This window comes from Nitrosomonas sp. Nm51 (assembly GCF_900111165.1).
Classification (GTDB): Bacteria; Pseudomonadota; Gammaproteobacteria; order Burkholderiales; family Nitrosomonadaceae; genus Nitrosomonas.
Genome location: NZ_FOGH01000020.1, coordinates 1 through 49,973 on the forward strand (window position 1 = coordinate 1; position 49,973 = coordinate 49,973).

The window sequence follows — 49,973 nt, forward strand, 5'->3', positions numbered from 1 at the left end:
AGCAGGTCGCTGGCCAGCCTTGGTGCGTTATATCATCAGTAAAATTATTGCCAGCAAACCCCAGAAATCACAATTTCTTGATTCATTTCCCGCTACGTTGGCATTTGATTCCAGCTAACTGAGGAATTTAGGTTCAATGTTTTTTACGCGCGTGTGCAAGCCATTCCTTGCCCTTCAGCATGCCGTTCCAATACAGCCATGGAAAAACCGTTGTTTTGAAGAACCAGTATAATTTTCTGGACACAGTTGGTTTTAACGGAAAAGTCGGCATTAGCTTGCCGCCAAATCCGAATTCGGCCAAAACGACCTTGCCTTTCTCAACAGCCAGCGGACACGCCCCGTAACCACCGTAAACCAGTGGCAATTCCTCATCCTCCTTATTCACCAGCAGGTTCCCCGCAACGACGACAATCTGTTTTCTGATTGTCACGGCAGTTTTCGCATTCGGCGACGAACAGGCATCGCCAAGCGCAAAGACATTGTCATAGTCGGGATGCTGCAGTGTTTTTTCGTTGACTTTGCAAAATCCGGACGCATCCGCTAACGGACTGTCGCGCAAAAAGTCCGGCGCCACTTGCGGTGGTGTAACATGCAGCATGTCAAACTGTTTCTCTTCCGTGCGTACATTGCCATCTGCGTCTTCGGTTTCAAAACAGGCTGTTTTACGGCGGCCATCCACCCTGACCAGATTTGAATTAAAACTGAGCCTTGCCTGATACCGCTCAACATAGTCCATCAGCGATGGCACAAAATCCGCCACATCAAATAATACTGCACCAGCGACCAGGTATGCGACGCCAGACGGATTCCTGGGCAGACGATGAGTTGGCGGTAGCCGATTTTACGTCCATCGGCAAGCACTACCAGGTTATTCTTCGGATCGAAAGCGGACGCCTGCGCGTGTATCCATTCCGCGTGTTCCGGCATCACATCGGCCATTCTGCGCACCGTCAGTTCAGCATCATAAGCACCGCCACCGACCAGCGTCCAGGCCGGCTGATAATAATGCTTATCACTGGGTTCAATCACCGCGATACGCAAGGCAGGCCACCGTCTGAGCAGACTGGCCGTCACGCCGATGCCTGCGGAGCCGCCACCGACCACCACCACATCGAACGCACTCCCCCAGTTGCAGGCATCGGCTGTAGACCGATGCAGCCTGGCTGCTTCATCATCGGATTTTGACATGGCATGCAGCGCCGTCGCCCGCCTGCCCGAGCCGCAGAATGCCAATACAGGCCCCGGCAGCTCAGCGATCAGCTTACGGAACGCTTCGCTACGTTCTTCCGGTATACCACCCAGCCGGACCCGGCAATTTCTGTCAAATCATCCACGCCGATCTGACCTGTGACCGACAGTTTTTCGTCCAGCCGGGTAATTTCCACGCCCATGATTTTCTCCTGTTAAACGTTTGCGCTCGCATTATTGAACCCATATTCCAGACCTGCGCACGCATATAGAAAACGTGTCCTTATCGTACCGGATTGGTATGGCACGCTGTTAATCTTTTGCGCGCTGAACGCAATAAAGTTCAAACAATGTCTGCATGATACGCATAGCCTCCATACTGGCCAGACTGTAATAAATGTATTTTCCCTGACGATCCGTCGTTACCAGCCCCTCTTCACGCAACACTGTAAGCTGCTGAGAAAGCGTTGGCTGACGGATATCCAGCAAAGCTTCCAGTTCTCCCACATTTCTTGCACCCTGGCTAAGCTGGCATAAGATAAGGAGGCGATCCTCGTTTGCCAGCGCCTTCAAAGTCGCGCATGCCTGTGATGCCGATTCACGCACGGCTTCCATGTCAGGCAGCGCCAAATCTGTTTTAATTGATCCACTATTCATGGGTTGCCCGCAGCATTATCGACACATCTACTGCGACGTGCCATCCACTTTAACCCGGTCTCGAATGTCATACGCATACCCCTAAATACATTTGATTATAGCAATATTCATCAAACAAAATATGTTTCAATGAAATATTGAATAATGATATATATTTTGATATATTATTGTCAAGCGCCTAACAAATAGACCAATTAAACAGACCAATCCTGTTAAATAATGGAGGTTAAGATGTCACCCAATATCAATCCGTTTTTCGATACCACAACCAGCACAATCAGTTATGTTGTGTATGATGAAATGACCGGCAGTTGCGCTGTTATCGATCCGGTTCTCGATTATGATCCCAGATCCGGGCGTATTCGCACAACATTCGCCGATAAACTGATTGCATTCATTCAGCGGCAGCAACTCCATGCCGAGTGGATACTTGAAACACATGCACATGCCGACCATCTATCATCCGCGTGTTACATCAAAAAGAAGCTGGGCGGCAGAACCGGCATTGGCGGACATATTCCTACGGTGCAGGCGACCTTTAAAAAAATCTTCAACCTGGGTGACGAATTCATGCCGGACGGACATCATTTCGATCATTTGTTCGCCGGCGAGGAAATATTCCAGATTGGAAAACTGACTGCCAAAGCACTATTTGTTCCCGGCCATACACCGGCCGACATGGCATATCAAATCGACGATGCAATTTTTGTGGGCGACACATTGTTTATGCCGGATGCCGGCACCGCACGCGCCGACTTTCCAGGTGGCGATGCACAAACGCTGTATCGCTCTATCCAAAAAATACTGGCTTATCCACCGCAAACCCGGCTACTCATGTGCCACGACTATCCGCCGAACGGCCGAGATCCTTTGTGGGAAACAACTGTCGCTCAACAGCGCGCGGAAAATATCCATGTGCATGACGGTATCGATGAGCAAACATTTATTGAAATGCGCAGCAACAGAGATGCGGCACTTGAAGCGCCTGCATTGTTATTGCCCGCAATACAAACCAATATCCGGGCCGGCGAATTACCACCGCCCGAAAATAATGGAATATCCTATTTCAAAATACCCATCAAAACGGCCTGATGATCGAACATACACATCCGCATTTAGATTGAGGAGACTATCATCCCAAATGTAATCGGAGCCGGCGGCATACGTGCATGCGACTGTCATGCCGCATGTGCGTAAAACGATAACAACGTACGCAGTGGTTACTCAATAATTCTTTTCAGCGACCTTAGATCAGGGGCGCTGTCTAAATCTGTTTTATTAAATGTAAATAAAAGCAAGACAGTGTAATTGTTATAAAACGTCTCAGTTAAATAGGACGGTGTTGCATGCATAAAGCGACCGGACGGCAATTCATAAATATTCAAAGAGAAATTTGCATATCCTATTTGGCTCTGCGATTTATAGATAGACAGCTCGGGTATGGAGATCGGAAGAAGAGTACCGCTAATCTGCGGCATACCAAAAAATACCTCGCCATATTCGGTGCCTAATGAATTGACGACGATATTTATACGATATTGCGCATCCTGCGGACTCTCCAGTATATAGCCTTGCTTTCCCAACCAATTACCCACTACCTCTCCCACGAAAGCGCTGTCTTTACTAAGCCCTGTCGTTTTCAACGTCACTTTCGCGCCGTCTGGAATCGGCACAAAACTGTATTCCTGCCGGGTCAGGCTTCTTGAAACAGCTTCACTCTGAAGCAATTGCTCGATTGCAGCTCTGGATGACTGCGTCGTTTTCTGCGTTGTCGAACAGGCTGATGCCAATAATAAAGAAATTCCCAAAACCGATAACCTTGTTGTTATTCTTTTTGTTAACTGCATTTTTTATGATTCCCATATATTCAGTGTTCTGTTGCAATGTGCATGTTGAATAGGGAGCAATACAAACCCTATTTTCACCCTGTCTGCTCAACCCAAATTTCCCAAGGAGTCGTGAATAAATAAGCGTGACAATCGGGCGCGCCTGGCGGGATGCAATGCAAGGCGGGAGGATGAGCATGGCACAGGCTATGGCGATGACGAACAACACCGCAGCGTGCCCGCCAGATGCGATCCGGGTGTTACAGTTATTTATGAACGACTCCTAAGCATATGTGAAGAACTTCACACCGATTCTTGCACAAACAGGCCTATAATGTTTGTTGCGCAGGAAAAAAATACGTATTACTATTTCCATATGTTAAAAAAGAATGCTGACAGCGCAGCATCAACAAACAGCATTCTTCGCAAAAAGAAAAATTACAAACACGTTTGCCGATGATTCGATAGACCTCGTACATGGGCGCGCTTTATCGGCTTTAAAATAATGCTTTGATTAAACGTCTTCAAAAAACGAAACAAACAAATATGTAAAACCTGAATTTACCACCGTTAAAAACTCATCCGACCAAGGAGCTTTTTATGTCAAATATCGCAGGTAAAGCGTACGCCATGAATGTTATTACACCGATCCGGTGGTACATGACCTGGATTAACAAGCTCATTTTTAAAACCGCGCTAAGCAACCCTTCAACACTGAAAGGTTTGGTCACTCTATCGCTTATCCATTATGCACGCTGGGTGATTATTCCGCGGGATGGTTTTCCGCGGCTTGACCCGAGTCAGCCCAAAGAAGAACTGAATTATTCCTACATGCTTTTTTTCAGTAATTTTAACGGCAGCTGGGACCAGTATGTCGACTCTTTTACTTTCGCCATTCCATCCGGGCTTGATTTATTCTGGAAATGGAACGTCCGTTACCCCAAATCCGTTCCGCTGACGCCGTTTCATAACTATATTCGCCACAATCAGATTGATACAGCGCATTACTACAACGCGTATCCAATGGCGTCCTCCAACGATGTTAAATCCGCGCAGAAAATCAAAAAGGCATTGATTAATTTTAACACCGCATCCGCCGACAAACCCCCCGAGGAATTTCTTAACGATTACAACAAACTGCTCAACGACATGCAACACCATTTCGGTGACATGAAGCCAACGCCTATCGTCAGCTTGTCAGCAGATGCCGTCAGAAAACGCTATCTGCAAATCCCGGAATAATTCATCTGATCATAAGGAAATTCACATGGCAACTAAAAGTGGAAATGCAACAGCGCTAACGGTACTATCCCCTATCAAAAACGGAATACTGAACCAGGTGTCTTTTGCCGATATCACACGCGAACGGTGCCTGCGCCTGCCCATTCATGAAAAGAGCCCTTTGTCCAAAGTACCCAATACCTATCTTGCGCGGCTGTTTATTCTTGACGATGTGTATTACGAATCACTTCCCGCGAATGACAAGGTATTCAATTTCTCGGATATCACATCTCTTTTTTCAGATTCCGCCCGAAAAAAAGCGTTGCCGCGCAAAGACCATTTAAAGTCCAAATATCTTGTATTCTCCAGCAGTTTTTATGGCGATCTTGACGAATATCTGAGGGGCATGTGGGATAACTGGTCGTATGTTGACCATGAAGGCAATCAGCGCGACGTCCGTCATATCTGGGAGTATTGTGTCGCATTCGACCGGGTCACCGACAGCGCCGGTTTTATTCACTATATCAAACGATGTCAGCTTGATGCCAGTCTGTTTTTCAACGGCTCGACCGACGATTCCCTGCAGGATCAGCTCAAAGCGCTTTATTTAAAGCAGGAATTCACCCGGTTCGCAGTCGAGCACCAGGGAAAAGGCGCAGCTGAAATACAACAGGCGTTCAAAGCGTTCATTGAACGCGCACAACCGGAAAACCTGGCCTCACCGACCTGGCCGCCCGGAAAATCGACACCCTGACCATTTTCCGGCCAGCCGGGCTTTTTCAACTGTCAACTCTCGATTTGTCAATTATTCACCTCAAAAAGAGCGATCAAACATGACACAACAACTTGATTTATCAGATATTCAGGGTAATGTTATCAAGGCATACGGCAGATATAACTTTCAGAAAGCACGCTATTTATTTCTACGGATTGATGACGGTGAAAAGGGCCGCAAATTTATCGGCGCAATCACCACCAAGGTAACATCAGCCCTGCCCTGGGGCAAGCCAGGAGACGGATCGGCACCTCCCATACCGCAGGCCACCACCAATGTTGCTTTTACTTTTAACGGTTTGCAGGCTCTGGAAATTCCCACTGCTTCCCAGAGAGGGTTTCCGGAAGATTTCATCATGGGCATGGCCAAACGCAAGGACATTCTGGGTGACGACGGCCCCAGCGATCCCGCAAACTGGGATAAAGTCTGGAAAGAAAAAGTGCATGTCTGGATCTCGATTAACGGTCAGTCGATTGACGCGGTCAAAAAGCGTTATGACTGGATTCAGGAACAGATCGAAGCTTCCAATGGCGGCGTGGTGCTGTTGACCGGACACCGCGGCGAAAAAGGCGAAGACAGCCTGCCTTATCAGGATGCCAGCGTATTATACGATGCTACCGGCATGCCCGTCCCAAAAGAACATTTCGGCTATACCGACGGCATTGGCGACCCTGTTTTTGAAGGACAGACCAATGTAGCAGCACGTGTCCTGGGGCGCGGCAAATTAATGCGTGACGGCACCTGGCTGCCGCTGGCGACCGGAGAGTTTCTGCTCGGACATGTGGACGAAGCGATGGAATACCCGAAAACCGCCCCTTCGCCCTGGCTGCTTGCGCACAATGGCACTTTCATGGTCTATCGCAAACTCCATGAAAATGTGGGAACGTTCAACCGATTCCTCGACGAACAAAGCCAGATTTTTGACGGCAGCAAGGAAATGCTGGCAGCCAAGTTCGCCGGCCGCTGGCGCGACAACGGCGCGCCGGTCGTGCATGCGCCGGATGATGTCGGCAAAGCTGAATGGGATAGACGCTATGCCGCAGCTGATGACGCCGGCAAAAAAAAGATGCTGACAGATTTTACCTACAATGAAGACATTCATGGCGCAAAATGCCCCTTCAGTGCGCATCTGCGCCGCATCAATCCACGCGGATCGCTGGAATTCGGCGTCAGCAACGCCTATGACACGCCTGGCGCACTGGTCAATCGCCGCCGTATTCTGCGACGGGGGCTGCCTTACGGAGAAGTCAAAGACCCAGCCCGCGACGACGGCAACCATGGCATTATTTTCATGGCGCTGAACGCGGACATTCAACGTCAGTTTGAATTCGTCCAGCAACAATGGATCAACTATGCCAACGATTTTAAGGAGGGCAACGACAAGGAAGTTCTGCTGGGTAATCATGATGCAAATAATCCGGGCAAAGTTGTACTGGCCGCTGAGCCGGGATCAGGCAAACCGCCGCACTTTGTCAGCAATATCCCGCGTCTGGTCGAAACGCGTGGCGGTGATTATTTTTTCATACCGAGCATAACGGCCCTTAAATTGATCGCTGGCGGCATTGTCGATCCAACCTAATCACATCAGGGTACTTATTATAATGCCGGATCCGTGCCGGCTATCAGTAGCATGCTGCATATACGTTAACGCACAATCACTGGAGCTTTAACCATGGCCAAAGCCACAACAATCAACGAAAAACTGACCGCGTGGGCGTTTAAGCATCTCGACGGGATTTTTACGATTCTGCGGGTGATCAAGCCTACTGTCGTATTTAAGGGAAATGCGGTGGTCACCCGTTTTGACGATGTCACGGAAGTATTGAACCGTGACTGGATATTTCAGGTGCCGTATGCAGAAAAAATGCATAAAGTCACGAACGGCAGCAATTTTTTTCTGGGCATGCAAAACACCGGACAATATACGCGCGATGTGTCCAATATGCGCATTGCCGCCCGCCGCGAAGACATTGACGCAATTATCAAGCCGTTTGTCGATAAAACAAGTGAAGAGATTCTGAAAAATACCGCCGGCAGAATGGATGTGGTTCAGCAATTGACGCGCGTTGTGCCGACACGCCTGATCGGCGAATACTTTGGCACGCCCGGCTGGAACGAAACGGAATTTACCGACGCGGCGACAATTATGTTCCAGTACCTGTTTTACCCTGATGATCCCGAAGTTGAAGAAAAAGCCCTCAAAGCTGCCGAACAGACGCGCGGCTATCTCGACCAGGTCATTGCCGAGAGAAAAACCGATCCCGCCGACAGAGACGATGTTCTGGGCCGCTGCCTGAAACTGCAGCAGGCGGGCATGCCCGGCATGGCGGATATTGACATCCGGAACAATCTGATCGGCCTGATTATCGGCGCGATTCCAACCACATCGAAAAGCGCCGCGGTTACGTTGAATCATCTGTTTGACAATCCGGAATTACTCGTTGAGGCACAACAGGCCGCACGCGCCGATGAGGACGAAAAGCTGGTCCAGTTCGTTCTCGAAAGTCTGCGTCTAAACCCGTTTGCTGCCGGCATTCAACGCGTCTGCGCCGAAGATTATGTGGTCGCGAGGGGTACGCTGAGATCGGCAACCATACCCAAAGGCACGCGCGTGCTGGCTGCAACACAGTCGGCCATGAAAGACGGACGTAAAATCAAGAGGCCCAAAGAATTCCGCCTTGACCGTCCTGCCTACAGCTATATGCATTTCGGCTTTGGCCTGCACACCTGTTTTGGCCAGTATATCAACCTGACGCAGATTCCGGGTATTGTCAAAGCGGTTTTGAAGCAGAATAGTTTGCGCCGCGTTACCGACATGGTCGTTGAAGAACCGTTTCCTGTCAGTCTTGAAATTGAATACGACAACTAGTACTCATATCAATATGATATCGCCGTCAGCATACATGGCAAGGCACAACGCAGAGCATGGACGCTGACAAGCTCACCCACAGGGCGTTACCATGGTGTCCTGTAACTACGTTACAGTACTTGAAAAGGGAGCAATCCTTTCCTGCGTGCTGCGCCTTGTTGCATAGCACCGCGATAACGCTGTACACGGCAATAGCATATTGATAGAGTACCAAGAGTACTAGAGCCCAGGGTCTTCCTATTGATTAACAACACAAAGTGCGTAAAAAAGCGATGCCGAACGATAAAAAGCCTGTCAAAGTCCTGTCATTTTCACCCAGCGCCGACGGCGAACTGAACCGCTGGATACTGTTTTATTACGGTATTGATTTTAAGGAAAGCCGGCACACTGTACCTTTCTTTTTCCTGCTCAACAAACTGCAAGGCGGAAAAAGTCTTGTCCTGTGCCGCGATGGAGACGTTAAACTGACCAGCGTGCATGCCGTAATCAAGCACTTTGATGCACAGACGGCGCCTGAGTTCAAACTGATTCCAGAGGCGCTGGCCGAGTCGTTGGAAAGCGGCTGGAACCGTTATAATACCGAACTGGGAGGCGCTGCCGTCAAATGGGCCTACACCAATCTGCTGCCATATAAAACTATTATGGTCCGCCCGCTGTCGCTAGGCAGCCCCTGGCTGGAACGCTTTTTTGTCAAGCACTGGTACAGCATCCCGAAGCGGTTAATATGGAAATCACAACAACTGAGCAAGGCGGCCGCCGATGAATCGCTGAAAACGATCAAAGCGATTTTTGAAGAAGTCGATCGCCTGCTCGCAGATGGCAGAACTTACTTGTACGGCGAACGGCTGACGCTGGCGGACTTTGCTTTTGCTGTCAGCGGAGCTCCGCTGGTACTTCCTGCCAATTATGGCGGCGATCAATTTGGACAGGGACCTATTCCGACCCTGGAAGAATTTCCTCTGGAATTGCAGGCGACCATTCGCGCAATGCGGCAAACGCCGGCTGGCGAGTTTATATTGCGTCTTTATGCGCAAGACCGTTACCGCAGCATTCGCGATCATTCCTAACCGCGCAGTGATACGGACAAACAAAGTCTCCAGCTGTTCTGCAATTAATGCACGCCCAAAAAATGGTACACTCATGATCCGTTCACTGACTGGAATAATCCACAGCAGATGAACTGCACAATCATTTTGAAAAAATGAAGCAATAACTCAGTTTTTCACATTTGACGAAAAAAAGCAGGGAAACCGGTTCCAATGGGATGGATAACACGCACCGCTGGCAGTCTGCTGGCAAACTACCTGACAAAGCCGCTCAAAAATACCACGCATATCGCACCGATCAGCCAGGAAACGCTGCGCGCGACACTGCAACCCGCCGATGTGCTGCTCGTCGAGGGCGACACGCGCCTGAGCATCCCCATCAAATACCTGACGCAATCCACCTGGTCGCATGCCGCCATATATATTGGTGAAAACGCCCTGCCGGCGCGTGAATCCTGGCAAATGCCGCTGGCTCTGGTCGAAGCTGATCTGAAATACGGCGTACACGCGGTAACACTGGCACACTACGCGCATTTAAACACGCGGATCTGCCGTCCGGCAGGTTTGAGCGCGGAAGACCGCAAGCGTGTGGTCGATTATGTTGTCAAAAATATCGGACACCATTACGATTTAAAACATATTTTTGATCTTGCCCGCTATCTGCTTCCTTTCCCGGTACCGACAAGACTGCGCCGGCGCATGCTGGCACTCGGCAGCAACGATCCATCGCGCGCTATTTGTTCCACGCTGATCGCGCAAGCATTTAATTCCATATCGTACCCCATACTGCCGGAAATCAAGCGCGAATGGATAGGTGATCCGGACTGTGCCAACTGTTATAACGAAATTTACCATATCCGTCACTACAGTCTGTACACACCCCGAGATTTTGATATCTCTCCTTTCTTTGATGTTATCAAACCGACAATCATCAATGGATTTGATTACCGTTCAATTCGCTGGAAATAAGCTCACGAAAAGTCATAGCAATATCATTGGCTATGTCACTTTAAGTGTTGTTCACTAATATAGTGATTAAAAATCATTGGGATAATGCTGATTATGGAGTCTAAAGCATTTAAGACGTTGCTGACAGAATTGGACAAGCTGACGCCGCAACAGAGAAAGCAAATCGAAAAGCAATTGCAACGCCACGATGATATTCAATCGGTCATCACATTAATTGAAAAGCGTATAGATACTACACTAATCGTGAATGAAAACTTGGTTTAACTTAGTGCAATAAAGTCATCATAACCCGATCGCTGGATATGGCTGGATCAAGCGTGGCCGGGAACATGGAATTCAAGGCGCCGTCGATTGCGCAGGGCTTAATCCAATCGTCCGTTATGATGACACTATCAATGCACAATCTACGGTAGCGTTGTTACAACAGATCAGGCAACAGCACCCTGCTGCCCGTATTTACGTCATCTGCGATAATGCCCGTTATTACCGTTCACGGATCGTTACCGATTACTTGTCGGATTCAAAAACCGGATTAATCTTCCTGCCGCCATATGCGTCCAATCCAAACCTGATTGAACGTTACTGGCGGTTTTTCAAGAAAGAAATCCTGTATGGCGAGTACTACGAAACTTTTCTCTGTTCAAACAGGCCTGTGATGATTTTTTTGCCTCACCCGAGCGCTATAAAGAATCGCTACGTTCCTTGCTGACCGATAATTTTCAGATTATCGATTGTGCCTGAGTGCCGAAATTTGAAGTGCGGTGAGTATATACTGACAAGCTCACTGAACCCGGCAATATCATATGGATAGAGTACCAGCATCTCATGACGACACTATCTAACAGCAACAGCGTATAAGCGAAATATTATTTGAGGCAGTCAAACAAGTTGCAAACCGGGCCTATATCGAATACAGACCCGGAACAATATCAATATTCACTCACCGGTATTTCAGCATCAGCAACGATTTTCTGTGCTTTGCCACAGTTTACCCGAACGATCTTGCCATCCTTTGTTTTGGTCATGCTTTTAACCGTCTCGGTTGGTTTTTTATCTTTGCAATTCATCCAGTTCAGGATATCTTCAGCTGAAACTGGCGTCAGATCAGATTCCAGATTTCCACTGGCCATTGTCGTTGTTGAGCCAAAAATAAACATTGCTGCAAACGCAGCGATTATCATTTTTTTCATTTTAGTTCCTCTCTCCTTAATTAATTCAATTACCCCGCCTGAGTGCTCCCAGATAATGCGACATTACTTTAAATCTGCAACACTTAATCATGATCGTAATTATATTTAAGGCCATGACGAAATAGCTGATTTAAAATATCACGCTGCTATTTTACTTTTTTATCCTGCGTTTGCAATATTAACACTCCACATTATTGCAGTCCAGGCTGTAACTTCTGCATTAAAAACGCTGATGAAATATCAGGTGGTATTTGCTGACTACTTTTACTCTCATTGATAAGTTCTGTCCCGAATAATAAAAAACGATACACTATCTGGAAAATCATAAAGCAAAAATTTATATATATTTAAACCACGCGATTAAACTACTGAGAGATGATGATTTGGAAGCCGAATGTAACCGTCGCTGCCGTTGCTGAGCAGGAGAATAAGTTTTTACTGGTGGAAGAAACTGTATCACCAGGGGCGATCACGCTACTGAACCAGCCTGCCGGGCATCTGGAAGCAGGTGAATCACTGATTCAGGCTGTCGTAAGGGAAACACTGGAAGAGACCGGTTACACGTTCACGCCAGAATGGCTGATAGGAATATATCACTGGCATTCCAGTGATAATAATACCACTTACCTGCGTTTCGCTTTTTCAGGTGATGTTTCCGATTTTGATCCGGATTATGTTCGTGAGGCATGCATTGTAAATGCGGGCTGGTACGCTATGCCGCAAATTGAAGAATTAACCATGCGTCACCGAAGCCCCCTTGTGAAACAGTGTATTCAGGACTTTTCTGCCAACAAGCGTTATCCGCTTGAGATATTGACGCATTACAACTTTGACCTGACGTGATGAAAAAAAAGCACGTGATCGTGGGCATGTCGGGTGGTGTAGATTCATCAGTTGCCGCCTACTTGCTCAAGCAGCAGGGTTATACTGTTACCGGCCTGTTTATGAAAAACTGGGAAGACGATGACACCGACACCTATTGCTCTTCGCGGCAGGACTTTCTGGATGCAGTTTCTGTAGCGGATATACTGGATATTCCTATTGAAACGGTTAATTTTTCAGACGCATATAAAGACCGCGTTTTTTCCAATTTTCTGGCGGAATACAAAGCCGGACGCACGCCTAATCCCGACGTGCTGTGTAATGCCGAGATCAAATTCAAGGCATTTCTCGATCATGCGTATCAATTAGGCGCCGATTATATAGCGACGGGACATTATGCACAGCTAAGAACATTCAACGGCGCATTTCAATTACTCAAAGGAGAAGACGGAACCAAAGACCAGAGTTATTTCCTGTACCGTCTGAACCAGAAACAGCTTGCCAGAACTTTGTTTCCGATAGGTCACCTGTATAAACGCGAGGTACGCAAGATTGCAAGCGACCTGAAACTTCCCAATTACGCTAAAAAAGACAGTACCGGCATCTGTTTCATAGGCGAGCGGCCGTTCCGTGAATTTTTAAACCGTTATTTGCCACACGAACCCGGCGAGATTCAAACGCCCGAAGGCGATGTCGTCGGCAGGCATCTTGGCCTGATGTACTATACCATCGGACAGCGGCAAGGATTAGGCATTGGCGGCAAGCGAGGCGGCACGGAAGACCCCTGGTTCGTTTGTGAAAAAAAACCGGCTGAAAACGTCTTGGTCGTCGTTCAGGGTCATGACCATCCCAGTTTATTGCAGCCGTCTCTTACGGCAACGGACCTAACCTGGATTAGCGGCGAAAGGCCGCACTGTGACTGGGTTTATGCCGCCAAAACGCGATACCGCCAGAAAGATGCGCCCTGTACCATTGCCGGTTTCAGTAGCGCATGTTGCCGGATTGATTTTGCACAGACTCAGTGGGCAGTAACACCCGGACAGTCTGTGGTGGTTTATGAAAGCAAGGTATGCTTAGGTGGCGGCATTATTGTCGAGTAGACCTGCTGGATGACCGTGCCGGTTTAAAATAGACTTATAAGGAGCCGCGAATAAATAAGTGTGACAATTGCGCGCGTCTGGCAGGATGCAATGCAAGGCGGGAGGATGAGTCATGGCACAGGCTATGGCGACGACGAACAACACCGCAGCGTGCCCGCCAGATGCGATCCAAGTGTTACAGTTATTTATGAACGACTCCTAAGTATTGAATCACTCGTTGAGGTATCGAATGTTAAAGCAATTGATGGCGCTATGGATTTTGACTTTGTGTGTGAATCTGGTCAGCGCTGAAGAACAGAACTTTCTTGAAGAAATTGAAAACAGCGCGCGCGCCTGGCTGGGTTTGAACGATGACGGCCGGTACGCGGAAAGCTGGAGAAATTCATCTCCACACTTTCGGGGAAAAATGACTGAGTCTGACTGGCTTAAAAAAGCCGGTGACATCAGAAAACCACTCGGCGCAATGGAAGCCAGATATATTGCGACCGCAAGTCAAGCAAAGAAGCTGTCCGGGTTGCCCGAAGGCGAATACGTAGTGCTTCAGTTTTACACGACTTTCAAGGATCGAACGTTAGCGCTGGAAACAGTCACTCTCGCGAAAGAAAAGGATGCCACCTGGCGGGTTGCCGATTATGCGATTAAATAAATCCACCAAACCGGATATTTTACACATACGCGCTACTTTACAATACCATGACTAACGAAAAACTGCAGTCATGAAATCCGTTTGCGGATAATCAAAATCCTGCAATTAGCCATGATGGCTTGGCAGGCTGTTCTGAATGACCGGTCGGTAAAGCATGTTAAAGGGTTTTTTATAAAGAGGGGATGATGATGAAACAATGTACCAGGGCATGGATTTCAACAGCGTATTTGCTGGGACTGCTGTTTAGCCCCAGTCCGCTTTCCGCTGCGGCAACCAGCGAAATTGAGACTGTTTTCAATTGGGCTGAAAATAATTTCCCCGGGTTATTTCCAGAACATCGAACGACACAAATAATTGATCCCTGGGCATTCAGGTTTTATCCATCAACAGGAATATACACAGGCATAAAAAATGATGCGGTGTATGTGCTGGGCGGACCATGGGGAACGGATAGCCCGACGTTTATCGCCACCCTGCCCAATCTATTGACGCAAATACAAAGTGAAGGGGGCAACGGAAGCGTACCGGCATGCCGCGGAACGACAGAAATTCCACAAAGCATGGTACTCACCCAGAGCGGCAGCGTCGTCAACATTACAACAAATGGGCAATGTGTAGTGATTGATGATCCGGAAAGTGCCGACTTTTGTGAGTCACCTGCCCCCCCCTAACCCGACCGGCATTTCAGTATTAAGTACGGTTGAAGTTAATTCGTTTCAAACAACGGGGATTACGATTGATTCGCCTGATTTTCCGAATCCGCTGGCTTCTTTTATGCAGAACTTATCAAGTTGCATAGTTGATGCGCCAGCAGACCTGATCAATCTGGTCGTGAATACCGATATTTGTTATGATTTGACCGGGCAGCTATCAGGTTTCCCCAGTGGTTTCGGTATCACAATCAATCCGCCGGTTACAGTGTCGACAGTCTCCTCGAGCATTAACCGGCAGGTAGCAGATTGCTTTGCTACCGATGCGGCAGTTATCAACAACCCGGTAACGGGTGAAGTCTGGGTCAATGTTGACGGCAGTTTTGTGCCGGTTTCAGAAAGTTCCGGCTTCTGAATTTATCGCGCCGTCAGGTTGCAATATGCTAATAAGCATGCCATGTTAAAATCCGCATCTTCATTATCTTTGACTGATGTGAGAATGTTATGCATTGTTCCTCCATTACCGCCCTGTCGCCATTGGACGGCAGATACCAGAAAAAGGTAGCATCTTTGCAGTCGTATTTCAGCGAATTTGCATTAATACGCTTTCGCGTCCAGGTTGAAGTGGCATGGCTTAGAGCATTGGGTAATGCGCCTGAGATTACCGAGATACAACCGTTTTCAGATAAAACGTGTAAACGGCTCGATCATCTGGTGGAGGAATTTTCGGTATCAGACGCCGAGGCCGTAAAAAAGATTGAGGCGACGACCAATCATGATGTCAAGGCGGTGGAATACTGGTTGAAGCAAACACTGGCAGATAACAGTGAAATAAGCAGCGCGGCAGAATTTATCCATTTTGCCTGCACCTCCGAGGATATCAATAATCTGTCGCACGGCCTGATGCTGAAAGACAGTCTTGACCAAGTAATGCTGCCGGCACTGGGCACAATCATCACCAGGCTGTCCGAGCTGGCGCATCAACTTGCCGATGCGCCGATGCTGGCGCGTACGCATGGCCAGCCCGCGACGCCGACAACGATGGGTAAAGAAATTGCCAATTTCGTCTATCGCTTGCAGCGTACAAAAAAACAGCTTTCAGGCATATCCATACTGGGCAAAATCAATGGCGCAGTCGGTAATTACAATGCGCACATGTCTGCTTACCCGTATCTGGACTGGGAACGTTTCTCTTGTTCATTTGTAGAATCGCTCGGTTTGACATTTAACCCCTATACAACGCAGATTGAACCGCATGACACGATCGCGGAGCTGTTTGATGCTTATGGGCGCATAAACACAATTTTGCTAGACATGAGCCGCGATATCTGGGGATATATCTCACTGGGTTATTTCAGACAAAAAACAAAGGCGGATGAAGTCGGTTCATCGACCATGCCGCATAAAGTCAATCCTATTGATTTTGAGAATGCTGAAGGCAATCTGGGTATTGCCAATGCATTGCTGCGGCATTTGAGCGAAAAGCTTCCAGTTTCCCGCTGGCAGCGGGACCTGACGGATTCTACTGTGTTGCGCAACATGGGCGTAGCATTGGGTCATACACTACTTGCCTATGATTCCTGCGCCAAGGGGTTGAATAAACTGGAAGCCAATCCGGATCTGTTGTTGCACGACCTGAACAACGCCTGGGAAGTGCTCGCCGAACCGATACAGACGATCATGCGTCGCTATGCCATTGCGAACCCCTACGAACAATTAAAGGCGTTGACGCGCGGCAAGCAAGGCATCACCCGGGAAGAACTTCATCATTTTATTCGTAATTTACCGATTCCTGAAACAGAGAAAAACCAATTGCTTGCCATGACTCCGCAAAATTACACAGGACGCGCAAGCGAGCTGGCGCATAGAATAGCAATTGATTAGATGGCCGATATTACTATACAGTTGTTAACTGGCGCCCATAATTAACCGCATCGGTTAAATTTCTCACAAAAAACTTGAAATCCCGGAAATTGTCCCAACAATCCCCTGATAATCATTAGGAGGAACGATGCAAAATTCACGGAATCCGCAAGATACACAGCCGAATGAATCTGAAAACGTGTCAGACAATCAACATATTGGTGCAACCGAAGCTGTTGATGAAACGATACAGGTAGCACATGTAACCGGAGAGAATGAAGCAGCACCAGAAGCGCAGCCCGATCCGGAGCAGCGATTGAAAGCGGCTGAAGATAAGGCTGCAGAACTCCATGAAGCCTGGATGCGCGCTAAAGCAGAAACTGAAAACATCCGTAAGCGCGCACAAAACGATGTCGCTAATGCACACAAGTACGCGGTTGAGAATTTTTCCACTGAATTGCTGACTGTCATGGACAGTCTGGAAGCCGCACTGGCAGTTGATAACGCCAGCGTTGAAAATTACAAGAACGGCATGGAGCTGACTCAAAAACAATTAACCGCTGTGTTTAATAAGTTCAATATCGCAGTGATTGACCCGGTGGGTGAGAAGTTCGATCCGCATCAGCATCAGGCGATGTGCACCGCCGATTCCGAACAAGAGCCCAATACTGTGGTGCAGGTGATGCAAAAGGGTTACAAGCTGCATGACAGAGTGATTCGTCCGGCGCTTGTGATGGTTTCCAAGGCAAAAGATGCCTGATCCAGCTTGAAATTTAACAATGTATCTCCATTTATCTGATTAATTCATAGACAGTTTATAAGGATCCAAACATGGCAAAAATTATTGGTATCGATCTGGGTACGACCAATTCCTGTGTGGCGATTATGGAAAGCGGCAAGCCCAAAGTGATAGAAAACTCGGAGGGAACCCGTACAACGCCGTCGATCGTTGCCTATACGGAAGACAACGAGATTCTGGTTGGCGCATCAGCCAAACGTCAGGCGGTTACAAATCCCCAAAACACCCTGTTTGCGGTAAAACGCCTGATCGGCCGCCGTTTTGATGAGGATATGGTACAAAAAGATATCAAAATGGTGCCCTATAAAATCATCAAGGCCAGTAATAACGACGCGTGGGTTGAAGTGCGCGACAAAAAAATAGCGCCGCCGGAGGTTTCTGCGCAGGTATTGAAAAAAATGAAAAAAACCGCAGAAGATTATCTGGGCGAAACGGTAACGGAAGCGGTGATTACTGTACCTGCATATTTTAATGACTCTCAGCGTCAAGCCACCAAGGATGCCGGCAAAATCGCCGGACTGGAAGTCAAACGAATCATTAATGAACCGACAGCGGCTGCATTGGCTTTTGGTCTGGATAAAAAAGAGGGAGACCGTAAAATCGCAGTATATGATCTCGGGGGTGGCACCTTTGACATTTCCATTATCGAAATTGCCGAGGTCGAAGGCGAGCATCAGTTTGAAGTACTGGCAACCAATGGCGATACGTTCCTTGGCGGTGAAGATTTCGATTCACGCGTTATTGAATATCTGGTTGATGAATTTAAAAAAGAGAGCGGCATCGACCTGAAACAGGACATGCTGGCACTGCAACGCCTGAAAGACGCGGCGGAAAAAACCAAAATTGAATTGTCTTCAAGTCAGCAGACCGAAGTGAATCTGCCATATATTACAGCGGACGCAAGCGGACCCAAGCATATGGCGATCAAAATTACGCGCGCCAAGCTGGAAAGCCTGGTTGAGGAACTGATTGAGCGTACAGCGGAACCCTGCCGTATTGCGATGAAAGACGCAGGTGTGTCGGCATCGGAAATTGATGATGTGATCCTGGTCGGCGGTCAGACCCGGATGCCGAAAGTTCAGGAAAAGGTCAATGAGATTTTTGGCAAAGAGCCGCGCAAGGACGTCAATCCGGATGAAGCAGTCGCAGTGGGTGCCGCAATTCAGGGCGGCGTGCTGCAGGGCGATGTCAAAGATGTATTGTTGCTTGATGTGACGCCGTTGTCACTCGGTATCGAAACACTGGGCGGCGTCATGACCAAACTGATTCCTAAAAACACGACGATTCCAACCAAAGCGCAACAGGTTTTTTCAACCGCGGAGGACAATCAGACGGCGGTTACCATCCATGTGTTGCAAGGTGAGCGTGAAATGGCTTCCGGCAACAAGAGCCTGGGACAATTCAATTTGACGGATATTCCGCCGTCACCGCGCGGGATGCCGCAAATTGAAGTCGCGTTTGATATCGATGCCAATGGAATTTTGCATGTATCGGCAAAGGATAAAGCGACAGGCAAGGAAAACAAGATCAAAATCCAGGCCAGCTCAGGCTTGTCGGAGAGCGAAATCGACCGCATGGTTAAGGATGCCGAGGCGCATGCAGAAGAGGATCACAAAATTCTGGAACTGGTTTCAAGCCGCAATCAATGCGACGCCATTATTCACTCAGTGAAAAAATCGCTAACAGATCATGGCGATCAATTGGATGAAGACGAGAAATCAAAAATCGAGGCGGCGCTGAAAGATGCAGAAGAAGCATTGAAATCGGATAATAAAGATGAGATCGATGCAAAAACCCAGGCATTGACAGAAGCTTCGCATAAGCTGGCTGAAAAAATGTATCAAAATCAGGAACAGCCATCGCAACAATCCGGAGCAGGGGCGGGAGCAGGAGCGTCCTCTTCGGGAAGCGGCGAGAAATCTGTAGAAGGCGACGTTGTTGACGCTGAGTTTGAGGAAGTTAAGGATAAGAAATAAATTTTATTGATCACCTGCCACAAGCGCAGAGACGAAAAAAGGACATAAAAAGTTCTTTTCCGTGCTCTGCGTTTTGGTATTTGTTCACAAAGTGATGGATATTCGAATTAGGGCCGGTATCAGAACTCAAATCAAGGTGGTAGTAGAAACTAAATATGGCTAAACGCGACTATTATGAAATTCTTGGCATCAACCGTGATGCTGACGACAGTGCAATAAAAAAAGCCTACCGGAAATTGGCAATGCAGCATCACCCTGACCGTAACGCGGGTAATGCAAAATCAGAAGAATTGTTCAAGGAAGCCAAGGAGGCTTATGAAATTTTATCTGATCCAAATAAACGCGCCGCCTATGATCAGTTCGGTCACGCGGGTGTTGATACGGGCACGGCCGGCGCCGGTGCAGGCAGCGCCCAGGGGTTTGCCGAAGCGTTTGGCGACATTTTCGGTGATATTTTTAGCGGGCGCAGCGGACGTTCAAGCGTGCACAGAGGCTCAGATTTACGGTACAGCCTTGAGGTTTCGCTGGAACAGGCTGCTCACGGCACTGAAACAAAAATCCGTATTCCGACAATGGATACCTGTGACGCCTGCCATGGAGAAGGCAGCAAGCCGGGCAACAGGCCCCAAACCTGCCCGACCTGTCACGGCCACGGTCAAGTCAGAATGCAACAGGGATTTTTTTCGATTCAGCAGACCTGCCCCAAGTGTCACGGCAACGGTAAAATCATCACAGATCCCTGTAGTACCTGTCATGGCGCCGGACGGGTGAAGCGGCACAAGACTCTGAACGTGAAAATCCCAGCCGGTGTTGATGACGGTGATCGTATCCGCATCGCAGGCGAAGGCGAAGCCGGAACAAATGGCGGGCCGCCGGGTGATTTGTATGTCGTCATACATCTGGCGTCGCATTCTGTTTTCCATCGCGACGGTGATCATCTGCACTGCGAAATACCAATCAGTTTTACGACTGCAGCACTTGGCGGCGAAATCGAAGTGCCGACCCTGGAGGGACATGCAAAAATCAAAGTGCCGGCCGAAACACAAACCGGCAAGATATTCCGCTTACGTGGCAAAGGCATTAAAGGTGTGCGCAGTCACGCCAAGGGAGACCTGCTTTGTCATGTGATTGTCGAAACGCCTGTGAAACTGACCGCGCGTCAAAAAGAACTGCTTGAAGAGCTTGAAATCATCAGCCAGAAAGACAATTCCCGCCATAGCCCGCGCGCCAAGTCATGGATGGATAAAGCACGCGAATTTTTTTCGGATTGAGCGGCTGGGTCCGGGTAAAAATAGCGGCGAAATTGCTTCCCCGAACCCAGCCTAATCTGTTGCGGCAGCTGCATATTAGTATTTATTGACAGCTTTAATAAATTCCGGTTAACAGTCAACCGGGTTGTATTAGTTGGCCAAGCCAAACAGTTAATCGGCATTGGTGATATGATGCTGTTCATGTGAAAAAATTGAATGCCACGCTTGCGAATTCTGTTCAATTTTAACGCGCTGATCTTCATCGAGCATAACCAGTACACCGGATTGCAGTGAAATTCCAAACGGCGGCATACGATGAGCGGATACTGACCAGTTCCCAAAAACACATGGAAGAAACCATCCGTTTGTGACGATGAGCCGAAACAACCCGGCATGATCCGGATTTTCTGAATAGCGAATACAAGATTCTAATCGCTGTTTTTTATCTTGTTGTATCGCTGTTTTATAAATTTTCAGTAGGAATTTTTTCAGTGTCGACTATTTCTGTACAACAAGTGGTAAAATAGCCGTCAATGGCTTCATTGCAGCATTTGGAACAGCATTCGCACATATATTGACGGCTTCCAGCGAAGCCCGAATTTACCGGCGCCAGTCGGCCGTGGTTCAGTATTTTGAAACTGTATACTTTGTTCGCTTGCAAATCTGTCGAAATTTTTTACAGTAGCAACATGCCAGCAGGATGCGAGACAAAAGAAAATATACAGTTCATTGATTTTAAAAAAAAAATTTTTTTTGGCATGGGTTTTGCTTATATAGCAGTGAGAGTTCATGAAGATTGGTTGTTAGTCATGATGCTTATCAGTTAAGATTTGATTCAAGCTAACTTTATTAAGGAGATTTAAATGAAAACAAAAATGGAAAGCTTTCTAAAAAAGGCGGTTGTTCCTGCGGCTTTGGCATCTGTATTTGCAGTAAGTACGGCTAATGCCGGCGTAGATGACCTGTTGATAGGCGGCACTGCGCTTAATATTTTAGAGGACGACAGCGGAGAACTCGTTTTTCGCCCAGATGGCATGGGAGGATATACCCCTCTGACAACCGGAACACTGGCAACAGGTGACTTTGTTCTGGGTCTATTCGATATCCCTTTTGTCAACGGCACGCTGCTTGATACCCATAGTGGTGGAACCGAGTTGACAGGCATGTTTCTATTTGAAGTTACAACCCTTACCCCTACAGGCGTCGGCACCTTGGCCGACCTTGATTTTAGTGCGGTAGGCAGTGCGACGATCTGGAGCGATATTACCGATCTGGTCAATGACGGCCTAGACAATGGTAACGGTCTTAATGTCGGCGGCGGCGGTCTTGGCCTAAGCGACACGGACTTGGCAGTACTGTTCTGGGAAGATGCGGCTAACAACCTCAACATATTAACTCAGGATACGGCTACTGCATATGGCAATACGACAGATGGCATGTTCCGTATGTCGCTGGATATGGGGACAGCAACTACAAGCGATACCCAGACTGATCTCGACGTAATTGCTGCCGGCGTTCCCGGTGTTACTCAACACGGGACTTTTGATTTTAATATGAATGTCCAAACAGAAACCTGGACCATTGATCCTGTTAAATATATTGGCAGTGGAACGAACTTAACATCCGCTAATGCTGGTTTCGCAGTGGCAAATGATTTCCAGGGCGCGCTTATTCCCGAGCCTGCTTCGCTTGCATTGATGAGCTTGGGATTGCTGGGTCTGGGTGCCGTACGCCGCCGCAAAATCGACTAAGAACTGTGTGGATTTAGATTTTGTTTAGAATAATCTGAGCAGCTGAAGTTTTTTAACAGTTTTGATATAACAACAATACAGTCAAAATGTACCGGATTAAGAAATTTCAGGTTTATTAGGTCAGATTAATCACTGAAACGGTGGCATGCGTGCCACCGTTTTTTTTGGTAACGTGATTATTCCTGATTTTTGTCATTTTTGTAAATTCCATATTTGCCGGGCGCAAGGATACCAGACGGATCAATACATGATTTGATCTTACTTAAAAAGTGTATAAAATCCGGTGCGGTTTTGACAAGCTCTGTCATACCGTTTACACCGATACGATACTGCTGGAATCCAGCCTGGGACACAGCTTTATTCAATGCCGCGTAAAGCTGTTTCGCATTTTCCACTTGCGTTTCGTCCTCTTTGCGAAAAAAGATAGACATGAGCACAATCATGGAACGCGCATTTTGGACTAGCAAAGCGACATAAAAATCAAAATCATATCGTTCGAACAAAGGCCGGCAAATTTCCAGAATTTCTTCAACATACTGTCCTTTCATAGGCGCGATGGGAGCAAACCAGATCAGCCCGCAATTATCGCGGTCCGGGTTAGATATTTCCGGTTTTGGAAGGTCGGATTTGAAATAGGCATGGCGGACGAAAAAGTCACTAGGGATACCCTGAAGTACTGAGTGAACATATGGCGCTGCTTCAAGCGTCGATACAGACCTGCCGGTCACTAATTTTGCGGTTGCTGCAATAATTTTGCCGATAAAAGGTTGTTTCGCGTAATGAGCCAGCTTTCCTGCAACTGCAGCTGCTTTGTCATCTATAAACGTTAGGCAACCCATTTTGGCAATTTTCTTTTTGAGTTCCTGCTTTACTATCCGTATCTGGCTTGCAGTACCTTGGATACCGCCGCCAAAAGTCCATTTCTTTATTCCGTGCGCATTGCAAAGCGTGGCTAGAATTTCAGGCGGCAGACGCGAATGCTCTCTAAGTAAACTGGCGGGGTATTGGTCAAGTACAGAAAGCGCGACCACGTCATTTGCAATGTGAGTGGCGCTTTGCAGGATATTTTTTAGCGCGAGTTCTCTCAGCGCATCGATTAATTGTGGCAAATTACTCTCTTCATAGAGATCGAAGGTAAACGAAACAAATTTTTCCGGCTTTGGCATCAACCATATACCGGCCTTAGTAACGATTCCAAAATTGGATTGACTGAACAAACCATCTATAGACGGCCCTACTCCCCATTTGTGCGTATGCCATGTCCGGCAGCCAGTCGGCCCTCCGCCGGTTTGCAATAGCTCACCTGTTGGCAATACAACTTCTAAACCACACAATGTCCCAAAGTGATCTGCATAATGCGTGACGCCAAGACCTCGATCCAGAGCATTGCCGATTACACTGCCATCCGGGGGGCCGTCTGTGGAATCGCTCCAAAGCCCCGGGTGGTTCTCCTGAAGAAACTGGCGGAGCTGGCGATATGTGACGCCCGGTTCAATGACAGCATAGGCAAGTTCCTCGTTAATCTCCAGAATTCTATTCATTCGATCGAGCTTTAAAACCGCAGTTTTATTCAGCACTGGCGTCGCAGACCCATACCCCCAGTTTTTTCCTTGCGATACCGGCCAAATCGGAAGACCGAATTGCTGAGAAATTCTGATTATTGACATAACCTCGTTTGTGTTCCCCGGTCTGATTACCGCACTGATTGATTTTGGTTCAGGTATTGTCGCTCGAGCAGTGGAATTAAATTCATTACCACCTGTAATTACATTATTCTCTCCAATAACGCTGCGCATTTCATAAACTGCTTGTTCAAATGTTTCCTCATTCAATGTGAAGGAAAGATTGCTTGAAGCTGATAAAGGTGTATTTGTTTGAGAAAAATTTTGATTTTCCATTCCGGCCTTTCCTTATCTGTTAAAATTAATTTCCACATGAAAATATGTGAGGTTCTTTCAAATGATTAAGTGCAAGCATTGTCTGCTTCCTGCCGAAGCGCCAGATGCAGATATCGATTCAGCGGGTATGTGTGCTTTTTGCAGGAATAAAAGTAATCAATCAAGTACTGATGAGTATGATGAGCCACCCTTTAATCGCACAGCTGATTTGGAACAGGCACTCACCAGACGGAAAAATGACGGCACATACGACGCTTTGGTCTGCTTGAGTGGCGGCAAAGACAGCCTCTATCTTCTGCATCAGCTTAAAACCAAATATCGCCTAAATGTGCTCGCTTTTACTACGGATGTCAATATTCCAGACATAGCCTGGGCAAATATACAGCGTGCGCTCAAAAAGCTGGATATAGACCATCTGGTCTACCGTCCTTCTGATCAATTTTACCGGAAACTGTTCCGGTATTTGCTAATGAACCAAGAAGAACGCGGGGCTGTATACAGTGTCTCATATGTATATGCACCACTGTTTGAAGGTGATGCCTTGGCAATAGCGACTGAAAAGAGAATCCCTCTCGTGCTTGCCGGCTATTCGCCCGGGCAACCAGAGCCTGAACGCATGTCGTATGAATTTTCACGTAAACTTATCACTGAAACCGACTGGACTCCACCTGGTTTGAAAGAATCGGGGAAATTTACGAACGACGAGTTGGCGCGATTCTGGAATCCGCGGCGCTATCCGCCCGAAATACAATTCCCCCGCTATCTTGCACCACTGCATGTATGGGACTATAACCAGGAAGAAATTATACGTAAGGTACACGAACTTGGCCTTGTCAAAAAGCGTGCGCACGCCAGCCCCATTCACAGTAACTATCCCATTAATTGGCTTTTAATGTATTCAGACCTAAAGCATTTTGGCTATAACCCATATGCGCCTGAGTTTTCTGCGCTTATCCGGCAAGGTAAGGCAAACAAGTTGTATTGGCGTTTCATGATGCCAATTGTAAATTTCATTATCAAAAACAAACTGCTGTTAGGGCGTAATGTAACGCAACAAATGAAATGGCTTGATCTGGAGGAAAGTGATCTTCGAATAACGGAGCCGCGAGGAAAATATGATCCAAAGCTTGAATAATCTATTGGCGTAATTTCTTTTCAGGTCATAATCAATGGTAAGCGCAGCTTATTTCCATAGCAGAACGGTAACAGGCCTACTTGAAGACCGCTGCAGTTTAACGCCTGACGCTTCCGCTTATTTTACTTTACACCAGGATCAAAGCTGGAAGCCGGTCAAATGGTCAGAGTTTAAAGAAAATGTAGACCGTGTACGCACCGCTCTAATAGAAGCCGGTGTGGATAAAGGCGACAAAATAGCAATAATGGCGCAAACTTCGCTATATTGGGAGTATGCACAAATGGGAGCGCTTTCAGCGGCGGCTTCTGTCGCGGGAGTTGATCAGAACTATACTGCAGATCAGTTAGATCATATATTAAGTAACCTGGAGCCTTCAATATTATTTGTACAGGATCGCGAAACTTTACTAAAAATTCCTGCACCCCTGCGTGAACAACTCAGGCTGATTATTTTTTTTGACGGGAATCCGCAAGTTGCGCGTGAACATAGTATGAAAGACATACTCATGAGAGCTTCTCAGTGCAGGCATAATCTTGCCGCACCTGATCCAGAGGATACCGCGATTACAGTATTTTCTTCTGGAACAACGGGCATGCCCAAAGCTATTCAATACTCTCATGAACAGGTTTTCATTACAGTCGAGATTATTTCAAAAAAATTTAGTGACCTTAAAGAAGGATCAGTATTTCTGTGCTGGCTGCCTCTCGCTAATCTTTTTCAACGGGTCGTTAATTTTTGGGCGATAAGAATTGGTGCGACAAGCTATATATTAAGCGAGCCTCGCGAACTGATGAAACAAATAGGATTTGTCAATCCTCATATTCTGATTGGTGTTCCTAAAGTTTTTAACCGAATTCAAACGGGAATTGAAAACAAGATTGAGGCTTATGTCAAACCGGTCAGAAACATTGTTAAGTGGGCCTTGCAGGCAGGTCGTGATTACGCGCTTGCAGACCCGCCATCCAGACAGAATAGATTTGTGACTACTGCTACACGAAATGTTGCCGACAAACTGATCCTGGCTCGCCTGCGCAGAGTATTTGGCACACAGTTGCGTTATTTTATTAGTGGATCTGCTGCCATGCCAGTATGGTTGTTAGAATGGTTTGAAAGCATTGGAATACCGGTATTGGAGGCTTATGGGGTCAGCGAAAATATAATACCGATCGCTATTAATACCCCTGAAGAAAGAAAATTGGGAACGGTAGGCAGGCCACTCTCACCGAACGATGTAAAATTGGCACAAGATGGGGAGATTCTGGTTCGCGGACCAGGTGTTTTCAACGGATACCAGATTAGATCTGGACATGATAGCGGGAGATTCACTGCTGATAAATTTTGGTGCACCAATGACCTGGGATTTTTTGACGATGACGGATTTCTTGTACATACAGGCAGAAAATCCGATGTTTTTAAATCGCCAGAAGGAAAATGGATTTCGCCTGCGCGAATAGAACAACAGTTCCAGGCAATTGATTATATAGAGCAGTGTATTGTGTTTCAATTAAACTCCGGGAAAATTGCTGCAATCTTAAGCATTGAGGGAAGCAAATATAGCGAGGCGATCAAATCTTCTTATATAAGAAATGAAATAGAAAACTATGAAAAAGATTTGGGTTTTCGAAACCGCTTTTTTCAAACTGAATGCAGCAATGTTCTAAAACGATTACCAAAAACGCAGCGTCCAATTGGATTTATTATTACTTTTGAGTGTTTCACCATTGAGCGCGGGGAGTTGACCGTCAATATGAAACTCCGGCGTGATGCTATTAAGAAAAATTTCGCATTATATATTTCCCGACTCGAAACCGATTTTATTAGGTTGCAGAATAGTCAGCAAATCCAGCTGAACGATACATTTGTACCATTATTACTTTTTATATGAATACTTATTTTGTTACAGGTGCGACAGGCGCACTAGGTAGTGCAATAGTTGAAGAAATAATAAAGAAAACCACGGATAAGCTGATTGTACTGATTCGAGCAAAAGATGAATTTACGTTACAAGAACGGGTCAGGTGGTTATTTTCCTTCTTAGATATAGATTCCAGCAAAATGACAGGACGTGTCGATTTTGTTCGTGGTGATACTGAACAGGTAAATTTTGGACTTGATTTACATGAATATGGACATCTAAGCGCTGTAGTAACGCACATTATTCACAGCGCAGCGAGTGTCCGTATGAACTTGTCAATTAAAAATGCGCGTCTAGCGTCGGTTGTTGCCACTGAAAACATTTTGGAATTAGCGCGTTTATGTAAACAAAACGGTATTCTACAAAAGGTTGAATTGATAAGCACAGTGGGAGTAGGAGGCAGATGGCAGGGCCCTTTGCCTGAAGAATGGATCAACCAGCCAAGAATTTTTCATAACACCTACGAACAGTCTAAGGCTGAGGCAGAAGCGATAATAGAACAAGAAGTGAAAAAAGGTCTACCGCTTACCTTACATCGCCCTAGTATGATAGTTGGACATAGTCAAACAGGCCGGATTCCATATTTCCAAATCTTCTATCATTTAATCGAATTCGTTGTGGGTCGGCGTACGCGTGGGTTGCTTCCTGACTTATCTCAACGCCATGTCGATCTAGTGCCAGTTGATTATGTAGCTAAAGTGATTATATGGTCCAGCTTAACTTCTAAAACAACAGGAAAGATTCTTCATTTGTGCGCCGGACCTGAATTTTCAGTTCCTTTGGAAAAACTAAAAGTGATGGCACAAAAAAAATTCAGAGCGCAAAATATATCAGTTCCTAACAATATTACGCTACCGACCTTTTTGTTAAATGCAATAATTAAATTAACAGCATTCATTTCATTAAGACGAAAAAAGCAATCTGCCAAGATGCTGTTCATTTTTATGGACTATTTATCAGAAAATCAAGAATTCGCTAATATTGACACACTACATTTGATCCAATCGTCTGGCATAAAATTTCCCATTGCTGATGAATTTCTTGATCCAGTTATTGATTACTATTTACAACAAACTTATTCGTTACCTAATAATTCTGCCGGTTAGTATCCTAACTATAAGTTCACTGTTGTCCCGTTAACCAGACGATATGGGCTTCCATATTGCCTGGTTAGCGGGACAATGCTTATATGGTAGAAAAATTTTTACAGGTTCAACAAACTGACATTCGGGAAGTAAATATGGCTGTTCATGCAGATACTGTTGAAGTTTTAGCGCGACCTGATTATCCAATATCATCAAAACGTCAGCGCAACCCTAAATCATTTTTGAAACTCATTTTATTTGGATATTCACTTGTTGGCATTCCCTTGATCGCCTCGCTTATTTATATTGCAAGTACGATAGATCGTCTCGCAGACCATGGCCGTGAAACAATCTATCAGGCTGCAGAAATTACACACGGCAATCGCGTGCTTGCTGACGAAGTGTTAACGATGGAAAGGAGTGTGAGACAAGCCCTGATTCTGAATGATCTGACTTTACTTGAAGGTTATATTCATTCTCATAATAAATTTGGAGAAACAGCCGAAAATTTTACGCAGTTACTTCCACACACTGAATTACCTATCTATATGGAACATCAGCTGTTACTGGAGAAAATGCGGTTGTCTGAATTGATTATTTATAGAGATATACTCAAAAATAGAGATTCCCCGGAAAATTTGCAAATCCAGGTTGAAAACTTCGAAGAACTATTGGATGAGGTACAAAATTTTTCAAGGCAAGGGAATATTTTGATTGGGTATTATGTTAATGAAATGCATGAAACTGCAAATCAGGTGCGCGCAAATGTTGAAATGCAATTACTTGCAGTTATTCCCTTTGTGGTTGTTCTAGCCATTTTATTTTCAATATTGATCACACGTCCGATAAAACAAATTGACGAAGCTATCTATAATTTAGGTCAAGGAAATTTATTAAAGCCAATCAAAGTAACCGGCCCCCAGAATCTTAAACAGCTTGGCAAACGTCTTGATTGGCTGCGTCGCCGCCTGCTGAAACTGGAAAAACAAAAGAACCAGTTCATAAGGCATATATCGCACGAGCTTAAAACCCCTTTAACAGCTATTCGTGAAGGTGCAGACCTGCTCGCGGAAGGCGTTACTGGCAACCTTTCAAAAAAACAGCAGCTAATTGCAGATATATTACATGGCAGCAGTTTGCAGTTGCAGAAACGAATAGAAGATTTATTGAGCTATAGCGCCATTCAGGATGCAGAAACTGCACTGATAAAACAACCAGCCAGCCTCTCGGAAATTATCAATCAAACGCTTCAAAGCCAAAATTTATCGATCATAAACAAAAAGCTGAAAATTGTACGTAGTCGTACGGATATTATCTATGAGTGCGACGCTGAGAAAATACAGACTATTGTTGGTAACCTGTTATCGAATGCCATAAAATTTTCACCGCCATGCAGTATTATTGAAATAAAAATCAGTCATGATACAACATGTGTGAAACTGGATATTATTGATGCCGGCATTGGCGTCCATCACTCGGATAAGGACAAAATCTTTGAGCCTTTCTATCAAGGCCAGTATAAGCCTGACGCACATGTCAAAGGAACCGGACTGGGCCTATCAATCGCACGGGAATTTGCTTTCGCACATGGAGGACATATTCGCTTGATGAACAATTCTAATCCTGGCGCCCATTTTCGTCTTGTTCTGCCTTTGCGTAACGAATAACGGCACTATGAAAAAAATGAAAAAAATAAATAAAGTTTTGTATACAATCTTTTTTTTTATTGTTATCTTGGCATCAACCGGGTGTTCCAATATAGAAAAACAACAAATCATCATAAATCCGGACGAACTGGTCTCCAGAGAAGCATTTGAAGATCAGTTGAGTAATATTATGCTTGATTATGCAAGTATTATTGCACAGCAAAACGATAAGAAAATTGAATTTACTTTCAATAACGTGAAGCAGAATTTTGAGAGAGATGATAGTCACGATAACCGTATCAGATACATTTTATTGTTGATCTTAACAAAGCAAAAATTTTATGATCTGGAAAAAGCATTATCATTGCTTAATGACTGGCCGGAAACCAGGCAACTGCCAGTGCCATTAGACAGTTTTAGAAAAATTTTAATAATGCGATTAACAGAAGAACTGCGCTTAAGAAAATTAGTCAACCGATTATCGCATCAGCTGGCAAATGAAAAACTGGAAACTGAAATGCTGCATAAAAAAATTAACGATATCAAAGACATGGAAAAATCACTGATCAGAAGGAATATGCCATAAGGGCAACGATGGGAACAAATTCAAAAATATTGCTTGTCGATGACGACCCAGGCCTGCTAGAGCTACTGTCAATTCGCTTAAATGCCGCCGGTTACATGGTTGACACCGTCAATAGCGCTGAATCAGCGCTAAACTATCTTGATCTTGAAAGACCGCAGCTCGTGATTAGTGATATACAGATGGGCGGCATGAATGGCATGGCGTTATTTGAACAAATAAACGCAAAGTTTCCTGCGCTGCCGGTCATAATACTCACAGCGCATGGAACTATCCCGGAAGCTGTTGCAGCAGTTCAGCGTGGCGTCTTTGGTTATCTGACAAAACCGTTCGATAGTAAAAACTTATTAGAACAAATTCAAAAAGCACTTAATAATGCTCCGCAAACAAGTCAGCCTCAACACACAAAATCTTTATGGTGCAAAGATGTAATTACACAAAGCATTGATATGAAAGATGTTCTTAATAGAGCAGAACTTGTCGCTAAAGGCGATGCAAGTGTGCTGCTTTACGGCGAAAGCGGCGTTGGCAAAGAATTATTTGCCCGGGCCGTCCATAGTGCTTCAAATCGTAATCAGAAACCATTCGTGGCTGTTAACTGTTCTGCAATTCCAGAGCATTTATTGGAAACGGAGCTATTCGGCCATGTGAAGGGTGCGTTTACCGGTGCGGTACGTGACCATGATGGTTTGTTTCAGTTAGCAAAGGGCGGCACTTTGTTTCTTGATGAAATTGGCGATATGCCATTAGCTTTGCAGGTTAAATTATTACGCGCGCTTCAAGAAAAACAAATCCGGCCTGTAGGAAGTTCACATTCTGTAGCAATAGATGTGCGGTTTATCTCCGCGACTCACCGTGATCTTAAGGAAGAAATCGCAAGAGGCAATTTTCGCGAAGATTTATACTATCGCATAGACGTTATATCCTTGAAAATACCGTCACTGTCACAGAGAAGAGAAGATATACCATTGTTAGCAAACCATTTTCTTGAATTATTTGCAGGCAGATATCAACGGAATATTACCGGATTTTCGCCAGATGCAATGGAAATGCTGCTCACAGCGCCGTGGCCGGGTAATGTGCGGCAACTCATGAATGTCGTTGAACAATGTGTCGTATTAAACACCGCTTCCTTGATTCCCCCAGCGCTCGTTTACGATGCGATAAATATGGAAACTTCTCAACTTAAATCGTTTGAAGAGGCCAAAAAACAATTCGAAAGAGATTATCTGGTGCGCGTTTTAAAAATAACTTCAGGAAATGTTACCCAGGCTGCACGCATTGCAAAGCGTAACCGGACTGAGTTCTATAAGCTTTTGCAAAGACACAAAATAGATTATTCTATATACAAAACAAGAGCTTTAGATATTCACAAGCTCTAGCTTTTTTTCAGCAATTCTTTCAACACGTAGGGTAATATTCCCCCATGCTGGAAATAGTCTATTTCGATCGCCGTGTCAATACGGCATAGCAGCTTCACTTCTTTTTGTGTACCGTCACTCCTGTGAATCACTAGGGTCACATCCTTCTGGGGTTTCAGGTCACTAAGTCCAAGGATATCGAATTTTTCACTGCCGTTAATATTTAGGGATTGTACTGAATCATTGTCCTTGAACTGCAAGGGCAGAACACCCATACCGATCAGATTGCTGCGATGAATGCGCTCGTAACTGGATGCAACGACCGCTTTGACACCGAGTAATTGCGTACCTTTCGCCGCCCAGTCGCGACTGGAGCCGGTACCGTATTCCTTGCCGCCAAAAACAACGGTGGGGATTCCATCTGACTGGTATTTCATTGCGGCGTCATAAATGCTCATTTCCTTCGCATCCTGATTTTCGGACTGATAAAGCGTTACGCCGCCTTCGCTGCCGGGTACCATAAGATTCCGGATGCGCACATTGGCAAAAGTACCGCGCATCATGACTTCATGATTACCCCGGCGTGAACCATAGCTGTTGAAATCTTTTTGGGCTACACCATTGTCCAGCAAATATTTGCCGGCTGGTGAAGCAGCCTTGATTGCGCCAGCTGGGCTGATATGGTCGGTCGTGACGGAATCGCCGAAAATACCTAGCGCATAAGCGTTTTTGATATCGCCAGCGGTGTCTTTGTCAACCGTTTGCAACGAGAAATCTTCGAAAAAAGGGGGCTCGGCGATATAAGTCGATGGTGGCCAGTTATATGTTTCTCCGGCAGTCGAAGAAATATTATTCCATAGCGGATGGTCTTTGGTCAGATCGCTGTAAAGTTTACGGAATGTGCCGGCATTGGTGGCATATTGCATTAATACCTGTATTTCTTCGCTGCTTGGCCAGATATCTCTAAGCCATACAGGATTGTTTTCAGAGTCAGTTCCCAACGGCTCGTTGGTAATGTCCTTTAACACCGTGCCGGCAATCGCATAGGCAACTACCAGCGGTGGAGAAGCCAGAAAATTTGCACGAATATTAGGGTGAATCCGGGCTTCAAAATTGCGGTTGCCTGACAGTACGGCAGCGCAGACCAGATCGTTCTTGACAACGGCTTCTTCAATCGGCTCGGCCAATGGTCCTGCATTGCCGATACACGTGGTACATCCGTAGCCCGCCAAGTTAAAACCCAGCTTTTCAAGTGCGGCGAGCAGGCCGGTATGTGTAAGATATTCCGACACTACTCTGGAACCCGGTGCCAGGGATGTTTTAATATGGCGCTTGACGGACAGCCCTCTTTCCACTGCTTTCTTTGCCAGCAACCCTGCCGCAATCAGGACACTGGGGTTGGATGTGTTGGTGCAGGACGTAATGGCTGCAATCAGAATATCGCCATGGCCCAGTTCGAGAGTGACATTGTTCGGTTGCGTATCCGGTTTTTCAGTATTTGGTGTTGGATGATTACTGACCATTTCGGCGACATTGCGGTCATTGTTACCGGGCAGACTACTCTCATCGGGAACATCCGTATCAAGGCGGGTGCAAAGCACGGCCTCTTCTGCAGCGTTCAAATCGCGTGTTCGGTAGCGCTGCTTCAGTTCCTCGCGCGTTTTGCCATATCCATTTTCTACAACCGGTTTGTAGAAAAGTTCGGTAAAACGGTTTTTCATCTCTGCCATATCGATACGGTCCTGTGGCCTTTTGGGGCCAGCAAGAGACGGCGAAACCGTACCCAGATCAAGCGTCAGTTCATCACTGTAATCTATCTCGCCTTGACAAGGTATGCCATACATAGCCTGCGCCTTAAAGTAATGCTGGAATGCAGCAATTTCATCATCGCTGCGTCCTGTTGCTTTAAAATATTCGATGGTGGCGTCGTCGACGGGGAAAAAACCCATCGTCGCACCATACTCCGGCGCCATGTTGGCAATAGTGGCGCGATCGGGAACAGTAAGGGATGCCGTTCCTTCACCAAAAAATTCGACAAATTTGCCGACCACATTCGCGTTGCGCAGCATTTCCGTAATAGTGAGCACCAGATCGGTGGCAGTCACGCCTTCACGCAGCTTTCCTGTCAGATTGACGCCAATCACGTCTGGCGTCAGGAAGTATACCGGCTGTCCGAGCATGCCGGCCTCGGCCTCTATACCGCCAACACCCCAGCCGACAACACCGATGCCATTAATCATAGTGGTATGTGAATCAGTGCCGACCAGAGTATCCGGGTAAATGGTATCGTTATTCAAATGCACGCCATGCGCAAGATGCTCCAGATTGACTTGGTGGACGATGCCGATGCCCGGCGGTATGACCTTGAAAGTATCAAACGCCTGCATGCCCCACTTGATAAACTGATAACGCTCGTGATTGCGCTCGAATTCAATTTCCATATTATGTTTCAGCGCATCTTTACTGCCATAATGATCGACTTGAATAGAGTGATCAACAACTAAGTCAACAGGAACAAGCGGTTCGATGCGCTTGGGGTTTTTGTCAAGTCTTTTGGCGGCACTGCGCATGGCTGCCAGATCTACCAGCAAAGGCACACCGGTAAAATCCTGCAGCACAATGCGTGAGACAACAAAAGGAATTTCATGTGTTCTTGCAGCACCCGCCTCCCATTTAGCCAGCTGCCTGACATGTGTTTCGGTGATTTTTTTTCCGTCGCAGTTTCGCAGCACTGATTCCAGGATGATCCGAATGCACACCGGTAACCGGGAAATGTTGCCAAGCCCATTTTTTTCCAATGCGGGCAATGAATAATACCGGACTTTTTTTCCTTCGGAGATTGTCAGTTCTTGCAGGCTGTTAAATAGATTCTGAGTCATGGCGCGCTCCTAGATTGGCTGTTCTATTTGTTTGAGCTAAGTGGCGTATTTGTACTTGGGACTATTGTAACGTGCGGCTGGACGGATATAAAGCAGGAGGTAAATCAACCACAGCCTGAATTGCACCAGTACGCTGGATTCTGGCCTGTAATTATTGCCTGTTGGTTTTTATGGATTCTAACGAACGTACGGTTATACCCACGGATCTACTTGCTGACTTTTAACGCGCCCTGTCTTGGATTGAACGCACATTCCCTGTGTCGCAGAATAACTGCATCGCATCTGCGGTCGCGGCACGCTCAATTCAACGCAATTCAGCGTTTAAATTTCAGCAACTGATGCAATATCCGGCTAAAAAGTACATAGAGTAACGCCAAACATCAAGGCAGGTGATCACAATAAATGGGGTGGCTGATGGGGCTCGAACCCACGACAACCGGAATCACAATCCGGGACTCTACCAACTGAGCTACAGCCACCGTTGAAAGCGACTAATTATCGCCTGTTTTACTCAAACTGATGAGGTTTGACGCAGTCAAAAGTACCAATTATCAGATAGAAATAGTCTGGCGTGCCCGACAGGGATCGAACCTGTAACCCCCAGCTTAGAAGGCTGGTGCTCTATCCAATTGAGCTACGGGCACCTTATCGGGCATACCTTATATATCTAGGGCAGTAGTAATTGGTCGGGGTGGAGAGATTCGAACTCCCGACATCCTGGTCCCAAACCAGGCGCGCTACCAGGCTACGCTACACCCCGAAAAGGGTGAACTATACTCTTTCAGCGGGAAAAGGTCAATTTGTAGCAGGGCAATGTAACGAATAGTTGCTGATTCGCCGAAAGGATACATCAGACTCTTTTCATTGAGTCAAAGAAGTCGGCATTGTTTTTTGTCGCTTTGATTTTATCCAGCAGGAATGCCATGGCGTCCATGTCATCCATCGGGTGCAGCAGCTTGCGCAAAACCCAGATCTTCTGCAGAACGTCAGGTTCAATCAACAATTCTTCCCTGCGAGTTCCAGAGCGGTTGACATTAATAGCAGGATAAATGCGTTTTTCGGCCATACGACGCTCGAGATGTATTTCCATATTGCCTGTGCCTTTGAATTCTTCATAAATCACGTCATCCATACGCGAGCCGGTATCGATCAGCGCGGTTGCAATAATCGTCAGTGACCCACCTTCTTCGATATTCCGTGCCGCACCAAAAAAACGTTTGGGCCGTTGTAGCGCGTTTGCATCAACACCGCCTGTCAAAACCTTGCCGGAAGCTGGCGCAACAGTATTGTAGGCACGCGCAAGCCGCGTGATCGAATCCAGCAGAATAACAACGTCTTTTTTATGCTCGACTAGGCGTTTGGCTTTTTCGATAACCATATCCGCCACCTGCACATGGCGCATAGCTGATTCGTCAAACGTGGATGAAACCACCTCTCCCCTGACGGAACGAATCATTTCCGTAACCTCTTCGGGACGCTCGTCAATCAATAGAACCATCAGAATGACATCGGGGTAATTCGCTGCAATAGAATGCGCAATATGCTGAAGCATTACCGTTTTTCCTGATTTCGGGCTGGCTACAAGCAAGCCCCGCTGACCTTTCCCAATCGGCGCGATCAGATCGATAATGCGGCCGGTAATATTTTCCTCGGCTTTGATGTCGCGTTCAAGTTTTAAAGATTCGGTAGGAAATAACGGTGTCAGATTTTCAAACAGTATTTTATTCTTGGAATTTTCAGGAGGTTCGTTGTTGACCTTGTCAACCTTAACCAGTGCAAAGTAGCGCTCGCCATCCTTGGGCGGGCGAATTTCTCCGTCGACCGAATCGCCTGTGTGCAGATTAAACCGTCTTATCTGGCTGGGTGAAATATAGATATCATCCGGTCCTGCAAGATACGAGGTATCCGGTGAGCGCAGGAAGCCAAAGCCATCCTGCAGAACCTCAAGTGTCCCTTGCCCATAAATGCTTTCTCCCTTTTTTGCCTGATTTTTCAACAGGGCAAAAATCAGATCCTGTTTTCGCATTCTGTTGGCACCGTCAAGTTCATTCTCGGTGGCCATTTTGATTAATTCGGTAACGTGAAGATGTTTGAGATCAGATAAGCGCATGAACAAGTTCTTTGATAGTTAAAACACTTTGAAAAGTAGAAATATAACGCAAACGATGAACGTCGGAAGGAAAGCTGCTGATGGGATAAATATAGAGTTTGAAAAAAGAGCGGTAAAACGGCTAATCCACCTGCTCCTCGTGAACCAATTCTAGTTTAGAGCATAACCGCTTTAAAGATGGCTGTCAACAAACGCGGTGAGTTGGGATTTGGATAACGCGCCTACTTTGGTCGCTTCGATGTTGCCGTCTTTAAACAGCATTAATGTAGGAATGCCTCGAATACCATATTTGGGCGGTGTGATCTGGTTTTCATCGATATTCAGCTTAGCGATTTTGAGACGCCCATCATATTCATTGGCAATTTCATCCAGAATTGGCGCAATCATTTTACAAGGGCCGCACCATTCCGCCCAATAATCAACCAAAACAGGCAACGAAGACTGTAAAACTTCAGTTTCAAAATTAGCATCAGTAACGTAATGAATATGTTGACTCATATTACCCTCATTAAAAGATTATTTCCTGTTTATTTTTTGTAGGAATGATAATACTAATGGTCTCAGGAAGCTTTACGTAAAACAATTCCCAGTTAAAAAGCAACAAAAACCTGACTAACTTGCAATCCTATATAAAAATCCGGTAAAAGGGAAGTGGAAATCGCAACGAATTAGCCGATTAATTAAAATGAGTTTTTTCTTGCGCGAATGATTGATAATGTCTCACGCAGAATAACGACTGCAATACAAAAATTGCAGCAATCGCTATAGAGGATCTTAACAATTGTAAATTATTTCAGGAATAACCTATAGGGCCTGAGCCCATTTTAGTCCTCCGCTGCGTTATCATGCGCTCATGTAGCGTGACTACACCACGCTCACTCTTGCTGAGGATTAAAATGAGTACCAGCGGCAACAATTCGCTAATTTGTTAACACTCCTTGGGCGAAATAAAACCGGATTTGATTGGAAACATGAATAGTTGTGAATCTACATGACGCCTGAATATTGGACACAAGCAACCCAGGAACTGACCGTCCGAGACCCGGTAATGCGCAACCTTGTACAATGCTTCGACGATACTGCGCTTAAGTCTCGAGGTGACGCCTTTTCCACGCTAGCGCGTTCAATTGTTGGGCAACAAATTTCTGTCAAGGCTGCGGAAAGCGTGTGGCAAAGAATCCTTAAGGCTATTCCAAATATTACGCCGCATACGATTCATGGCACTGAAGACAGTACGTTGCGCGCTTGCGGTTTGTCGCTCAGAAAAATAAGCTATCTTCGAGATCTGTCATGCCACTTCAGGGAAGGGATGCTGGATATTTCGACATGGGCGGCAATCGATGATGAAACGCTGATAGCACAACTGGTGCAAATCAAGGGCATAGGCCGCTGGACTGCCGAGATGTTCCTGATTTTCCATATGCTGCGCCCAAATGTGCTGCCACTTGATGATATCGGCCTGCAGCGCGCAATCAGTCAACACTATTTTGACAATCAATCCGTTGACAAAAAAACCATTCGTAAACTGGCCGAACGCTGGCAACCCTGGCGTTCTGTTGCGACCTGGTATCTATGGCGCAGCCTGGACCCGTTGCCGGTGGAATATTGATGCCAAAAAGTTCGTTACTAAGCCAACTAATCTTGCCTGGAATGAAACCGGATTAATTCAATTAATGAACGCAATTGAAGATTTTTTCAGACTGCTTCCTATTCTGCTCCTGCTGGGCGGACTGGCTGGCTGCGCCAGTAATCCACCCCACCAGCAGCACGATCTGTGCGCGGTATTTGAACAGCATCCTGACTGGTACGATCATGCGAGAGCGTCGGAACACAAATGGGGCGTTCCGGCACACATATTGATGGCCTTTGTGCGTCACGAATCCAGTTACCGTCACAATGCCAAACCGCCGTTCGAGTGGTTTCTGTTCATTCCGCTGGGGCGGGCTTCCTCTGCCAAGGGCTATGCCCAGATCCAAGACCCGGCCTGGCAGGATTACAAGGATTCTACCGGCGGACTCTTTAAGAGCCGCTCGAACATGAAGGATGCGTTGGATTTCATCGGCTGGTATAACCATAAAAGTAATCAGCAACTTGGCATTTCCAAGTGGGATCCGAAGAAGCTGTACCTGGCCTACCATGAAGGTCACGGCGGTTACCGCCGCGGTACCCACCACAATAAAACCTGGCTGTTGATCACTGCCGAACGCGTCGACCGCACGGCGCGCGAATACGGTGCACAATTGCGCCGTTGCGATGAACAGTTTCGCTGTCAGCGCTGGTATCAGGTCTGGCCGTTTTGCAGCTAGCACTCTTTCAACTTGATATTGCCGTGTTCAGTGAACTTGTCAGCATTCATGGCAAGGCGTGTCTTGCAGGTAATAGTCAGTCTATCGCCAAAAGACACAACGTAGTCCATGTGTGCTGACAAGCTCACCCGCAGGGCGTTGCCGTGGTGCTCTGCAGTCGCACTACACTGCTTCAAAAGGGAATAACCTTTTCCTGCACACTGCGCCTTATTGCAAAGCATCACGGTTACGCTGTACATGGCAATATCAAGTTGAAAGAGTGCTAGTCTGGCTATTGCATCAGTCGCTAGAATTTAGCGCCGAACTGTTTTGAATTGAGCGTGCTCGCGGCCGCAGACACAGTTATTCTGCGGCACAGGGAGCATGCGCGTCAATCCAAGACAGGGCAGGTTAAAAGCCGGCAAGCGAATCTACGGGCACAAACTGTACTTCCGTTAGAATCCATGAAAACCGACAGGCATCACAATGACAGGCCAAAATTCAGCATACTGGCGCAATATTCAAGCCAGTACTCTATCCATATCTCTATCTCTAATCCATACGTTATTGCCAGGCACAGCATTTCTCGCAATCTATCTGATGTAACACACCACACGCAATTTAATTTGTTCCCAAACACCGATAACGTATCTATGGTTATTCGCTACAGCTTGATTTTTTCTTGCTTTTTCTCGCCGCTCCATGTATAAATATAGAGAGCTTCAGCTATTCATATACACTCGATATCGTATCAGTATAGCCAATCAGTGAAATACAAACTCTGAAGAACCTTCTAAGCTGGTCTGTTGGTCCAAAGCGTTTAAATACAAGTTGGCCGCGTCAAACTGCATGGTGCGGACGGTGTTGGTTACGGTCATTTGCTATTTACGCCAAAGGGAAATACACATACAAATCAGGCAGTAAAATAGTGGAATCCAGTTAAACATCTGAATTATTGTCTTTCAAGACAGTACATTTAACATTGCTGGATAACGGAGCAGGTTAGGCCGCTCGCTCTACACTCACTTCATTATTAACCAAGCGTCTCACCGTTTTTTGAAAAAGCGGCAGTAGTGCTTGTCTTACAAAGAGAATTCATGAAACACTTTAATTTACTGGGGCTTCCCGAAGCTCTTAATCGTGCGCTGCATCACATGCAGTTTAGCAAACCTACTCCCATTCAGGCACAAACCATTCCACATGCGCTGGAAGGACGCGACATACTGGGTTCGGCTCAGACCGGAACAGGAAAAACAGCCGCCTTTGGCATTCCGCTTGTCGCCCGGTTACTATCAAATCCGCGCGGATCGGCATTAGTGATGACGCCAACACGTGAGCTGGCAACACAAGTAATGAGCCAGTTGCAGGCTATGCTTGGCAAGAGAAGCCAGCTCAAAACAGCGCTGCTGATTGGCGGCGAATCCATGCCGAAACAGCTGAAACAACTTCGCAGCCGGCCGCGATTGTTGGTAGGGACACCTGGGCGCATTAACGATCACCTTCAACAAGGGAATCTTATGCTACATGATACCGGCATGCTGGTACTGGATGAAACAGACCGAATGCTGGACATGGGCTTTACAAGTCAGATCGAAAGAATTCTGAAATTCATACCCAAGACGCGCCAGACCATGCTGTTTTCGGCCACACTGCCAAACAGTATAGTCAAAATTTCTGAGAAATACCTCAACAATCCGGTGCGTATCGCTGTAGATAAAACGGTTTCACCTGCAAAAAAAATCCGGCATGATGTTCTGCGCGTTTCTGAAGAAGAAAAGTACCGGAAGCTATTATCCGAGCTGGACGCACGCACAGGTTCAGTGATTGTATTTGTCAAAACCAAGTATGGCACAGAGAAAATGGCGAGACAGCTTTCCAAAGCAGGCCATAATGCCGATGCCATTCATGGCGACCTGCGTCAGAATATACGAAATCGCGTTATTACGAATTTCAGAAACCAGAAATACCGCATTCTCGTGGCAACCGATGTGGCAGCGCGAGGATTGGACATCCCGCATATCGAGCATGTCATCAATTATGATTTGCCGCAATGCGCGGAAGATTACATTCACCGTATTGGCAGAACGGCCCGCGCTGGCGCGGAGGGCTCCGCCATGTGTCTGGTGACACCGGCGAATACCGGAAAATGGAATGCAATTAACCGATTGATGAACCCGGATGCTGTTAATAAAAAATCAAATAACAAAAAATACAAAAAGCGAACAGGAAAGCCATCTGACTTTAAAAACGACGGTAAAAAATTTAGCAGATGTATCAATAGAGAAGCGGCCTGAGCCAGAACTATAGTCAAAACTGATATAAAGGGGAAATTCTTCAATATCACGGGCGTTTCAGGTGCTGCGGAATCAGGCCGTTGAAAAATCTAATGCCAGAATAATAAATTCATAAACTTATGGCACTTTGACCTCACTATCCTGAGCTCTATTTTGATCTAAAGCAGACTCTTTGGTGCGGGTCTGTTTTTACTCTAGAAAACATTTATAAATGTTGACATAGACCAGTAATTCCCCTTGTCAGTATGCGTGCGTAATAATGGCTGTTTAGCATCTTTATAACAGCCACATGCGCATCCCTGCCATCCGTTTGATAAGATTTATTAAAAAAGTGTTCATTTACCACAAGCAGCGATCTTCGCTGTTAGATTGCTTTCGCTTCGATCACATCTGACTATCAAATTTGGTTGGCGTTTATATAACTTAAAACATCATCACCGAGAAAGATGTTTTCAACTGCTGTTTATCAGCCTGGAGGAACTCTTTATGGCTAAAGAAGAACTAATTGAACTGGAAGGAAAAGTGACAAATGTTTTACGTAATCAATGTTATCGCGTTGAACTGGAAAATGGAAAAGAAATCCAGGCTTATACATCAGGTAAAATGCGTCGTTTTCGGATTCGTATAGTACTTGGCGACAAGGTAAAATTGGAAATGTCTCCCTATGATCTTACCAAAGGCCGTATTAACTATCGTATGAAAAAATAAGAGAAAAGCGAACTCCGTATTGTTGACTGTAGTAAACAAATAAACTGCCCGGGTATGTAACAAATTTCACTGTACCAGAGTCTGCGTTATACTAGTTCTGGGATAATAGGTGAACGGTTTGCCATGTCCTATAATCAACGAGGCCAATCGGTGAGCACCATTTGATATGCTGTATGTACGCGAAAATACAAGCCTCATGCAACATAAAACCATCCTTATTTATACAAAAAGGACATCCTTTGAAAAGATTATTTGTAGGGAATCTTCCTAGCAGCGCGACTGAAGCCAGCGTAATCGAGCTATTCTCGGAATGCGGGAAAGTACATTCCATTAAACTTGCTACGGATATGTTTAGCGGTAAATGTATAGGCTTTGGATTTATTTCTATGGAAGGCCACGAGGCCCGGGCAGCTATCGAAAAACTCAATGGCTATTCATATGGTGGAAAATCACTCAGAATAGGATTCGAAGATTCTTCAAACAAAAGAGGCAGACGCCGCTAGTGCTCTTTCAACTTGATATTGTGCCATGTACAGCGTTACCGTGGTGCTTTGCAGTAAGGCGCAGTGCGCAGGAAAGGGTTATCCCCTTTTCAAGCAGTGTAACTGCGACTGCAGAGCGACACGATAGCGCTGTACACGGCAATATCAAGCTGAAAGAGTACTAGTTATTTTAAGCTTATGACAACTGTATCACTTGTGCTGGGCAGTGGTGGCGCACGGGGGCTTGCGCATATCGGAATTATTCACTGGCTCGAAGAAAACGGTTATGAAATTAAGTCCATCTCAGGTTGTTCGATGGGTGCGCTTGTTGGCGGCACATATGCTTCCGGAAAGCTGTCTGAATTCGAACACTGGGTTAAAGCGGTCACCAAAATGGATATCATTACACTGCTGGATATATCATGGAGCACAACCGGTTTTTTTAAGGGAGACAAAGTCATTAATACGCTTGTTGACCTGGTTGGTAACCAGTTAATCGAAGACCTTCCGATACGGTATACAGCGGTTGCCGCTGATCTTACCAACGAAAAGGAAATCTGGATTAATTCCGGAGAACTGTTCAACGCAATTCGAGCATCGATATCACTTCCGATGCTGTTTACACCGTATAGCTACAAAGGTGTCAATTTAATTGACGGCGGCGTGCTAAATCCAGTACCCATTGCACCGACGTTTGGCGACAGAACAGATGTGACCATCGCGGTCAATCTGTGCGGCCCGCCAAAAAATGTATCGGCGGCAGACGGCAAGCCGGTGGAGCTATCAAACGATACAGAAAATTTTCACGATAGAATCACAAGCTTTATCAAAAATTTGCAGCAAAAAGTCATTTTGAAGGATAGCATTGACCTGGATGCTTATGATATTGTCAACCAGGCATTCGACGCCATGCAAAGCACGATTGCCAGGCAGAAGCTGGCCGCTTACCCGCCCGATTATACAATTGAGCTTGCCAGAAACGCATGCGGGACACTGGAATTTGAACGTGCTGCAGAAATGATAGAACTGGGGTACCAACAAGCCGAGGAAAATCTGAATGCCATTTCGAGTGGCAATGCAGCTAATCAATAACGGCTAAAATAGATTCAAAATGGCCGCAAGTAATGACACAACCACTAAGCTGCATCGTTTAAAAAGCAAGGTCTCGAGCTGTTGTATCTTTGAACGGATTTAGCATAAATCCAATCAGGTGGCGCCGCTCTCTCCGCATGCCGGCGCAAAAGCTGCCTTGCTCCACACACCCAGCTTGCTCCAGTTTTGATCTACTAACATGTAACAATCGCTGGGATGGTGTTTTACTTGAATAAATACGCGGTTTATCATTCTTCCGTCAGCGTATTACATTCGTCCAAGAATGCCTGGCGCGCCGCTTCGTCGTTTTTCAACTCAGCCAGCGATTTTTCCATCCCCCTTCCCGAGCAATTCACCACATTGGCTTCGGGCACACTGTCGCAGCCAAACAAGATAACGATTAAACCAATGGCGCAAACAGCGCTGCTTTTTTTCGAATTCATTGATATCTCCTGATGAGTTTGTACATAAAATTTCAATTTCACGGCTGATCAAACGATCGATTTAGAATCGATCCACACTGATTTGCCGCATACGTCAAATGCCCTCATTTTACCTGAATCCTCGGAGCCTGAGTCATCTATTGGAATAATTGAGTAAATTCAGACATCATACGTTATTTTTAAAATGTCTGGCTGTAAGCGGCAGTTGCATGCAAAACAGGTTTAGACAGTTTGCAGAACGTCTGCGGTACGATACACTGGGTCTTCTTTGTGCGCCAATGTTGCACGATTTAGAAAAATAATGTGGCTCCTGAAAATTATGTTCAGCATAGCCTGTAAAACGCGTGGAGAATCAATTATGAAAAGGCTAGGGTTAGTCATATTGCTAGTTATCTGGGGATTGCCAGGCTGCACCGGGCTGCCGCCGGGTAAAGGTGTTGAAACGCATTTTGCTGGCTGTGATGACGTAGCGGATCGAGGGCATTTAAATTTTTTAACCATCAACCTGCTATTTTCGGAAACCGGCACGCGTGCTTCGCGGCTGGATGCAATTGCCGAATATGCTTCAAATGCATCAATAGATGTTATTCTGCTACAGGAGGTGGCCGGTGGCGTATTGGTTGGCACCGCCAACAGCGCGCTTGACCTTCAGGGCAAGCTGCGTGAACGGGGACACGGCTATGATTTGCAAACCGCGTTTGAAACAGGATTGCCGGGGTTACTGACGGTGGCGAATGCGGTTTTATCCCGTTGCGAAATTGACTTCAAGATGTCCAAACGGCTGCCGAAGGCTTCGGAGCTGGAATTCAAAGGGCATGATATTAAACTGCCCAGAAATATAATGATGACACGGCTTAAGATTCCTGAATTTGGATTGATCAACGTGTACAACACCCATTTATGTGCAAAATGCAGTGCCGAAGAACTCGACGCCCAGTTGCAGGCATTATTGGCATTTGTCGATGAGACGGAAAGCTTCTATCCGCAGGCGAACCCGGTTATTTTAGGCGGCGATTTTAATATCGACCGTTTCCGCATCGACCCGTTTGGGGAACGCGTTTTTTATGACAACATTATCGGTGCCGGTTTTACTGATGCCTACGCAGAGGGCAGATTTTTGGATAATTTGTGCGCAAATACTGCGTTTGCTGATCAACATTGCACTGTTGGCGTTTCAACTCTGGATGCCGGTGATTCGGCCAGGCGTATCGATTATATTTTTGTCAAAACGTTGAATCGTATTCTCCAGAGTAACGTTGTATTTAACAATCTTGTCGATGAAAGTCAGGTCGGCGTATCCGACCATGCAGGCGTTTTTATTTCTATAGAGCTGCCCTAGGACACTCTGCTTTACTTTCATGATACAAAACTATTGATTCCCCAAAATCTGCGCGTCAATGGAATAGTAGCTGGTGTTTGTACTTCTGTCTTTAGTCTTGATGCGTTGCAAATTGACGATAATCGGACTGAAAAACAAAAACGGAATATGTACACAAACAATTCCGGCACATATTCCGCTTAAACATATTGTCTCAAACCGACTCAGGATTAAAATTTTTGAAAAATCAGTATTTCCAGTCTGATTAATTTTTTTATCTATTTTGTGCTTTGGCTCTGTAAATTCTTATCTGTTTGAATTCAATTTACCTGGCAGGCTTGAATAATAGAACGCGAGATTTTCGATATCTTCATTGCTTAAGGCTGCCGCCATACCATTCATGACCGGGTCGGTGCGGCTGCCGGATTTATAGTCTTTTAATACTTTTTCAAGATATGTTCTGTGTTGCCCCCCGATATGCGGAAAATTAGGCGCCGGGCTGTTTCCATCGATGCCGTGGCAGGATGCGCATACTTCAGCAGCTTTGTTTTTGCCTGCTTCGATATCAGCTGCCGCAACCTGTCCAGATAATATCAACGCCGTACCACTGAGCGCCGCAATCATAAATTTCTTCATAATCAATTCCTTCTATAATTCTATAAATGACTTAATTAGTTACTTGCATAGAATGCAGCGAGATCTTTAATTTCCTGATCTGTAAGTGTTTTAGCCAACGCAGTCATGGAAGGATGACTGCGCGTGCCGTCTCTGTAGCCTTCAAGCGATTTAATCAGATACTCTGCATGCTGTCCGCCAATTTTTGGAACGTTATAGGCTGTCGGAAAAGCGGTACGGTAACCATCAATTCCGTGACAACCAATACACATTGAATTTAATTCTTTCCCTGCTGCCGGGTCTCCCTCAGCTTGAGCATTGCCTGAAAAAATAAAAAGCAAGCCCGAGGCAAGTAATAAATTAATCATTATTTTTTGTTTCATTGTAAGCCTCCTCCTCTCAAAAGTTGAACTTTAAACGATGTACTCGATTTGGTCAATGAATAAACGAACTATGTCCATGTTGTTTATAGGGAAATTGCCGTTGACTGTGCTTAGATCCGCGCGTTGATTCTACTCGACTTCGCTTCCAGTTCCTCCCATCTTGCGAGGTATTCGGCCAATTCTTTTTCCACGATCGAATAGCGTATTTGCAGCGCTTTTGCCTCATCCGGATTGTCCCGGTAAATGCCGGCATGATTTAGGCGCTGAGCAATATTGATTTGCTCCTGCTCCAGGCTATCGATTTTATCCGGCAAAACACTCAACTCCCGGGTTTCCTGATAACTCAGTTTTTCGGTGCGCGATAAAGGTTTGGCTGCTTTTTTACCCGCAGTTGAGAATTTTTCCGTTTGTTCAGCCGTATTGCTGTTTTCAATCGCTTGCTTCTTACTCAATTGCGCCTGGGACCAGTCTGCGTAACCACCAACATACTCACGCAACATACCGTGGCCTTCAAATGCGATGACCTGGGTGACGACATTGTCAAGAAACTCGCGGTCATGACTGACCAAAAAAAGGGTGCCTGCATAACCCTGCAGCAATTCCTCCAGCAATTCCAGCGTTTCAATATCCAGATCATTAGTTGGTTCATCCAGTATCAGTATATTGGCCGGACGTGTAAACAACCGGGCCAGCAATAAACGGTTGCGTTCACCGCCTGAAAGTGACTTGACGAGTGAACGCGCACGCTGCGGTGGAAACAGAAAATCTTCCAGGTAACTGATCACATGCTTGCGCTTACCGTTGATTTCAATAAACTCCGAGCCCTGACTGACTGTTTCGGCCACTGTCATTTCATCATACAGTTGCTCGCGCATCTGGTCGAAATAAGCGAATGACAGCTTGGTACCTTGCCGGATCTGCCCGGAATCCGGCTGCATTTCGCCAAGAATCAGTTTTAGCAGCGTTGACTTTCCCGCTCCGTTAGGTCCGAGCAGTCCGACTCTGTCCTTGCGCATAATACGGCATGAAAAATCGTCAATGATCGTTTTATCGCCGAATGCTTTGCTGGCATGTGTTAATTCAGCGACCAGTTCACCCGACTGATCACCCACATCGACCTGAAGACTGGCCTTGCCAACGCGTTCTCGCCGTTGCGCGCGTTCCTTTCGCAAGGCTTCCAGCCGCCTGACCCGCCCTTCATTGCGGGTGCATCGGGCTTGAATACCTTTACGTATCCATATTTCTTCCTCGGCCAGCAGTTTATCAAATTTTTGCTGATGCACCGCTTCAGTTTCCAGCATTTCGTTTTTTTTGTGTTGATATGCGGCGAAATTTCCAGGAAATGCCGTCAAAATACCTCTATCAAGCTCCAGGATACGTGTTGCCACATTATCCAGAAAGCGCCGGTCATGCGTGATAAATATAACACTGCCAGCAAATCCCTGCAGAAACGCTTCCAGCCATTCTATCGATGCAAAATCCAGATGATTTGTCGGTTCATCCAATAACAACACATCGGGCGAAATAACCAAAGCACGCGCCAGTGCAACACGCTTTTTTAAACCGCCGGACAACTCCGCAATACATGCGTCAGCAGGCAGGTTCAGTGTATCGATGACAGTTTCAATTCTGGTCTGAATATTCCAGCCATCTTGTGCATCCAGAGAATTTTGCAGCACCTGGAGCCGTGCAAGCAAAGCTTCCGTATCATTACCGCCATCGGTTAGCGCATGAGATACGGCATGAAAATCCAGCAAAGTCCGGCTGATATCACCCAGACCGTTTGAGACCTCCTGATAAACCGAGTTGCTGTCGGTTAACCCCGGTTCCTGCGCAACATACGCCACTTTCAGGCCCGGCGCGCACCACAGCCTGCCGTCATCAAGGTTGATACTGGCGGACAGAACTTTTAACAGACTGGACTTGCCACCGCCGTTTCTGCCGATCAAACCGACGCGCTCACCCGGATCAAGCTGCAAATTGGCCTGATCCAGCAATGCATGATGACCGAATGCGAGACAGGCTTTCTCCAGTGTAATTAAAGGCATAAAAAGGAAGTGAACTGATTTGCAGATGAAACAGGCTGTTAAACCAGAAAGCCTAATTATGGCATGGTTTACCAGTTAAAGGAAAAGGAGCCGGGCTAACAGACTTAAAAACTTGTGCCGACTCCTTTGTTGCTGGCAGGTTTTGTTAATCAGCAGAAGAGACGCTGATTTTCTTGGGTTGTACGTGTTCTTTTTTCGGTATGGTCAACTCCAGCACACCATGTTTGGATACTGCAGAAACCGCATCCGGATTTGCCGTATCCGGCAGGCTGAACCGGCGGTAAAATGAGCCGTATGTCCGTTCGACACGTTTGTAACCATCTTTTTCCGTTTCGGCTTCGGTTTTCTTTTCTCCCTTAATCGTGAGCACACCGTTTTCCATACTGATATCGATATCCTCAGGTTTGACGCCCGGAATATCGGCGTGAATCACAAATTTATCTTTCTCTTCCTTAATATCTACAGCCGGCGCCCATTCTGCAGTCGCTGTCGAGCCTTCTGCAGCGCCACGCTCCAGCTCTTTTTGTAACTGACTAAGCAAACCCCAGGGTTCATAACGCGTAATTGCCATTTTTATCTCCTTTTCAATAAAAAACAGATGAAATAACTACTGAATCTGATATGCGGCTATTCGATTTTATTTCAAGATTAAAAACAGGTTTTTGCGCAGAAATTTCTTCCAATCATACCCAAGCCAGACGATGACTTTTTCGCTGAATTGGTAACCAGCCCCCGTGCGTATCAATCCTTGCGAAGATTGAGACGAATTGTCGCCAAACGACCCTGCATAAATAATTCATGTCGCAGTTTTTTTCGGATACAGGTGTGCGCAGGCAGACTGCCCGTCATTTCAAAACCGGCCCACGTATAAAATCCTCGTCGAAGCTGGCTGCAGAAACGATGTTAGCCACAATCAAACTGCACACAACGGCAATGACTGTTGATACCGGTTTAAAATTGACCACCCATTACGGTTGAAATTTGACCAGGGGGAAACAGTGCGCAGGATACTACGCATCTGTGGATAAGTCGACCAGACTGAGTTGGTATTTTGCCTCCTGCTGATGCTTTGTGTTCAGTTGTTCGTTACAAATT

50 protein-coding genes and 3 tRNA genes are annotated in these 49,973 nt (G+C 46.2%); 34 read left to right on the forward strand and 19 right to left on the reverse strand.

Annotated features, from left to right (window positions below):
- Nucleotides 1-133: 133 nt before the first annotated feature.
- The 4 genes from BMY60_RS16650 to BMY60_RS08295 all read right to left on the reverse strand — a co-directional run bounded on the left by BMY60_RS16650 (nucleotide 134) and on the right by BMY60_RS08295 (nucleotide 1,845).
- Nucleotides 134-748: an NAD(P)/FAD-dependent oxidoreductase gene (locus BMY60_RS16650; RefSeq protein WP_371264200.1), complete on the reverse strand. Its 615-nt coding sequence runs from the start codon at nucleotides 746-748 to the stop codon at nucleotides 134-136.
- A complete protein-coding gene (locus BMY60_RS16655; protein WP_371264201.1) occupies nucleotides 736-1,188 on the reverse strand; it encodes an NAD(P)/FAD-dependent oxidoreductase in 453 nt (150 codons plus the stop codon). The genes BMY60_RS16650 and BMY60_RS16655 overlap by 13 nt, the downstream gene beginning before the upstream one ends.
- A gap of 68 nt (nucleotides 1,189-1,256) precedes the next feature.
- The gene (locus BMY60_RS16660; RefSeq protein ID WP_371264202.1) at nucleotides 1,257-1,391 is read right to left on the reverse strand and encodes a hypothetical protein; all 135 of its coding nucleotides are present in this window, start codon (nucleotides 1,389-1,391) and stop codon (nucleotides 1,257-1,259) included.
- Nucleotides 1,392-1,500: 109 nt separating this feature from the next.
- Nucleotides 1,501-1,845 (reverse strand): ArsR/SmtB family transcription factor, encoded by a 345-nt coding sequence (locus BMY60_RS08295; protein WP_090332836.1) that lies wholly within the window; start codon nucleotides 1,843-1,845, stop codon nucleotides 1,501-1,503.
- A 231-nt stretch (nucleotides 1,846-2,076) separates the two neighbouring features.
- Between BMY60_RS08295 and BMY60_RS08300 the strand changes: the two genes are divergently transcribed.
- Nucleotides 2,077-2,937, forward strand: coding sequence for an MBL fold metallo-hydrolase (locus BMY60_RS08300; protein ID WP_090332837.1), 861 nt, complete (start codon nucleotides 2,077-2,079; stop codon nucleotides 2,935-2,937).
- A 128-nt stretch (nucleotides 2,938-3,065) separates the two neighbouring features.
- Here the strand turns inward: BMY60_RS08300 and BMY60_RS08305 are convergent, their stop codons facing one another.
- Nucleotides 3,066-3,692 (reverse strand): hypothetical protein, encoded by a 627-nt coding sequence (locus tag BMY60_RS08305; RefSeq protein WP_090332839.1) that lies wholly within the window; start codon nucleotides 3,690-3,692, stop codon nucleotides 3,066-3,068.
- A 579-nt stretch (nucleotides 3,693-4,271) separates the two neighbouring features.
- Between BMY60_RS08305 and BMY60_RS08310 the strand changes: the two genes are divergently transcribed.
- The 8 genes from BMY60_RS08310 (at nucleotide 4,272) to BMY60_RS16665 (ending at nucleotide 11,260) form a co-directional block, all read left to right on the forward strand.
- Nucleotides 4,272-4,913, forward strand: coding sequence for a hypothetical protein (locus BMY60_RS08310; RefSeq protein ID WP_090332841.1), 642 nt, complete (start codon nucleotides 4,272-4,274; stop codon nucleotides 4,911-4,913).
- 25 nt (nucleotides 4,914-4,938) lie between these two features.
- On the forward strand, nucleotides 4,939-5,646 hold the full coding sequence (locus BMY60_RS08315) for a hypothetical protein (protein WP_090332842.1): 708 nt from the start codon (nucleotides 4,939-4,941) through the stop codon (nucleotides 5,644-5,646).
- A 79-nt stretch (nucleotides 5,647-5,725) separates the two neighbouring features.
- Nucleotides 5,726-7,246 (forward strand): Dyp-type peroxidase, encoded by a 1,521-nt coding sequence (locus BMY60_RS08320; RefSeq protein ID WP_090332844.1) that lies wholly within the window; start codon nucleotides 5,726-5,728, stop codon nucleotides 7,244-7,246.
- Between the two features lie 93 nt (nucleotides 7,247-7,339).
- Nucleotides 7,340-8,536: a cytochrome P450 gene (locus tag BMY60_RS08325; protein WP_090332845.1), complete on the forward strand. Its 1,197-nt coding sequence runs from the start codon at nucleotides 7,340-7,342 to the stop codon at nucleotides 8,534-8,536.
- Nucleotides 8,537-8,808: 272 nt separating this feature from the next.
- On the forward strand, nucleotides 8,809-9,603 hold the full coding sequence (locus BMY60_RS08330; RefSeq protein WP_143057400.1) for a glutathione S-transferase C-terminal domain-containing protein: 795 nt from the start codon (nucleotides 8,809-8,811) through the stop codon (nucleotides 9,601-9,603).
- A 192-nt stretch (nucleotides 9,604-9,795) separates the two neighbouring features.
- Nucleotides 9,796-10,551 (forward strand): YiiX/YebB-like N1pC/P60 family cysteine hydrolase, encoded by a 756-nt coding sequence (locus BMY60_RS08335; protein WP_090332849.1) that lies wholly within the window; start codon nucleotides 9,796-9,798, stop codon nucleotides 10,549-10,551.
- Nucleotides 10,552-10,635: 84 nt separating this feature from the next.
- Nucleotides 10,636-10,815 (forward strand): hypothetical protein, encoded by a 180-nt coding sequence (locus BMY60_RS15740; RefSeq protein WP_090332850.1) that lies wholly within the window; start codon nucleotides 10,636-10,638, stop codon nucleotides 10,813-10,815.
- Nucleotides 10,816-10,861: 46 nt separating this feature from the next.
- On the forward strand, nucleotides 10,862-11,260 hold the full coding sequence (locus BMY60_RS16665; protein WP_371264204.1) for a transposase: 399 nt from the start codon (nucleotides 10,862-10,864) through the stop codon (nucleotides 11,258-11,260).
- A gap of 220 nt (nucleotides 11,261-11,480) precedes the next feature.
- Here the strand turns inward: BMY60_RS16665 and BMY60_RS08350 are convergent, their stop codons facing one another.
- The gene (locus BMY60_RS08350; protein ID WP_090332853.1) at nucleotides 11,481-11,741 is read right to left on the reverse strand and encodes a hypothetical protein; all 261 of its coding nucleotides are present in this window, start codon (nucleotides 11,739-11,741) and stop codon (nucleotides 11,481-11,483) included.
- Between the two features lie 375 nt (nucleotides 11,742-12,116).
- Between BMY60_RS08350 and BMY60_RS08355 the strand changes: the two genes are divergently transcribed.
- The 10 genes from BMY60_RS08355 (at nucleotide 12,117) to dnaJ (ending at nucleotide 20,868) form a co-directional block, all read left to right on the forward strand.
- Nucleotides 12,117-12,584 (forward strand): NUDIX hydrolase, encoded by a 468-nt coding sequence (locus BMY60_RS08355; protein WP_371264203.1) that lies wholly within the window; start codon nucleotides 12,117-12,119, stop codon nucleotides 12,582-12,584.
- Nucleotides 12,584-13,663 carry a tRNA 2-thiouridine(34) synthase MnmA gene (gene mnmA / locus BMY60_RS08360; protein ID WP_090332856.1) on the forward strand — a complete coding sequence of 360 codons (1,080 nt, stop codon included), beginning with the start codon at nucleotides 12,584-12,586 and terminating at the stop codon, nucleotides 13,661-13,663. Before BMY60_RS08355 ends, mnmA begins: the two co-directional genes overlap by 1 nt.
- A 105-nt stretch (nucleotides 13,664-13,768) precedes the next feature.
- On the forward strand, nucleotides 13,769-13,954 hold the full coding sequence (locus tag BMY60_RS15370) for a hypothetical protein (protein ID WP_143057401.1): 186 nt from the start codon (nucleotides 13,769-13,771) through the stop codon (nucleotides 13,952-13,954).
- Complete coding sequence (locus tag BMY60_RS08365; protein ID WP_256250767.1) at nucleotides 13,908-14,309, forward strand: DUF4019 domain-containing protein; 402 nt, start codon at nucleotides 13,908-13,910, stop codon at nucleotides 14,307-14,309. The genes BMY60_RS15370 and BMY60_RS08365 overlap by 47 nt, the downstream gene beginning before the upstream one ends.
- Nucleotides 14,310-14,494: 185 nt before the next feature.
- A complete protein-coding gene (locus BMY60_RS08370) occupies nucleotides 14,495-14,980 on the forward strand; it encodes a hypothetical protein (protein WP_090332859.1) in 486 nt (161 codons plus the stop codon).
- A complete protein-coding gene (locus BMY60_RS08375) occupies nucleotides 14,958-15,374 on the forward strand; it encodes a hypothetical protein (RefSeq protein ID WP_090332860.1) in 417 nt (138 codons plus the stop codon). Before BMY60_RS08370 ends, BMY60_RS08375 begins: the two co-directional genes overlap by 23 nt.
- Before the next feature lie 89 nt (nucleotides 15,375-15,463).
- On the forward strand, nucleotides 15,464-16,843 hold the full coding sequence (gene purB, locus BMY60_RS08380; RefSeq protein ID WP_090332862.1) for an adenylosuccinate lyase: 1,380 nt from the start codon (nucleotides 15,464-15,466) through the stop codon (nucleotides 16,841-16,843).
- 127 nt (nucleotides 16,844-16,970) lie between these two features.
- Entirely contained in the window at nucleotides 16,971-17,582 is a 612-nt protein-coding gene (gene grpE, locus BMY60_RS08385; RefSeq protein WP_090332863.1) for a nucleotide exchange factor GrpE, read from the forward strand.
- Between the two features lie 71 nt (nucleotides 17,583-17,653).
- Nucleotides 17,654-19,597: a molecular chaperone DnaK gene (dnaK, locus tag BMY60_RS08390; RefSeq protein WP_090332865.1), complete on the forward strand. Its 1,944-nt coding sequence runs from the start codon at nucleotides 17,654-17,656 to the stop codon at nucleotides 19,595-19,597.
- A 155-nt stretch (nucleotides 19,598-19,752) separates the two neighbouring features.
- On the forward strand, nucleotides 19,753-20,868 hold the full coding sequence (dnaJ, locus tag BMY60_RS08395; RefSeq protein WP_090332866.1) for a molecular chaperone DnaJ: 1,116 nt from the start codon (nucleotides 19,753-19,755) through the stop codon (nucleotides 20,866-20,868).
- Nucleotides 20,869-21,018: 150 nt separating this feature from the next.
- Here dnaJ and BMY60_RS15745 read toward each other — a convergent pair whose 3' ends face one another.
- Nucleotides 21,019-21,159 carry a hypothetical protein gene (locus BMY60_RS15745; RefSeq protein ID WP_177166634.1) on the reverse strand — a complete coding sequence of 47 codons (141 nt, stop codon included), beginning with the start codon at nucleotides 21,157-21,159 and terminating at the stop codon, nucleotides 21,019-21,021.
- A gap of 551 nt (nucleotides 21,160-21,710) precedes the next feature.
- On the opposite strand from BMY60_RS15745, the gene BMY60_RS16010 reads away from it, so the two are divergent.
- Nucleotides 21,711-22,598, forward strand: coding sequence for a PEP-CTERM sorting domain-containing protein (locus BMY60_RS16010; protein WP_090332869.1), 888 nt, complete (start codon nucleotides 21,711-21,713; stop codon nucleotides 22,596-22,598).
- A gap of 176 nt (nucleotides 22,599-22,774) precedes the next feature.
- On the opposite strand, the gene BMY60_RS08410 is transcribed toward BMY60_RS16010, so the two are convergent.
- A complete protein-coding gene (locus tag BMY60_RS08410; protein ID WP_090332871.1) occupies nucleotides 22,775-24,496 on the reverse strand; it encodes an FAD-binding oxidoreductase in 1,722 nt (573 codons plus the stop codon).
- A gap of 61 nt (nucleotides 24,497-24,557) precedes the next feature.
- Between BMY60_RS08410 and BMY60_RS08415 the strand changes: the two genes are divergently transcribed.
- From BMY60_RS08415 to BMY60_RS08440, 6 genes are all read left to right on the forward strand, one after another.
- On the forward strand, nucleotides 24,558-25,631 hold the full coding sequence (locus BMY60_RS08415; protein WP_090332872.1) for an adenine nucleotide alpha hydrolase family protein: 1,074 nt from the start codon (nucleotides 24,558-24,560) through the stop codon (nucleotides 25,629-25,631).
- A gap of 34 nt (nucleotides 25,632-25,665) precedes the next feature.
- Nucleotides 25,666-27,516, forward strand: coding sequence for an AMP-dependent synthetase/ligase (locus tag BMY60_RS08420; RefSeq protein WP_090332874.1), 1,851 nt, complete (start codon nucleotides 25,666-25,668; stop codon nucleotides 27,514-27,516).
- A complete protein-coding gene (locus BMY60_RS08425; protein ID WP_090332875.1) occupies nucleotides 27,513-28,652 on the forward strand; it encodes an SDR family oxidoreductase in 1,140 nt (379 codons plus the stop codon). Before BMY60_RS08420 ends, BMY60_RS08425 begins: the two co-directional genes overlap by 4 nt.
- A gap of 83 nt (nucleotides 28,653-28,735) precedes the next feature.
- A complete protein-coding gene (locus tag BMY60_RS08430) occupies nucleotides 28,736-30,298 on the forward strand; it encodes a sensor histidine kinase (protein ID WP_256250768.1) in 1,563 nt (520 codons plus the stop codon).
- 7 nt (nucleotides 30,299-30,305) lie between these two features.
- A complete protein-coding gene (locus BMY60_RS08435) occupies nucleotides 30,306-30,863 on the forward strand; it encodes a hypothetical protein (protein ID WP_090332877.1) in 558 nt (185 codons plus the stop codon).
- Nucleotides 30,864-30,871: 8 nt separating this feature from the next.
- Entirely contained in the window at nucleotides 30,872-32,242 is a 1,371-nt protein-coding gene (locus BMY60_RS08440; RefSeq protein ID WP_090332878.1) for a sigma 54-interacting transcriptional regulator, read from the forward strand.
- Here BMY60_RS08440 and BMY60_RS08445 read toward each other — a convergent pair.
- From BMY60_RS08445 to trxA, 6 genes are all read right to left on the reverse strand, one after another.
- Nucleotides 32,239-35,100: an aconitate hydratase gene (locus BMY60_RS08445; protein ID WP_090332880.1), complete on the reverse strand. Its 2,862-nt coding sequence runs from the start codon at nucleotides 35,098-35,100 to the stop codon at nucleotides 32,239-32,241. The two genes, BMY60_RS08440 and BMY60_RS08445, sit on opposite strands and share 4 nt — an antisense overlap.
- A gap of 403 nt (nucleotides 35,101-35,503) precedes the next feature.
- Nucleotides 35,504-35,579: transfer RNA gene (locus BMY60_RS08450), tRNA-His, on the reverse strand.
- Nucleotides 35,580-35,667: 88 nt separating this feature from the next.
- Nucleotides 35,668-35,744: transfer RNA gene (locus tag BMY60_RS08455), tRNA-Arg, on the reverse strand.
- A 39-nt stretch (nucleotides 35,745-35,783) separates the two neighbouring features.
- Nucleotides 35,784-35,860: transfer RNA gene (locus BMY60_RS08460), tRNA-Pro, on the reverse strand.
- A gap of 90 nt (nucleotides 35,861-35,950) precedes the next feature.
- Complete coding sequence (gene rho / locus BMY60_RS08465) at nucleotides 35,951-37,210, reverse strand: transcription termination factor Rho (RefSeq protein WP_090332881.1); 1,260 nt, start codon at nucleotides 37,208-37,210, stop codon at nucleotides 35,951-35,953.
- 171 nt (nucleotides 37,211-37,381) lie between these two features.
- Nucleotides 37,382-37,708, reverse strand: a complete 327-nt coding sequence (gene trxA / locus BMY60_RS08470; protein ID WP_090332883.1) for a thioredoxin TrxA — start codon at nucleotides 37,706-37,708, stop codon at nucleotides 37,382-37,384.
- A 493-nt stretch (nucleotides 37,709-38,201) separates the two neighbouring features.
- Here trxA and BMY60_RS08475 point away from each other — a divergent pair, with 493 nt between their 5' ends.
- From BMY60_RS08475 to BMY60_RS08505, 6 genes are all read left to right on the forward strand, one after another.
- On the forward strand, nucleotides 38,202-38,819 hold the full coding sequence (locus tag BMY60_RS08475; RefSeq protein ID WP_090332884.1) for a DNA-3-methyladenine glycosylase family protein: 618 nt from the start codon (nucleotides 38,202-38,204) through the stop codon (nucleotides 38,817-38,819).
- Nucleotides 38,767-39,516, forward strand: coding sequence for a transglycosylase SLT domain-containing protein (locus tag BMY60_RS08480; protein ID WP_218141662.1), 750 nt, complete (start codon nucleotides 38,767-38,769; stop codon nucleotides 39,514-39,516). Before BMY60_RS08475 ends, BMY60_RS08480 begins: the two co-directional genes overlap by 53 nt.
- 1,076 nt (nucleotides 39,517-40,592) lie before the next feature.
- Nucleotides 40,593-41,789 carry a DEAD/DEAH box helicase gene (locus BMY60_RS08490; RefSeq protein WP_090332889.1) on the forward strand — a complete coding sequence of 399 codons (1,197 nt, stop codon included), beginning with the start codon at nucleotides 40,593-40,595 and terminating at the stop codon, nucleotides 41,787-41,789.
- Between the two features lie 486 nt (nucleotides 41,790-42,275).
- Nucleotides 42,276-42,497, forward strand: a complete 222-nt coding sequence (gene infA / locus BMY60_RS08495) for a translation initiation factor IF-1 (RefSeq protein ID WP_090332890.1) — start codon at nucleotides 42,276-42,278, stop codon at nucleotides 42,495-42,497.
- Between the two features lie 239 nt (nucleotides 42,498-42,736).
- Nucleotides 42,737-43,000 carry an RNA recognition motif domain-containing protein gene (locus tag BMY60_RS08500; protein WP_090332908.1) on the forward strand — a complete coding sequence of 88 codons (264 nt, stop codon included), beginning with the start codon at nucleotides 42,737-42,739 and terminating at the stop codon, nucleotides 42,998-43,000.
- Nucleotides 43,001-43,177: 177 nt separating this feature from the next.
- Entirely contained in the window at nucleotides 43,178-44,071 is an 894-nt protein-coding gene (locus BMY60_RS08505; RefSeq protein WP_090332893.1) for a patatin-like phospholipase family protein, read from the forward strand.
- A gap of 248 nt (nucleotides 44,072-44,319) precedes the next feature.
- On the opposite strand, the gene trbK is transcribed toward BMY60_RS08505, so the two are convergent.
- Entirely contained in the window at nucleotides 44,320-44,514 is a 195-nt protein-coding gene (trbK, locus tag BMY60_RS08510) for an entry exclusion lipoprotein TrbK (RefSeq protein ID WP_090332895.1), read from the reverse strand.
- A 358-nt stretch (nucleotides 44,515-44,872) separates the two neighbouring features.
- Between trbK and BMY60_RS08515 the strand changes: the two genes are divergently transcribed.
- Nucleotides 44,873-45,853: an endonuclease/exonuclease/phosphatase family protein gene (locus tag BMY60_RS08515; RefSeq protein ID WP_090332897.1), complete on the forward strand. Its 981-nt coding sequence runs from the start codon at nucleotides 44,873-44,875 to the stop codon at nucleotides 45,851-45,853.
- A 285-nt stretch (nucleotides 45,854-46,138) separates the two neighbouring features.
- Here BMY60_RS08515 and BMY60_RS08520 read toward each other — a convergent pair whose 3' ends face one another.
- From BMY60_RS08520 to BMY60_RS08535, 4 genes are all read right to left on the reverse strand, one after another.
- On the reverse strand, nucleotides 46,139-46,468 hold the full coding sequence (locus BMY60_RS08520; protein WP_090332898.1) for a c-type cytochrome: 330 nt from the start codon (nucleotides 46,466-46,468) through the stop codon (nucleotides 46,139-46,141).
- A 35-nt stretch (nucleotides 46,469-46,503) separates the two neighbouring features.
- A complete protein-coding gene (locus BMY60_RS08525; RefSeq protein WP_090332899.1) occupies nucleotides 46,504-46,830 on the reverse strand; it encodes a c-type cytochrome in 327 nt (108 codons plus the stop codon).
- Between the two features lie 110 nt (nucleotides 46,831-46,940).
- The gene (locus BMY60_RS08530) at nucleotides 46,941-48,878 is read right to left on the reverse strand and encodes an ATP-binding cassette domain-containing protein (protein ID WP_090332901.1); all 1,938 of its coding nucleotides are present in this window, start codon (nucleotides 48,876-48,878) and stop codon (nucleotides 46,941-46,943) included.
- A gap of 145 nt (nucleotides 48,879-49,023) precedes the next feature.
- Complete coding sequence (locus BMY60_RS08535) at nucleotides 49,024-49,449, reverse strand: Hsp20/alpha crystallin family protein (protein WP_090332903.1); 426 nt, start codon at nucleotides 49,447-49,449, stop codon at nucleotides 49,024-49,026.
- A gap of 227 nt (nucleotides 49,450-49,676) precedes the next feature.
- Here BMY60_RS08535 and BMY60_RS08540 point away from each other — a divergent pair, with 227 nt between their 5' ends.
- Complete coding sequence (locus BMY60_RS08540) at nucleotides 49,677-49,856, forward strand: hypothetical protein (RefSeq protein WP_090332904.1); 180 nt, start codon at nucleotides 49,677-49,679, stop codon at nucleotides 49,854-49,856.
- Nucleotides 49,857-49,973: the final 117 nt, after the last annotated feature.

Coding starts and splice junctions, on each gene's coding strand:
- BMY60_RS08315 (WP_090332842.1), top strand. CDS start 4,939: ATGGCAACTAAAAGTGGAAATGCAACAGCGCTAACGGTACTATCCCCT.
- dnaK (WP_090332865.1), top strand. CDS start 17,654: ATGGCAAAAATTATTGGTATCGATCTGGGTACGACCAATTCCTGTGTG.
- BMY60_RS15745 (WP_177166634.1), bottom strand. CDS start 21,159: ATGCCGCCGTTTGGAATTTCACTGCAATCCGGTGTACTGGTTATGCTC.
- BMY60_RS08335 (WP_090332849.1), top strand. CDS start 9,796: ATGGGATGGATAACACGCACCGCTGGCAGTCTGCTGGCAAACTACCTG.
- BMY60_RS08365 (WP_256250767.1), top strand. CDS start 13,908: ATGGCGCTATGGATTTTGACTTTGTGTGTGAATCTGGTCAGCGCTGAA.
- BMY60_RS16660 (WP_371264202.1), bottom strand. CDS start 1,391: ATGGGCGTGGAAATTACCCGGCTGGACGAAAAACTGTCGGTCACAGGT.
- BMY60_RS08410 (WP_090332871.1), bottom strand. CDS start 24,496: ATGGAAAATCAAAATTTTTCTCAAACAAATACACCTTTATCAGCTTCA.
- purB (WP_090332862.1), top strand. CDS start 15,464: ATGCATTGTTCCTCCATTACCGCCCTGTCGCCATTGGACGGCAGATAC.
- BMY60_RS16655 (WP_371264201.1), bottom strand. CDS start 1,188: ATGTCAAAATCCGATGATGAAGCAGCCAGGCTGCATCGGTCTACAGCC.
- BMY60_RS08505 (WP_090332893.1), top strand. CDS start 43,178: ATGACAACTGTATCACTTGTGCTGGGCAGTGGTGGCGCACGGGGGCTT.
- BMY60_RS08325 (WP_090332845.1), top strand. CDS start 7,340: ATGGCCAAAGCCACAACAATCAACGAAAAACTGACCGCGTGGGCGTTT.
- BMY60_RS08300 (WP_090332837.1), top strand. CDS start 2,077: ATGTCACCCAATATCAATCCGTTTTTCGATACCACAACCAGCACAATC.
- BMY60_RS08330 (WP_143057400.1), top strand. CDS start 8,809: ATGCCGAACGATAAAAAGCCTGTCAAAGTCCTGTCATTTTCACCCAGC.
- BMY60_RS08305 (WP_090332839.1), bottom strand. CDS start 3,692: ATGCAGTTAACAAAAAGAATAACAACAAGGTTATCGGTTTTGGGAATT.
- BMY60_RS08535 (WP_090332903.1), bottom strand. CDS start 49,449: ATGGCAATTACGCGTTATGAACCCTGGGGTTTGCTTAGTCAGTTACAA.
- BMY60_RS08415 (WP_090332872.1), top strand. CDS start 24,558: ATGATTAAGTGCAAGCATTGTCTGCTTCCTGCCGAAGCGCCAGATGCA.
- trbK (WP_090332895.1), bottom strand. CDS start 44,514: ATGAATTCGAAAAAAAGCAGCGCTGTTTGCGCCATTGGTTTAATCGTT.
- trxA (WP_090332883.1), bottom strand. CDS start 37,708: ATGAGTCAACATATTCATTACGTTACTGATGCTAATTTTGAAACTGAA.
- BMY60_RS08540 (WP_090332904.1), top strand. CDS start 49,677: ATGTCGCAGTTTTTTTCGGATACAGGTGTGCGCAGGCAGACTGCCCGT.
- BMY60_RS08475 (WP_090332884.1), top strand. CDS start 38,202: ATGACGCCTGAATATTGGACACAAGCAACCCAGGAACTGACCGTCCGA.
- BMY60_RS08295 (WP_090332836.1), bottom strand. CDS start 1,845: ATGAATAGTGGATCAATTAAAACAGATTTGGCGCTGCCTGACATGGAA.
- BMY60_RS08520 (WP_090332898.1), bottom strand. CDS start 46,468: ATGAAGAAATTTATGATTGCGGCGCTCAGTGGTACGGCGTTGATATTA.
- dnaJ (WP_090332866.1), top strand. CDS start 19,753: ATGGCTAAACGCGACTATTATGAAATTCTTGGCATCAACCGTGATGCT.
- BMY60_RS08355 (WP_371264203.1), top strand. CDS start 12,117: ATGATGATTTGGAAGCCGAATGTAACCGTCGCTGCCGTTGCTGAGCAG.
- BMY60_RS08515 (WP_090332897.1), top strand. CDS start 44,873: ATGAAAAGGCTAGGGTTAGTCATATTGCTAGTTATCTGGGGATTGCCA.
- BMY60_RS08490 (WP_090332889.1), top strand. CDS start 40,593: ATGAAACACTTTAATTTACTGGGGCTTCCCGAAGCTCTTAATCGTGCG.
- BMY60_RS08525 (WP_090332899.1), bottom strand. CDS start 46,830: ATGAAACAAAAAATAATGATTAATTTATTACTTGCCTCGGGCTTGCTT.
- infA (WP_090332890.1), top strand. CDS start 42,276: ATGGCTAAAGAAGAACTAATTGAACTGGAAGGAAAAGTGACAAATGTT.
- BMY60_RS16010 (WP_090332869.1), top strand. CDS start 21,711: ATGAAAACAAAAATGGAAAGCTTTCTAAAAAAGGCGGTTGTTCCTGCG.
- BMY60_RS08440 (WP_090332878.1), top strand. CDS start 30,872: ATGGGAACAAATTCAAAAATATTGCTTGTCGATGACGACCCAGGCCTG.
- grpE (WP_090332863.1), top strand. CDS start 16,971: ATGCAAAATTCACGGAATCCGCAAGATACACAGCCGAATGAATCTGAA.
- BMY60_RS08435 (WP_090332877.1), top strand. CDS start 30,306: ATGAAAAAAATGAAAAAAATAAATAAAGTTTTGTATACAATCTTTTTT.
- BMY60_RS08420 (WP_090332874.1), top strand. CDS start 25,666: ATGGTAAGCGCAGCTTATTTCCATAGCAGAACGGTAACAGGCCTACTT.
- mnmA (WP_090332856.1), top strand. CDS start 12,584: ATGAAAAAAAAGCACGTGATCGTGGGCATGTCGGGTGGTGTAGATTCA.
- BMY60_RS15740 (WP_090332850.1), top strand. CDS start 10,636: ATGCTGATTATGGAGTCTAAAGCATTTAAGACGTTGCTGACAGAATTG.
- BMY60_RS08320 (WP_090332844.1), top strand. CDS start 5,726: ATGACACAACAACTTGATTTATCAGATATTCAGGGTAATGTTATCAAG.
- BMY60_RS08370 (WP_090332859.1), top strand. CDS start 14,495: ATGATGAAACAATGTACCAGGGCATGGATTTCAACAGCGTATTTGCTG.
- BMY60_RS08425 (WP_090332875.1), top strand. CDS start 27,513: ATGAATACTTATTTTGTTACAGGTGCGACAGGCGCACTAGGTAGTGCA.
- BMY60_RS08430 (WP_256250768.1), top strand. CDS start 28,736: ATGGTAGAAAAATTTTTACAGGTTCAACAAACTGACATTCGGGAAGTA.
- BMY60_RS15370 (WP_143057401.1), top strand. CDS start 13,769: ATGAGTCATGGCACAGGCTATGGCGACGACGAACAACACCGCAGCGTG.
- BMY60_RS08530 (WP_090332901.1), bottom strand. CDS start 48,878: ATGCCTTTAATTACACTGGAGAAAGCCTGTCTCGCATTCGGTCATCAT.
- BMY60_RS08310 (WP_090332841.1), top strand. CDS start 4,272: ATGTCAAATATCGCAGGTAAAGCGTACGCCATGAATGTTATTACACCG.
- BMY60_RS08445 (WP_090332880.1), bottom strand. CDS start 35,100: ATGACTCAGAATCTATTTAACAGCCTGCAAGAACTGACAATCTCCGAA.
- BMY60_RS08350 (WP_090332853.1), bottom strand. CDS start 11,741: ATGAAAAAAATGATAATCGCTGCGTTTGCAGCAATGTTTATTTTTGGC.
- rho (WP_090332881.1), bottom strand. CDS start 37,210: ATGCGCTTATCTGATCTCAAACATCTTCACGTTACCGAATTAATCAAA.